This is a genomic window from Enterobacter asburiae (genome assembly GCF_008080435.1).
GTDB lineage: Bacteria > Pseudomonadota > Gammaproteobacteria > Enterobacterales > Enterobacteriaceae > Enterobacter > Enterobacter asburiae_C.
In genome coordinates this window covers 518,025-575,695 of the sequence record NZ_VRKN01000002.1, presented here as the reverse complement: position 1 = coordinate 575,695, position 57,671 = coordinate 518,025, and the positions used below count along the sequence as shown (strand labels likewise).

The 57,671-nt window shown below is 56.5% G+C and carries 55 protein-coding genes (2 of these 55 cut by a window edge); 41 read left to right on the top strand and 14 right to left on the bottom strand.

Going from position 1 to position 57,671, the window contains the following annotated elements:
• Nucleotides 1-1,087, bottom strand: the 5' portion of a protein-coding gene (srmB, locus tag FU672_RS05770) for an ATP-dependent RNA helicase SrmB (protein WP_148242482.1). The gene continues 242 nt to the left of window position 1, outside the view; only the first 1,087 of its 1,329 coding nucleotides appear in the window; it begins with the start codon at nt 1,085-1,087; the stop codon falls past the left edge of the window.
• A gap of 132 nt (nt 1,088-1,219) precedes the next feature.
• Between srmB and trmN the strand changes: the two genes are divergently transcribed.
• Complete coding sequence (trmN, locus tag FU672_RS05765) at nt 1,220-1,957, top strand: tRNA(1)(Val) (adenine(37)-N(6))-methyltransferase TrmN (RefSeq protein WP_148242481.1); 738 nt, start codon at nt 1,220-1,222, stop codon at nt 1,955-1,957.
• Here the strand turns inward: trmN and nadB are convergent.
• Complete coding sequence (nadB, locus tag FU672_RS05760; protein ID WP_148242480.1) at nt 1,942-3,561, bottom strand: L-aspartate oxidase; 1,620 nt, start codon at nt 3,559-3,561, stop codon at nt 1,942-1,944. The two genes, trmN and nadB, sit on opposite strands and share 16 nt — an antisense overlap.
• A 344-nt stretch (nt 3,562-3,905) precedes the next feature.
• Here nadB and rseD point away from each other — a divergent pair, with 344 nt between their 5' ends.
• The 12 genes from rseD (at nt 3,906) to acpS (ending at nt 13,319) form a co-directional block, all read left to right on the top strand.
• Nucleotides 3,906-3,989 carry a rpoE leader peptide RseD gene (gene rseD / locus FU672_RS25445; RefSeq protein WP_256068369.1) on the top strand — a complete coding sequence of 28 codons (84 nt, stop codon included), beginning with the start codon at nt 3,906-3,908 and terminating at the stop codon, nt 3,987-3,989.
• Nucleotides 3,986-4,561, top strand: a complete 576-nt coding sequence (rpoE, locus tag FU672_RS05750; protein ID WP_006176728.1) for an RNA polymerase sigma factor RpoE — start codon at nt 3,986-3,988, stop codon at nt 4,559-4,561. The genes rseD and rpoE overlap by 4 nt, the downstream gene beginning before the upstream one ends.
• A 31-nt stretch (nt 4,562-4,592) precedes the next feature.
• The gene (gene rseA, locus FU672_RS05745) at nt 4,593-5,243 is read left to right on the top strand and encodes an anti-sigma-E factor RseA (protein WP_008502186.1); all 651 of its coding nucleotides are present in this window, start codon (nt 4,593-4,595) and stop codon (nt 5,241-5,243) included.
• Nucleotides 5,243-6,196, top strand: coding sequence for a sigma-E factor regulatory protein RseB (rseB, locus tag FU672_RS05740; protein ID WP_121425087.1), 954 nt, complete (start codon nt 5,243-5,245; stop codon nt 6,194-6,196). Before rseA ends, rseB begins: the two co-directional genes overlap by 1 nt.
• Nucleotides 6,193-6,669 (top strand): SoxR-reducing system protein RseC, encoded by a 477-nt coding sequence (gene rseC / locus FU672_RS05735; RefSeq protein ID WP_148242479.1) that lies wholly within the window; start codon nt 6,193-6,195, stop codon nt 6,667-6,669. The genes rseB and rseC overlap by 4 nt, the downstream gene beginning before the upstream one ends.
• 185 nt (nt 6,670-6,854) lie before the next feature.
• Nucleotides 6,855-8,654: a translation elongation factor 4 gene (gene lepA, locus FU672_RS05730; RefSeq protein ID WP_148242478.1), complete on the top strand. Its 1,800-nt coding sequence runs from the start codon at nt 6,855-6,857 to the stop codon at nt 8,652-8,654.
• 15 nt (nt 8,655-8,669) lie between these two features.
• Entirely contained in the window at nt 8,670-9,644 is a 975-nt protein-coding gene (gene lepB, locus FU672_RS05725; RefSeq protein ID WP_023308848.1) for a signal peptidase I, read from the top strand.
• Between the two features lie 222 nt (nt 9,645-9,866).
• A complete protein-coding gene (gene rnc / locus FU672_RS05720; RefSeq protein WP_003860711.1) occupies nt 9,867-10,547 on the top strand; it encodes a ribonuclease III in 681 nt (226 codons plus the stop codon).
• Entirely contained in the window at nt 10,544-11,449 is a 906-nt protein-coding gene (era, locus tag FU672_RS05715) for a GTPase Era (RefSeq protein WP_042715851.1), read from the top strand. Before rnc ends, era begins: the two co-directional genes overlap by 4 nt.
• Nucleotides 11,450-11,466: 17 nt before the next feature.
• Nucleotides 11,467-12,174, top strand: coding sequence for a DNA repair protein RecO (recO, locus tag FU672_RS05710; protein ID WP_023333058.1), 708 nt, complete (start codon nt 11,467-11,469; stop codon nt 12,172-12,174).
• Between the two features lie 33 nt (nt 12,175-12,207).
• Nucleotides 12,208-12,939, top strand: coding sequence for a pyridoxine 5'-phosphate synthase (pdxJ, locus tag FU672_RS05705; protein WP_032659491.1), 732 nt, complete (start codon nt 12,208-12,210; stop codon nt 12,937-12,939).
• Nucleotides 12,939-13,319: a holo-ACP synthase gene (gene acpS / locus FU672_RS05700; protein WP_023294331.1), complete on the top strand. Its 381-nt coding sequence runs from the start codon at nt 12,939-12,941 to the stop codon at nt 13,317-13,319. The genes pdxJ and acpS overlap by 1 nt, the downstream gene beginning before the upstream one ends.
• Here acpS and FU672_RS05695 read toward each other — a convergent pair.
• Nucleotides 13,316-13,576 (bottom strand): YfhL family 4Fe-4S dicluster ferredoxin, encoded by a 261-nt coding sequence (locus FU672_RS05695; protein WP_008502177.1) that lies wholly within the window; start codon nt 13,574-13,576, stop codon nt 13,316-13,318. The genes acpS and FU672_RS05695 overlap by 4 nt on opposite strands.
• 46 nt (nt 13,577-13,622) lie before the next feature.
• On the bottom strand, nt 13,623-14,471 hold the full coding sequence (locus FU672_RS05690) for a MurR/RpiR family transcriptional regulator (RefSeq protein ID WP_023333056.1): 849 nt from the start codon (nt 14,469-14,471) through the stop codon (nt 13,623-13,625).
• Between the two features lie 117 nt (nt 14,472-14,588).
• On the opposite strand from FU672_RS05690, the gene murQ reads away from it, so the two are divergent.
• Genes murQ through tadA form a run of 4 tightly spaced genes read left to right on the top strand, consistent with a single transcriptional unit; the run spans nt 14,589 to nt 18,057 of the window.
• On the top strand, nt 14,589-15,482 hold the full coding sequence (murQ, locus tag FU672_RS05685; RefSeq protein WP_148242477.1) for an N-acetylmuramic acid 6-phosphate etherase: 894 nt from the start codon (nt 14,589-14,591) through the stop codon (nt 15,480-15,482).
• An 11-nt stretch (nt 15,483-15,493) separates the two neighbouring features.
• A complete protein-coding gene (locus FU672_RS05680) occupies nt 15,494-16,855 on the top strand; it encodes a PTS transporter subunit EIIC (RefSeq protein ID WP_148242476.1) in 1,362 nt (453 codons plus the stop codon).
• A gap of 3 nt (nt 16,856-16,858) precedes the next feature.
• A complete protein-coding gene (gene yfhb / locus FU672_RS05675) occupies nt 16,859-17,494 on the top strand; it encodes a phosphatidylglycerophosphatase C (protein WP_148242475.1) in 636 nt (211 codons plus the stop codon).
• Nucleotides 17,495-17,550: 56 nt separating this feature from the next.
• Complete coding sequence (gene tadA / locus FU672_RS05670) at nt 17,551-18,057, top strand: tRNA adenosine(34) deaminase TadA (RefSeq protein ID WP_148242474.1); 507 nt, start codon at nt 17,551-17,553, stop codon at nt 18,055-18,057.
• On the opposite strand, the gene mltF is transcribed toward tadA, so the two are convergent.
• Nucleotides 17,945-19,495 (bottom strand): membrane-bound lytic murein transglycosylase MltF, encoded by a 1,551-nt coding sequence (mltF, locus tag FU672_RS05665; protein ID WP_148242473.1) that lies wholly within the window; start codon nt 19,493-19,495, stop codon nt 17,945-17,947. The genes tadA and mltF overlap by 113 nt on opposite strands.
• Before the next feature lie 266 nt (nt 19,496-19,761).
• Here mltF and purL point away from each other — a divergent pair, with 266 nt between their 5' ends.
• From purL to glnB, 5 genes are all read left to right on the top strand, one after another.
• Nucleotides 19,762-23,649 carry a phosphoribosylformylglycinamidine synthase gene (gene purL / locus FU672_RS05655; RefSeq protein ID WP_148242471.1) on the top strand — a complete coding sequence of 1,296 codons (3,888 nt, stop codon included), beginning with the start codon at nt 19,762-19,764 and terminating at the stop codon, nt 23,647-23,649.
• Between the two features lie 531 nt (nt 23,650-24,180).
• Nucleotides 24,181-25,608, top strand: coding sequence for a two component system sensor histidine kinase QseE/GlrK (gene qseE, locus FU672_RS05650; protein ID WP_148242470.1), 1,428 nt, complete (start codon nt 24,181-24,183; stop codon nt 25,606-25,608).
• A gap of 1 nt (nt 25,609) precedes the next feature.
• Nucleotides 25,610-26,347 (top strand): two-component system QseEF-associated lipoprotein QseG, encoded by a 738-nt coding sequence (gene qseG, locus FU672_RS05645; RefSeq protein ID WP_148242469.1) that lies wholly within the window; start codon nt 25,610-25,612, stop codon nt 26,345-26,347.
• The gene (gene glrR / locus FU672_RS05640; protein ID WP_148242468.1) at nt 26,334-27,671 is read left to right on the top strand and encodes a two-component system response regulator GlrR; all 1,338 of its coding nucleotides are present in this window, start codon (nt 26,334-26,336) and stop codon (nt 27,669-27,671) included. Before qseG ends, glrR begins: the two co-directional genes overlap by 14 nt.
• A 65-nt stretch (nt 27,672-27,736) precedes the next feature.
• Nucleotides 27,737-28,075, top strand: coding sequence for a nitrogen regulatory protein P-II (glnB, locus tag FU672_RS05635; RefSeq protein WP_003860685.1), 339 nt, complete (start codon nt 27,737-27,739; stop codon nt 28,073-28,075).
• A gap of 80 nt (nt 28,076-28,155) precedes the next feature.
• On the opposite strand, the gene hmpA is transcribed toward glnB, so the two are convergent.
• Entirely contained in the window at nt 28,156-29,346 is a 1,191-nt protein-coding gene (gene hmpA, locus FU672_RS05630; RefSeq protein ID WP_148242467.1) for an NO-inducible flavohemoprotein, read from the bottom strand.
• A gap of 304 nt (nt 29,347-29,650) precedes the next feature.
• On the opposite strand from hmpA, the gene glyA reads away from it, so the two are divergent.
• Entirely contained in the window at nt 29,651-30,904 is a 1,254-nt protein-coding gene (gene glyA / locus FU672_RS05625) for a serine hydroxymethyltransferase (protein WP_008502165.1), read from the top strand.
• Between the two features lie 55 nt (nt 30,905-30,959).
• Here glyA and FU672_RS05620 read toward each other — a convergent pair whose 3' ends face one another.
• Nucleotides 30,960-31,382, bottom strand: a complete 423-nt coding sequence (locus tag FU672_RS05620; protein ID WP_148242466.1) for a DoxX family protein — start codon at nt 31,380-31,382, stop codon at nt 30,960-30,962.
• 88 nt (nt 31,383-31,470) lie between these two features.
• Entirely contained in the window at nt 31,471-32,664 is a 1,194-nt protein-coding gene (locus FU672_RS05615; RefSeq protein ID WP_148242465.1) for an ROK family transcriptional regulator, read from the bottom strand.
• 113 nt (nt 32,665-32,777) lie between these two features.
• On the opposite strand from FU672_RS05615, the gene FU672_RS05610 reads away from it, so the two are divergent.
• From FU672_RS05610 to FU672_RS05595, 4 genes are all read left to right on the top strand, one after another.
• The gene (locus FU672_RS05610) at nt 32,778-36,053 is read left to right on the top strand and encodes a DUF5107 domain-containing protein (RefSeq protein WP_148242464.1); all 3,276 of its coding nucleotides are present in this window, start codon (nt 32,778-32,780) and stop codon (nt 36,051-36,053) included.
• Between the two features lie 68 nt (nt 36,054-36,121).
• Nucleotides 36,122-37,558, top strand: a complete 1,437-nt coding sequence (locus FU672_RS05605; protein WP_148242463.1) for a sugar porter family MFS transporter — start codon at nt 36,122-36,124, stop codon at nt 37,556-37,558.
• Nucleotides 37,558-38,406, top strand: a complete 849-nt coding sequence (locus FU672_RS05600) for an aldose 1-epimerase (protein WP_148242462.1) — start codon at nt 37,558-37,560, stop codon at nt 38,404-38,406. Before FU672_RS05605 ends, FU672_RS05600 begins: the two co-directional genes overlap by 1 nt.
• Nucleotides 38,407-38,479: 73 nt before the next feature.
• Nucleotides 38,480-39,619, top strand: coding sequence for a 3-phenylpropionate MFS transporter (locus FU672_RS05595; RefSeq protein ID WP_148242461.1), 1,140 nt, complete (start codon nt 38,480-38,482; stop codon nt 39,617-39,619).
• Here the strand turns inward: FU672_RS05595 and csiE are convergent, their stop codons facing one another.
• Complete coding sequence (csiE, locus tag FU672_RS05590) at nt 39,620-40,897, bottom strand: stationary phase inducible protein CsiE (RefSeq protein ID WP_148242460.1); 1,278 nt, start codon at nt 40,895-40,897, stop codon at nt 39,620-39,622.
• A 125-nt stretch (nt 40,898-41,022) separates the two neighbouring features.
• Here csiE and FU672_RS05585 point away from each other — a divergent pair, with 125 nt between their 5' ends.
• Together FU672_RS05585 and FU672_RS05580 are read left to right on the top strand one after the other, a co-directional pair.
• On the top strand, nt 41,023-41,661 hold the full coding sequence (locus FU672_RS05585; protein WP_148242459.1) for a DUF1007 family protein: 639 nt from the start codon (nt 41,023-41,025) through the stop codon (nt 41,659-41,661).
• Nucleotides 41,652-42,644 carry a nickel/cobalt transporter gene (locus FU672_RS05580; RefSeq protein WP_148242458.1) on the top strand — a complete coding sequence of 331 codons (993 nt, stop codon included), beginning with the start codon at nt 41,652-41,654 and terminating at the stop codon, nt 42,642-42,644. The genes FU672_RS05585 and FU672_RS05580 overlap by 10 nt, the downstream gene beginning before the upstream one ends.
• A 5-nt stretch (nt 42,645-42,649) precedes the next feature.
• Here FU672_RS05580 and suhB read toward each other — a convergent pair whose 3' ends face one another.
• A complete protein-coding gene (gene suhB / locus FU672_RS05575; RefSeq protein ID WP_003860668.1) occupies nt 42,650-43,453 on the bottom strand; it encodes an inositol-1-monophosphatase in 804 nt (267 codons plus the stop codon).
• A gap of 131 nt (nt 43,454-43,584) precedes the next feature.
• On the opposite strand from suhB, the gene trmJ reads away from it, so the two are divergent.
• The 11 genes from trmJ (at nt 43,585) to sseB (ending at nt 52,325) form a co-directional block, all read left to right on the top strand.
• The gene (gene trmJ / locus FU672_RS05570) at nt 43,585-44,310 is read left to right on the top strand and encodes a tRNA (cytosine(32)/uridine(32)-2'-O)-methyltransferase TrmJ (RefSeq protein ID WP_148242457.1); all 726 of its coding nucleotides are present in this window, start codon (nt 43,585-43,587) and stop codon (nt 44,308-44,310) included.
• 231 nt (nt 44,311-44,541) lie between these two features.
• The gene (gene iscR / locus FU672_RS05565; RefSeq protein ID WP_024908641.1) at nt 44,542-45,033 is read left to right on the top strand and encodes a Fe-S cluster assembly transcriptional regulator IscR; all 492 of its coding nucleotides are present in this window, start codon (nt 44,542-44,544) and stop codon (nt 45,031-45,033) included.
• A 117-nt stretch (nt 45,034-45,150) separates the two neighbouring features.
• A complete protein-coding gene (iscS, locus tag FU672_RS05560) occupies nt 45,151-46,365 on the top strand; it encodes a cysteine desulfurase (protein WP_008502157.1) in 1,215 nt (404 codons plus the stop codon).
• A 24-nt stretch (nt 46,366-46,389) separates the two neighbouring features.
• Nucleotides 46,390-46,776 carry a Fe-S cluster assembly scaffold IscU gene (iscU, locus tag FU672_RS05555; RefSeq protein ID WP_015703172.1) on the top strand — a complete coding sequence of 129 codons (387 nt, stop codon included), beginning with the start codon at nt 46,390-46,392 and terminating at the stop codon, nt 46,774-46,776.
• 13 nt (nt 46,777-46,789) lie between these two features.
• Nucleotides 46,790-47,113 (top strand): iron-sulfur cluster assembly protein IscA, encoded by a 324-nt coding sequence (iscA, locus tag FU672_RS05550; protein ID WP_003860659.1) that lies wholly within the window; start codon nt 46,790-46,792, stop codon nt 47,111-47,113.
• 79 nt (nt 47,114-47,192) lie between these two features.
• Nucleotides 47,193-47,708, top strand: coding sequence for a co-chaperone HscB (gene hscB, locus FU672_RS05545; RefSeq protein ID WP_148242456.1), 516 nt, complete (start codon nt 47,193-47,195; stop codon nt 47,706-47,708).
• A 14-nt stretch (nt 47,709-47,722) separates the two neighbouring features.
• Nucleotides 47,723-49,573 (top strand): Fe-S protein assembly chaperone HscA, encoded by a 1,851-nt coding sequence (gene hscA, locus FU672_RS05540; RefSeq protein ID WP_148242455.1) that lies wholly within the window; start codon nt 47,723-47,725, stop codon nt 49,571-49,573.
• Nucleotide 49,574: 1 nt separating this feature from the next.
• Entirely contained in the window at nt 49,575-49,910 is a 336-nt protein-coding gene (gene fdx / locus FU672_RS05535) for an ISC system 2Fe-2S type ferredoxin (protein ID WP_148242454.1), read from the top strand.
• Between the two features lies 1 nt (nt 49,911).
• Entirely contained in the window at nt 49,912-50,112 is a 201-nt protein-coding gene (iscX, locus tag FU672_RS05530; protein WP_003860650.1) for a Fe-S cluster assembly protein IscX, read from the top strand.
• Between the two features lie 53 nt (nt 50,113-50,165).
• Nucleotides 50,166-51,452, top strand: coding sequence for an aminopeptidase PepB (pepB, locus tag FU672_RS05525; protein WP_148242453.1), 1,287 nt, complete (start codon nt 50,166-50,168; stop codon nt 51,450-51,452).
• Nucleotides 51,453-51,548: 96 nt separating this feature from the next.
• The gene (gene sseB, locus FU672_RS05520; RefSeq protein ID WP_148242452.1) at nt 51,549-52,325 is read left to right on the top strand and encodes an enhanced serine sensitivity protein SseB; all 777 of its coding nucleotides are present in this window, start codon (nt 51,549-51,551) and stop codon (nt 52,323-52,325) included.
• A 17-nt stretch (nt 52,326-52,342) separates the two neighbouring features.
• On the opposite strand, the gene FU672_RS05515 is transcribed toward sseB, so the two are convergent.
• From FU672_RS05515 to FU672_RS05500, 4 genes are all read right to left on the bottom strand, one after another.
• On the bottom strand, nt 52,343-53,113 hold the full coding sequence (locus FU672_RS05515) for a MurR/RpiR family transcriptional regulator (RefSeq protein WP_148242451.1): 771 nt from the start codon (nt 53,111-53,113) through the stop codon (nt 52,343-52,345).
• Complete coding sequence (sseA, locus tag FU672_RS05510; RefSeq protein WP_148242450.1) at nt 53,113-53,958, bottom strand: 3-mercaptopyruvate sulfurtransferase; 846 nt, start codon at nt 53,956-53,958, stop codon at nt 53,113-53,115. Before sseA ends, FU672_RS05515 begins: the two co-directional genes overlap by 1 nt.
• Before the next feature lie 90 nt (nt 53,959-54,048).
• Nucleotides 54,049-55,416: a 6-phospho-alpha-glucosidase gene (locus FU672_RS05505; protein WP_148242449.1), complete on the bottom strand. Its 1,368-nt coding sequence runs from the start codon at nt 55,414-55,416 to the stop codon at nt 54,049-54,051.
• A 12-nt stretch (nt 55,417-55,428) separates the two neighbouring features.
• The gene (locus FU672_RS05500) at nt 55,429-56,973 is read right to left on the bottom strand and encodes a PTS transporter subunit EIIC (protein WP_148242448.1); all 1,545 of its coding nucleotides are present in this window, start codon (nt 56,971-56,973) and stop codon (nt 55,429-55,431) included.
• 286 nt (nt 56,974-57,259) lie between these two features.
• On the opposite strand from FU672_RS05500, the gene FU672_RS05495 reads away from it, so the two are divergent.
• A protein-coding gene (locus tag FU672_RS05495; protein ID WP_148242447.1) for an alpha-2-macroglobulin family protein crosses the window boundary here: on the top strand, nt 57,260-57,671 show its 5' portion. It continues 4,541 nt past the right edge of the window; the window shows 412 of its 4,953 coding nt (coding positions 1-412); its start codon is at nt 57,260-57,262; the stop codon falls past the right edge of the window.

Here is a 57,671-nt window from a genome sequence, read left to right as displayed (position 1 = left end):
TTTTCTGCAGCAGCAGGTAGTCATGCGCTTCGACCAGTGAAATCGCAATCCCTTTGCGGCCTGCGCGGCCGGTACGGCCAATACGGTGCAGGTAGGTATCTCCGCTGCGCGGCATATCGAAGTTAATGACGTGGCTGACGTCCGGGATGTCGATCCCACGAGCGGCAACGTCAGTCGCAACCAGCACGTTAACGCGGCCTTCGGTCAGGCGCTTGATGCCTTCGGTACGCTTGATCTGCGCCATCTCGCCTTCAAGATAGCAGTTGTTGATCCCGGCGTTACGCAGCATTTCAGCCAGTTCGTGCACGCGCTCGCGCTTACGCACAAACACGATTGTGCGCAAAGCATCTTCCTGCTTCAGCAGGTGTTTCAGCAATTCGACCTTGTGCTCGAGGTTGTCCGCGCGGTAGTACCACTGGTGGATCTTCTTACGCTCACGGGTGGACGGCGTCGCCGAGACTTCCACCGGATCTTCCAGCAGACGCTCTGCGAAGTCTTTGATCGCTTCCCCTTCGAGGGTGGCAGAGAACAGCATCGTCTGGTTACGCCAGCGCGTTTCCCCGGCAATGTGCTCGATATCCTGTGCGAAGCCCATGTCCAGCATGCGGTCGGCTTCGTCGAGGATCAGCGTTTCAACCGCGCGGCAGTCGAAGTTCTCTTCTTTAATGTACTGCAGCAGGCGGCCCGTCGTCGCAACGACGATGTCCTGGTTTTCGCTGAACACTTCGGCGTGGTTCATATACGCAACGCCGCCGGTGATGGTGGCGATATCCAGATGAGTATTTGCCGCGAGTTCACGCGCGTGATCGGCAACCTGCATTGCCAGTTCGCGCGTAGGCGTCAGGATTAAAATACGCGGCGGGCCAGATTTTTTACGTGGAAAATCGAGCAGATGCTGCAACACAGGCAGCAAATAGGCTGCTGTCTTCCCCGTGCCGGTTGGCGCAGAACCGAGCACATCGCGGCCCTCAAGCGCAGGCGGAATGGCCGCTGCCTGAATGGCGGTCGGGCGTGTAAAGCCTTTGCTCTCAAGTGCATTGAGCAGGCTTTCATCGAGTTCAAGTTCGGAAAAAGTCGTTACAGTCATGTTCTACCTCTGTGTGGGGCGCTGATTATAGACGTTACGGCTGTAATCTTCATCTGTTTGTATGGATATCGCTTTTCGGCCACTTCGCTTTCCCCTATGCTACTCCAGTTTCACTTAGAAGGTTGCCCTGACATGTCTCAACTCAAAGCGCAGCTGCGCCGCGATGGTTTTACGTTTAAACAATTTTTTGTTGCCCACGATCGCTGTGCCATGAAAGTCGGTACAGACGGTATTTTACTGGGAGCGTGGGCGCCTGTCGCAGGTGTTAAGCGTATTCTTGATATCGGTACCGGCAGCGGGCTGGTGGCGTTGATGCTGGCGCAGCGTACGGAAGAACATGTCACCATTGATGCCGTCGAACTGGATGCGCAGGCCGCAGAGCAGGCGAGTGACAATATGGCCGAATCTCCGTGGGCAGACCGAATGAAAGTGGAATGCGCAGATGTGCTGGCCTGGGCGCCTGAACAAACCGCGCGTTACGATCTGATCGTCAGCAATCCTCCCTACTACGAGCCCGGCGTTGAGTGCGGGACACCCGAGCGTGAACAGGCGCGTTATACCGGCTCCCTCGATCATAAAGCGCTGCTCACCAGTGCGGCAGAACTTATCTCCGAAGAGGGTTTTTTCTGTGTGGTCCTGCCTGAGAATACGGGCAACACGTTCATCGGTATCGCGCAGGAGATCGGCTGGACGTTACGTCTGCGTACCGATATTTCGGATACGGAAGGACGACTGCCGCACCGTGTGCTGCTGGCACTCTCGCCAAAAGAGGGTGAATGCTTTAATGACCGAATGGTGATCCGTGGGCCAGACCAGCGTTATTCCGAAGATTACACTGCCCTGACCCAGGCGTTTTATCTGTTTATGTAAACCTGCGGGGCGAGTATCGACGGGCCGGACTCAGCAAGCTGATCCGGGTAGTCCAGAGTATAGTGCAACCCGCGGCTCTCTTTACGCATCATCGCGCAGCGAACAATCAGCTCGGCCACCTGCACCAGATTGCGCAGCTCCAGCAGATTATTGGACACGCGGAAATTGGCATAATACTCATCAATTTCCTGCTGCAGCATGGTGATGCGGCGCAAGGCGCGTTCCAGGCGTTTCGTGGTGCGCACAATCCCTACGTAATCCCACATAAACAGCCGTAGCTCGTGCCAGTTGTGCTGGATCACGACCAGCTCGTCCGGGTTATCCACGCGGCTTTCGTCCCAGGCAGGCAGGCGCTCGGTTTCGCGGGCGTAAGGCATGCGCTTCGTGATGTCTTCCGCTGCAGACCAGCCGTACACCAGGCATTCAAGCAGCGAGTTAGAGGCCATACGGTTCGCACCGTGAAGTCCGGTATAGCTGACCTCACCGATAGCATACAGACCGTCCACATCGGTACGTCCATGATCGTCAACCATTACGCCACCGCAGGTATAGTGTGCCGCAGGCACAATGGGCACCGGATCGCGCGTTAAATCAATGCCAAGATTGAGCAGCTTCTCGTAAATCATCGGGAAATGCTGGCGAATGAACTCTGCTGGCTTATGGCTGATATCGAGATACATACAGTCCACGCCAAGACGTTTCATTTCATGATCGATGGCACGGGCAACGATATCGCGCGGCGCCAGTTCGCCCCGGGCGTCAAAGTCCGGCATAAAGCGGGAGCCATCAGGGCGTTTCAGATAAGCGCCTTCACCGCGCAGGGCTTCCGTCAGCAGGAAGTTGCGCGCCTGAGGGTGGAACAGGGCCGTTGGGTGAAACTGATTAAACTCGAGGTTCGCCACCCGGCAGCCGGCGCGCCAGGCCATCGCGATACCGTCTCCGGAGGCAATGTCAGGGTTAGTGGTGTACTGATACACCTTGGAGGCGCCGCCCGTAGCCAGCACCACAGCCTTCGCCTGGCAGGTTTCCACCTTCTCTTTATTACGGTTCCAGACCCAGGCACCGACCACGCGACGCGTGCCGGGCAGGCCAATCTTGTCGGAGATAATCAGGTCAACGGCATTACTTCGCTCAAGAACCCGAATATTAGGATGGCTCAGCGCTTTACTGACCAGCGTGGTTTCTACTTCTTTGCCGGTGGCATCTGCCGCGTGCAGGATACGGCGGTGGCTATGGCCGCCTTCGCGAGTCAGGTGGTAGCTCTCTTCACCGTTGGGTTGAACCTGAGTATCGAATAAGACGCCCTGGTCGATGAGCCACTGAACGCAATGACGGGCATTGCTGGCGACAAACTCTGCGGCGTGCGCATCCACGATCCCGGCCCCGGCAATCAGCGTATCGTCGACGTGGGATGCAATGCTGTCTGTCTCATCAAACACGGCGGCAATGCCACCCTGGGCATAAAACGTGGAACCTTCACTTATCGGTCCTTTACTCAGAACGATAACGTTTTGATGCTCGGCCAGGCGCAGCGCCAGAGAGAGACCGGCAGCGCCGCTGCCGATGATCAGTACATCACAATGGAGTTCAGGTGTTGTGTTCATGATTGTTGTTTAATTTACTAAACAGTGTCAGGTCAGAATAGCACTCGAATGCGATATATCGCACGTATTTTTTTAGTGGATGTTGCAATGGCTAAACGCGTAAGCGGAGGTAAACGGAGGGTAAATGAGTGAAATTATTTTGCGAAGCAGATCGTTAGCGTCAGATTTTGTGGTGAAATAAAGCCTGTGTTGCGTTACTCTTCTGGCGGGAAAAAGATGTTTCTTGTCAGAAAGTGGTGCGTATCGTGAACAGACTTATAATGAGAGAAAATGAACAGTCTGCGGCGCGATGAACAAAAACAAAGGCGTTACGGAACTTATTGAAGATCAGACACTCTAATTCGGTGCTTGCTCAAAGTACGGTATTTTTAGAGTGGCGTTTCGATAACGCGTGGAATTTAGGTTTGGGGAGACATTACCTCGGATGAGCGAGCAGTTAACGGACCAGGTCCTGGTTGAACGGGTCCAGAAGGGAGATCAGAAAGCCTTTAACCTACTGGTGGTGCGCTACCAGCATAAGGTGGCGAGCCTGGTTTCCCGCTATGTACCGTCAGGCGATGTGCCTGATGTGGTGCAAGAGTCTTTTATTAAGGCCTATCGCGCGCTGGATTCTTTCCGGGGAGATAGTGCTTTTTATACCTGGCTGTACCGTATTGCCGTCAATACGGCAAAGAATTATCTGGTCGCTCAGGGCCGTCGTCCGCCTTCAAGTGATGTGGACGCAATCGACGCCGAAAACTTCGAAAGTGGCGGCGCATTGAAAGAAATTTCGAACCCTGAGAACTTAATGTTGTCAGAAGAACTGAGACAAATCGTTTTTCGCACGATCGAGTCGCTCCCGGAAGATTTACGCATGGCAATTACGTTACGGGAGTTGGATGGTCTGAGCTATGAAGAGATAGCCGCTATCATGGATTGTCCGGTCGGCACGGTACGTTCACGAATTTTCCGTGCGCGAGAAGCTATTGATAATAAAGTTCAACCGCTTATCAGGCGTTGACGATAGCGGGATACTGGAAAAGGTATTAGGCATGCAGAAAGAAAAACTTTCCGCTTTAATGGATGGTGAAACGGTGGATAGTGAGCTGCTCAACGAGCTGTCTCATTCACCCGAAATGCAAGAGACCTGGGAGAGTTACCATCTCATCCGTGACACCCTTCGCGGTGACACCGGCGAGGTTCTCCATTTCGATATCTCAGCCCGCGTCATGGCGGCGATTGAGAATGAGCCTGTTCATCAGACCACTCCGCTGATTCCTGAAGCTCAACCCGCGCCTCACCAGTGGCAGAAAATGCCGTTCTGGCAAAAGGTGCGTCCGTGGGCCAGCCAGCTTACTCAAATGGGTGTGGCTGCATGCGTATCGCTTGCAGTTATTGTTGGCGTCCAGCACTATAATACTCAGTCTGAAACTAATCAGCAGCCAGAAGCGCCAGTGTTTAACACACTGCCGATGATGGGCAAAGCCAGCCCGGTAAGCCTGGGCGTACCGGCTGATGCCTCCGCCAGCGGCGGTCAGCAACAGCAGGTTCAGGAGCAGCGCCGTCGCATTAATGCGATGTTGCAGGATTACGAGTTGCAGCGTCGTCTGCACTCTGAACAGCTTCAGTTTGAGCAGGCCCAGACACAGCAAGCTGCTGTGCAGGTGCCCGGAAACCAAACTTTAGGAACGCAATCGCAGTAATGAAGCAACTTTGGTTCGCCATGTCTCTGATGGCGGGTAGCCTGTTCTTCTCTGCCAACGCCTCGGCTGATGTTTCATCCGGGGCGTTGTTGCAGCAAATGAATCTGGCCAGCCAGTCACTCAATTACGAGTTGGCATTTATCAGCATCAATAAGCAGGGCGTCGAGTCGTTACGCTATCGTCATGCCCGTCTTGATAACCAGCCGCTCGCCCAGCTTTTACAGATGGATGGCCCGCGTCGGGAAGTTGTCCAGCGTGGTAACGAAATTAGCTATTTTGAGCCAGGCCTGGAGCCTTTCACGCTGAATGGCGACTATATCGTTGATTCTCTGCCGTCACTCATTTACACCGACTTCAAACGGCTTGCCCCTTACTACGATTTTATTTCGGTAGGGCGTACCCGTATCGCGGACAGACTGTGCGAGGTGATTCGCGTGGTCGCCCGGGACGGAACGCGCTACAGCTATATCGTCTGGATTGACGCCGAAACCAAACTCCCCATGCGTGTTGACCTCCTCGACCGTGACGGTGAAACGCTGGAACAGTTCCGGGTTATCTCCTTCAGCGTGAACAATCAGGTTGGTAACAGCATGCAGAATCTGGCTAAGGCCAGCCTGCCGCCGCTGCTTTCTGTTCCTGCCGGGGATTCCGTTAAGTTCAACTGGGTACCTGCCTGGATCCCGCAAGGGTTTAGCGAAGTGTCCAGCAGCCGTCGTCAGCTGCCAACGATTGAAACGCCGGTGGAATCGCGCCTCTATTCCGATGGCTTGTTCAGCTTCTCGGTGAATATCAATCGCGCGACGGCAAACAGCGCCGAACAAATGCTGCGTACCGGACGCCGTACGGTGAGTACAACGGTACGCGATAACGCAGAGATTACCATTGTGGGTGAACTCCCTCCGCAAACGGCGAAGCGCATCTCCGACAGCATTAAATTCAGGGCCGCACAATGATCAAAGAGTGGGCGACGGTTGTCTCGTGGCAGAACGGCATTGCGCTGGTGAGCTGTGATGTAAAAGCTTCATGCAATAGCTGTGCATCCCGCGCGGGCTGCGGCAGCCGCGTGCTGAATAAGCTCGGGCCGCAAACATCGCACACGATTTCTGTGCCAAGTGAACAGCCGCTAATGGCGGGGCAGAAGGTAGAGCTGGGCATCGCGGAAGGCAGTCTGCTCAGTTCCGCCATGCTGGTGTATCTCTCTCCGCTGGTCGGGCTGTTTATTATGGGCGGCCTGTTTCAGATGCTGTTTGGTACCGATGTGGCCGCCATGTGCGGTGCCGCATTGGGTGGCGTCGGCGGATTCTGGCTTGCCAAAGCTCTCTCTCCGACGCTTGCCGCACGCGAGGAGTGGCAGCCTGTCATTCTCAGCGTTGGGCTGGCGCCAGACCAGCTTCGTGTTGAAACTCTCTCTTCTGAGGCCTGGTGATCCATCGGGCTTTATCATTTTTTACACCCTAAAACAGAAAACGTCCTTTCTTCACGCTATACCTGTCTCTAAGTGCATTTCCAGGTAGCGAGGATGTAGTGTAGAATGCTGCGTTTTCGCACTGAAAAACGTCAGGCTAAGAACAGCGGCCTCCAGGAATTCGTAAGGCATAATTATTTAACTATATGAAGAACATACGTAACTTTTCGATCATTGCTCACATTGACCACGGTAAGTCGACGCTGTCTGACCGTATTATCCAGATTTGCGGTGGCCTGTCTGATCGTGAAATGGAAGCCCAGGTTCTGGACTCCATGGACCTGGAACGCGAACGCGGTATCACCATTAAAGCGCAGAGCGTTACGCTTGATTACAAAGCGGCTGATGGTGAAACCTATCAACTGAACTTTATCGACACCCCAGGCCACGTTGACTTCTCCTATGAGGTTTCACGCTCGCTCGCGGCCTGTGAAGGCGCGCTGCTGGTGGTGGATGCCGGGCAGGGCGTTGAAGCCCAGACCCTGGCAAACTGCTACACTGCGATGGAAATGGATCTCGAAGTTGTGCCGGTTCTGAACAAGATCGACCTGCCAGCCGCCGATCCTGAGCGCGTAGCGGAAGAGATTGAAGATATTGTCGGCATTGATGCGACCGATGCCGTGCGCTGCTCCGCGAAAACCGGTGTGGGCGTGACCGACGTGCTGGAACGTCTGGTACGTGATATTCCGGCCCCGGTAGGCGATCCGGATGGCCCACTGCAGGCGCTGATTATCGACTCCTGGTTCGATAACTACCTGGGCGTTGTCTCACTGGTGCGTATTAAAAACGGCACCATGCGTAAGGGCGACAAAATCAAAGTAATGAGTACCGGACAGGTCTACAACGCCGACCGTCTGGGCATCTTCACGCCAAAACAGGTTGACCGTACCGAGCTGACATGCGGCGAGGTTGGCTGGCTGGTCTGCGCCATTAAAGACATCCTCGGCGCGCCGGTGGGCGATACCCTGACCGGAGCGCGTAACCCGGCAGATAAAGCGCTGCCAGGCTTTAAAAAGGTGAAACCGCAGGTTTACGCGGGTCTGTTCCCGGTCAGCTCTGACGACTACGAAAACTTCCGTGATGCGCTCGGTAAACTGAGTCTGAACGATGCTTCCCTGTTCTACGAACCAGAAAGCTCAACGGCGCTGGGCTTCGGCTTCCGCTGTGGCTTCCTCGGTCTGCTGCACATGGAGATCATTCAGGAGCGTCTGGAACGCGAATACGATCTGGATCTGATCACCACGGCACCGACCGTAGTCTATGAAGTTGAAACCACCTCGAAAGAAGTGATCTACGTCGATAGCCCGTCCAAGCTGCCACCCCTGAATAACATCCAGGAGTTGCGCGAGCCTATCGCAGAGTGTCACATGCTGCTGCCGCAGGAATTCCTGGGTAACGTCATTACGCTCTGTATTGAGAAGCGTGGCGTGCAGACCAACATGGTTTACCACGGTAACCAGGTGGCGCTGACCTATGAGATCCCGATGGCGGAAGTGGTACTCGACTTCTTCGACCGTCTGAAGTCTACCTCCCGTGGCTATGCGTCACTGGATTACAACTTCAAACGCTTCCAGGCCTCCAACATGGTGCGTGTGGACGTGCTGATCAACGGCGAGCGTGTGGATGCGCTGGCGCTGATCACCCACAACGACAATGCGCCATACCGTGGTCGTGAGCTGGTTGAGAAGATGAAAGAGCTGATCCCGCGTCAGCAGTTCGATATCGCGATTCAGGCGGCCATTGGCAACCACATTATCGCGCGTTCAACCGTGAAACAGCTGCGTAAAAACGTTCTGGCCAAGTGCTATGGCGGTGACGTCAGCCGTAAGAAAAAGCTGCTGCAGAAGCAGAAAGAAGGTAAGAAGCGTATGAAGCAGGTCGGTAACGTCGAGCTGCCGCAGGAAGCATTCCTTGCCATCCTTCATGTTGGTAAAGACGGCAAATAACCCTAAGGAGTTGGCATGGCGAACATGTTTGCCCTGATCCTGGTCATTGCTACCCTGGTGACAGGCTTGTTGTGGTGTCTGGATAAGTTTATCTTCGCCCCAAAACGTCGTGAACGTCAGGCTGCCGCACAGGCAGCCACTGGCGATGGGATTGATGCGAAAACCCTGAAGAAAGTCGGCCCGAAACCGGGCTGGCTGGAAACGGGCGCCTCGGTATTTCCGGTGCTGGCGATTGTGCTGGTGGTACGTTCGTTTATTTACGAGCCGTTCCAAATCCCATCAGGTTCAATGATGCCAACGCTGCTGATTGGTGATTTTATTCTGGTAGAGAAGTTTGCCTACGGCATTAAAGATCCTATCTACCAGAAAACGCTGATCGAAACCGGTCATCCGAAACGTGGCGACATCGTGGTGTTCAAATATCCGGAAGATCCTCGCCTGGACTACATCAAGCGCGCAGTAGGTCTGCCGGGTGATAAAGTGACTTACGATCCGGTTGCGAAAGAAGTCACCGTTCAGCCGGGCTGCAGTTCCGGTACCGCGTGTGAAAACGCGCTGCCAATCACCTACTCAAACGTTGAGCCAAGTGATTTTGTGCAGACCTTTGCCCGTCGTAACGGTGGCGAAGCGACCAGCGGATTCTTCCAGGTACCGAAAGGTGAAACCAAAGAGGACGGTATCCGTCTGGTTGAGCGCAAAGAGACGCTGGGCGATGTGACGCACCGGATCCTCACCGTGCCAATCGCGCAGGATCAGCTGGGTATGTACTATCGCCAGCCGGGCCAGCAGCTGGCGAGCTGGATTGTACCGCCAGGACATTACTTCATGATGGGTGACAACCGCGATAACTCAGCGGACAGCCGTTACTGGGGCTTTGTGCCGGAAGCGAATCTGGTCGGTAAAGCCACCGCCATCTGGATGAGTTTTGAGAAGCAGGAAGGCGAATGGCCGACCGGTGTACGCCTGAATCGTATCGGCGGAATCCATTAATTCTCAATAAATGAACGCGTAGCCGCTTTAATTAGCGGCTACGTGAATTATTTCCACGATAAATCTCTTCGGACTAACGACATCCCCCGTCGTTGTGTATAGAATATTCCCCCGAAGTTTAAGGTTGGCCCTGCAAGGGTGCCACGGCACACGAAACCGCGTTGGTTTTCTCAGGTCGGTTTCGTGTGCTGCATTTTTGACGCATTCATTTACTGGTATCGCATGAACCCCATCGTAATTAATCGGCTTCAACGGAAGCTGGGCTACACTTTTCATCATCAGGAGTTGTTGCAACAGGCATTAACCCACCGCAGTGCCAGCAGCAAACATAATGAGCGTCTCGAGTTTTTAGGCGACTCTATTTTAAGTTTCGTGATTGCGAATGCGCTTTATCATCGTTTCCCGCGTGTGGATGAAGGGGATATGAGCCGCATGCGTGCCACGCTGGTTCGGGGTAATACCCTTGCGGAAATCGCGCGCGAATTTGAGCTGGGCGAATGTCTGCGTCTTGGGCCGGGTGAACTGAAAAGCGGCGGTTTCCGTCGTGAATCTATTCTTGCCGATACGGTCGAAGCATTAATTGGTGGTGTGTTCCTGGACAGCGATATCCAGACCGTAGAAAAGTTGATCCTTAACTGGTATCAGACCCGTCTGGACGAAATCAGCCCAGGCGATAAACAAAAAGATCCGAAAACGCGTCTGCAGGAATATTTGCAGGGTCGTCATCTGCCGCTGCCGTCTTATCTGGTGGTGCAGGTTCGTGGCGAAGCGCACGATCAGGAATTTACCATCCATTGCCAGGTCAGTGGCCTGAGTGAACCGGTGGTGGGCACAGGTTCGAGCCGTCGTAAGGCTGAACAGGCTGCCGCCGAACAGGCGTTAAAAATGCTGGAGCTGGAATGAGCATCGACAAAACCTATTGCGGATTTATTGCCATCGTCGGACGTCCGAACGTTGGCAAATCCACCCTGCTGAATAATCTGCTCGGGCAGAAGATTTCTATCACCTCGCGTAAGGCGCAGACCACGCGTCACCGCATCGTCGGCATCCATACTGAAGGCGCGTATCAGGCGATCTACGTCGATACCCCAGGCCTGCACATGGAAGAGAAGCGCGCCATCAACCGTCTGATGAACAAGGCTGCGAGCAGCTCGATTGGCGACGTAGAGCTGGTGATTTTCGTTGTGGAAGGCACCCGCTGGACGCCGGACGACGAGATGGTGCTGAACAAGCTGCGTGACGGCAAAACGCCGGTCATCCTCGCGGTCAACAAAGTTGATAACGTGCAGGAAAAGGCCGACCTGCTGCCGCATCTGCAGTGGCTCGGTAGCCAGATGAACTTCCTCGACATCGTTCCGCTGTCTGCTGAGACTGGCCTGAATGTGGATACCATCGCGGGCATCGTGCGTAAGCATCTGCCGGAAGCGATTCATCACTTCCCGGAAGACTACATCACCGATCGCTCTCAGCGCTTTATGGCGTCTGAAATCATCCGTGAAAAGCTGATGCGTTTCCTGGGCGCAGAACTGCCGTACTCTGTGACGGTAGAGATCGAGCGTTTCCAGACCAACGAGCGTGGCGGTTATGACATCAACGGCCTGATCCTCGTTGAGCGAGAGGGGCAGAAGAAGATGGTGATCGGCAACAAAGGGGCCAAGATCAAAACCATCGGTATCGAAGCCCGTAAGGACATGATGGAGATGTTCGAAGCGCCGGTTCACCTCGAACTGTGGGTGAAAGTGAAATCTGGCTGGGCCGATGATGAGCGTGCTCTGCGCAGCCTCGGTTACGGCGAAGACCAGTAACTTAAGACGACGAGCATATGGATGGATGGCAGCGCGCCTTTGTCCTGCATAGTCGTCCCTGGAGCGAAACCAGCCTTATGCTGGACGTCTTCACGGAAGAGTCGGGCCGCGTGCGCCTTGTTGCGAAAGGCGCACGTTCCAAACGTTCTAATCTGAAAGGTGCCCTACAGCCTTTCACGCCGCTGCTGGTGCGCTTCGGTGGGCGAGGGGAAGTGAAAACCCTGCGCAGTGCCGAAGCCGTCTCCCTGGCGCTTCCTCTTTCTGGCATCACGCTCTACAGCGGTCTGTATGTCAACGAACTTATCTCACGCGTTCTTGAGCATGAGACTCGCTTCTCGGAACTTTTCTTCGATTATCTGCACTGTATCCAGGCGCTGGCTGGCGCAACCGGCACGCCCGAACCCGCCTTACGTCGTTTTGAACTGGCGCTGCTGGGCCACCTCGGATACGGCGTAGATTTTCTGCACTGCGCGGGTAGCGGGGACGAGGTAGAAGACACCATGACCTACCGCTACCGCGAAGAAAAAGGCTTCATTGCCAGTATTGTGATAGACAACAGCACCTTTACCGGGCGTCAGCTCCGGGCGCTGTATGAGCGCGAGTTTCCCGATCAGGATACCCTGCGCGCAGCAAAACGCTTTACCCGGATTGCCCTCAAGCCGTATCTTGGCGGCAAGCCCTTAAAGAGCCGCGAATTATTCAGGCAGTTTGTGCCGAAACGTTAGACCACAGAATCGAAAAGAAAACCGAGGATTGTCATGGCTGAATTACTGTTAGGCGTCAACATTGATCATATCGCCACGCTGCGTAATGCGCGCGGCACGGCGTATCCCGATCCGGTTCAGGCGGCGTTTATCGCTGAACAGGCTGGCGCTGACGGCATTACCGTTCACCTGCGTGAAGACCGTCGCCACATTACTGACCGCGACGTGCGCATCCTGCGTCAGACGCTGGACACCCGTATGAATCTGGAGATGGCGGTCACCGAAGAGATGCTGGCCATTGCCTGCGAGACCCAACCGCATTTCTGCTGCCTGGTGCCGGAAAAACGCCAGGAAGTGACCACCGAAGGCGGTCTGGATGTAGCGGGCCAGCTCGACAAAATGCGCGATGCCTGCAAACGTCTGGCGGATGCCGGGATCCTGGTTTCTCTGTTTATCGACGCCGATTTCGCCCAGATTAAAGCGGCGGCCGACGTGGGCGCACCGTATATCGAAATCCACACCGGCTGCTATGCCGATGCCAAAAATGATGCCGAACAGGCCAAAGAGCTGGAGCGTATCGCCAAAGCGGCCACGTATGCCTCAAGCCTGGGCCTGAAGGTTAACGCCGGTCACGGCCTGACCTACCACAACGTGAAGGCCATTGCTGCCCTGCCGGAAATGCACGAGCTGAACATCGGCCACGCCATCATTGGCCGTGCGGTGATGAGCGGTCTGAAAGAGGCGGTCTCAGAGATGAAACGCCTGATGCAGGAAGCGCGTCAGTAATGGCCATTCTGGGCTTAGGCACCGATATCGTTGAAATAGCCCGTATTGAAGCGGTGATCGCCCGTAGCGGCGATCGCCTCGCAAGACGCGTGCTGAGCGATAACGAATGGGCTATCTGGGAAGCGCATCAGCAGCCGGTGCGTTTTCTGGCGAAGCGCTTTGCGGTAAAAGAGGCGGCGGCCAAAGCCTTCGGAACCGGCATTCGTAACGGCCTGGCGTTTAACCAGTTCGAAGTGTTTAACGATGAGCTGGGCAAACCGAGCCTGCGTCTGTGGGGAGAAGCGCAAAAGCTGGCAGAGAAGCTGGGCGTGAATCACATGCACGTGACGATCGCGGATGAACGCCACTATGCCAGCGCGACGGTGATTATCGAAAGTTAAAGCTTGTCCGCGTGGTGCATCAGGACAAACTTATCCCATAACTGCTCTTCGCTCTCGACGTGTGCCGGATCCTTCAGGATGGTATTCGGGATCGGGCACACTTTCTGACAGGTCGGCGTTTCATAGTGGCCGATGCATTCCGTACAGCGGTCGCTGTTAATCTCATAAATGCTGTCGCCCATTGAAATCGCCTGGTTCGGGCATTCGGGCTCGCACATATCGCAATTAATGCATTTTTTGGTAATTAACAGCGCCATCAGGAAATTCTCAGAAACAACACAAACTGGGCGGGCATTATACGCGTCAAACCAGTTTCTTTACCAGTTCTTCGCTGTGACGAATGCGTTCGGGCGCGCGCTCAAGATCCTGCTGCACCAGCGCCATAAACAGCAGGTCCGTCAGCATCATTTGCGCACTGGTGGACGAGATAGCCGCGCTGCGCGTGGCTTGCTCTTCGGCAATGGTATATAAACAGCGCGTTGCCCGCTGCTGCAGGGCATTCGGGGTAAAACCGGTGATCGCCAGAATTTTACCGCCGACGCGCAGCGCTTCATCGGTGGCCATGTTGATTTCACGGCGCTCGCCGGAGTAGGAGATGGCCAGCAGCAGATCGTCAGGATCCATCGCCTGGACGGTCGCCAGCAGGGCGTGCATATCCTGCTCGACAATGGCGTTAAGCCCAATTTTTGTCAGCTTCCAGCCAAAGTTACGCGCCACCAGTCCGGACGCGCCGATACCGGTCAGGATTATCCGCCGCGCGCCGCGCAGCATTGCCACGCTCTCCAGCAGCTTCTCTTCCGTGTTCACATCGAGCGTCGCATGCATGGCCGCCACGTTCTCTTTGATCAGCTTTTCGCCGACCAGCCGCATCGGGTCATCGCCACGGATCTGATTATGCACCGGCATTGACTGCGGGTTGGGGTTGCTCACCAGCGCTTCACTGATCGCCAGTTTGAGGGCGGGGAACCCCTTGAAGCCAATCTTCTGCGCAAATTTCACCACGCTCGACTGGCTCACGCCGGCTTCACTCGCCAGCTGCTGCGAGCTGAGATGGCGTGCGCGATCGGGTTGAGAAAGCAGAAAATCCGCCAGCTTCTTGTCGCTTTGGGCAAAGCCTGCGTAGCGCTGGCGAATGCGAATTAAACAGTTCATACGGTCTCCTGGCGAAAATGTGATTATCTGCGCAAATACGAATTTTGCTCGCCTGAATGAATTTTATATTCCATTATAGTGTGATTGTTATGAATTAAAAATTCTTGAGGTACAAAAATGAATCTTGGCTCACTTGTTTCTGAAACGCGTAACCCGCAAACCATGGATCTGGATGCGCTCTCCACCCTGGAGCTGGTTAACCGCTTTAATCAACAGGATACGCTGGTCGCGCAGGCAGTGAAAGAGACATTACCCGAGGTGGCAAAAGCGGTCGATGCGGCGGCGGAAGCCCTCAAGGCCGGTGGTCGCATTATCTACATGGGGGCGGGCACCAGCGGGCGTCTTGGGGTTCTGGATGCCTCAGAATGTCCGCCAACCTTTGGGGTTCCGCATGGTCTGGTCGTTGGGTTGATTGCCGGTGGACCCGGTGCGCTGCTGAAAGCCGTTGAAGGGGCGGAAGATAACAAACAGCTGGGTGAGGATGACCTGAAGGATCTGAATCTGACCGCGAAGGATCTGGTGGTCGGGCTGGCGGCATCCGGGCGCACGCCGTACGTCATTGGCGGCCTGGAATACGCCAACCAGACCGGCTGCACGACGGTGGCCATCTCCTGTAATCCGGGCTCCCCGATTGCGCAGGTGGCCGCGATCGCCATCTCTCCGGTGGTCGGGCCGGAAGCGCTCACCGGCTCCACGCGCCTGAAATCCGGGACCGCGCAAAAGCTGGTGCTTAATATGATCTCCACCGGCGCGATGGTGAAGTTCGGCAAGGTTTATCAGAACCTGATGGTGGATATGCAGGCTACCAACGTCAAGCTGGTGGACAGAGCCTGCCGCATGGTGATGGAGGCGACAGGCGCAGGCCGTGAAGAGGCAGAAGCGGTACTCAAACAGACCGAACACGATGTTAAACCGGCCATTTTGATGATCTTAAGCGGGCTGAATGCGGCTGCCGCAAGAGCCAAACTCAACGCGCATAATGGCTTCTTACGGGCGGCATTAGAAAACTAACAGAGGCGTGTATGGACAAAACAGCAGCGCTCGCCAGCGATATCCTGCAGGGGATTGGTGGGGAAAAAAATATTCAGCGTCTCGAAAACTGCATGACGCGCGTGCGCGTCGAGGTGCATAACGACGACCAGCTTGATGTGCCGCGCCTGAAGCAATTGTCCGGCGTCAGCGGCTACGTGAAACAAGGGCAGCAGCATCAGCTGATCGTCGGGCCCGGGAAAGCGGCGCAGGTTGTCGATGCCATGCGCGCGCTGATGGGCGGCGGTGCGAGCGTGTCGATGGACGATGCGGAACGCACCAAAGCGCAGGCGAAGGCCAAATATAAAGCCCCCATGAGCGATGCGCTGCGACAGCTGGCAAACGTCTTCATTCCTCTGATCCCGGCGTTTATTGCCTCAGGTTTGATTACCGGGATCATCAATATCCTCAAGCGACCGGACATTGTGGGGGATTTCGCCACGCAGTATCCGAACCTGCTGGGTACTCTTGGGATCTTCGGCAGCGCAGTTTTCGCCATCATGAACATTCTGGTCGGGGTGAATACCGCGAAGGTGTTTGGCGGATCGCTGGCCATGGGCGGGGTGATGGCGGGGATCTTGTCCAGCCCGCAGCTGGCGCAGATAACGCTGTTTGGCGAGGCACTCCAGCCCGGGCGAGGTGGGGTGATCGCCGTGCTGCTGGTGGTCATCCTGATGTGCTGGATCGAGAAAAGGCTGCGCGCGATCCTGCCTGGATCGATCGAGCTGATTCTCAACCCGCTGTTGACCACGTTAATTACCGGTAGCGTCGCGATTGTTGCCCTTCAGCCGTTAGGCGGGTGGATCTCTGAAGCCATCGCTCACGGTGCGTCTCTGGCTATTGACCGCGGCGGCCTGTTAGTGGGGGCAATACTGTCAGGTACCTTCCTGCCGCTGGTGCTGACCGGCCTGCACCAGGGGCTGGTGCCGATCCACGTCGAGCTGGTGCAGTCGCACGGCTATAACGCGCTTCTGCCTATCCTGTCGATGGCGGGCGTGGGGCAGGTCGGCGCGGCGATTGCCGTACTCATGAAAACCCGTAACGCGCGTCTGAAAAAAGTGATTAAAGGCGCACTCCCGGTCGGACTGCTCGGCATTGGCGAGCCGCTGATTTTCGGCGTTACGCTGCCGCTGGGTAAACCGTTCCTCGCCGCCTGTCTGGGCGGCGCGGTAGGCGGGGCGCTTATCAGCTACTGGAAAGTTGCCACCGTTATCACCTTTGGGCTTTCCGGTTTACCGCTGGCATTAACCATCGTGACCGGAAAAGTGATGCTCTATCTGTTAGGCTATTTAGTAGCGGTGATCGCCGGGTTCCTGTTTACCTGGCTGTTAGGTTTTAACGATCCAGAGGAGTAAGGTTTGGCAAATCACGCGCGTCGCGTTGTCTTTTTCGACCTGGATGGAACGCTGCATCAGCAGGATATGTTTGGTACGTTTATGCGTTACCTGCTGCGGCGTCAGCCGTTGAATGCGCTGCTCGTGTTACCGCTCTTACCGGCGATCGGTATCGCGCTGCTGGTGAAAGGCCGTGCGGCGCGATGGCCGATGAGTCTGCTGCTGTGGGGATGTACCTTTGGGCACAGCGAAGCACGGCTCAAACAGCTCGAAAAGGATTTTGCGCACTGGTTTCGTGGCCACGTTGCCGCGTTTCCTGTTGTACAGGCGCGCCTGACCAGCTACCTCGACGCGAACGATGCCGACATCTGGCTGATTACCGGTTCCCCGCAGACGCTGGTGGAGCAGGTCTACTTTGATACCCCCTGGCTTCCGCGCGTGAATCTTATTGCGACGCAAATCGCGCGCGGTTACGGCGGCTGGGTACTGACCCTGCGCTGTCTGGGGCATGAAAAGGTCGTCCAGTTGGAAAAGCGTATCGGTACGCCGCTGCGCCTGTACAGCGGCTACAGCGACAGCAAACAGGACAACCCGCTGCTCTATTTTTGCCAGCATCGCTGGCGCGTCACGCCATCAGGTGAACTTCAGCAACTCGAATAGTCTTCTCTAAAACGGGCGTGTATAATGCCGCCCGCTTTCGACTGGAGTATCAGCCCTTGTCCAACCCTGAATACAATCATGAATACTGGATGCGCCACGCGCTGACGCTGGCTCAACGCGCCAGGGAAGAGGGCGAAGTGCCCGTCGGGGCCGTGCTGGTTCATAACAACCAGGTGATTGGCGAAGGGTGGAACCGTCCTATTGGCCGCCACGATCCTACTGCGCATGCCGAGATTATGGCGCTTCGTCAGGGTGGTCTGGTGCTGCAAAACTATCGCCTGCTTGATACCACGCTGTATGTGACGCTGGAGCCGTGCGTGATGTGCTCTGGCGCGATGGTGCACAGCCGGATCGGGACTCTGGTCTTTGGTGCGCGGGATGAAAAAACCGGTGCGGCCGGTTCGCTGATGGACGTGCTGGGTCACCCGGGGATGAACCACCAGGTGAAGACTATCGGTGGGGTGCTTGCACCAGAGTGTTCGGGGCTATTAAGCGATTTCTTTCGAATGCGCCGTCAGCAGAAAAAGCAGCAAAAGGCAGAATTAAAGCTGTCGGACGATTAAGCTCGTCCGGCGCCACAACCGGGTAACTTTGAGCCAGCTGTTTTGCCTCTGTCGCCTCTTTCTCTTTTTCCAGCAGATACCCGACCAGGCTAATCTGATATTTCCGGATGTTTTCCACGTAAGCGTAGGCTTCATGTCCACGCGCGTAGCCGTATGTCAGCTTGTTATACCATGGCTTCTGGCTCAGCAGCGGCAGCCGCTGCTTCACGTCTGACCAGCTGTCCGGGTTCCCTTTCGTTTTGGCCGTCAACGCTCGCGCATCAAGCATATGCGCGTAGCCCATATTGTAGGCCGCCAGCGCGAACCAGATCCGCTCTTCTTCCGGCACCGTTTCCGGTACTTTGCCCATCATATCCTGCAGATAGCGCGCGCCGCCGCTGATGCTCTGTTCGGCATCGGTACGGTCATTCACGCCCAGACTCAGCGCGGTATTTTTGGTTAACATCATCAAACCACGTACACCCGTGGGCGACGTGGCCTGGGAATCCCAGTGGGATTCCTGATACGAAATAGCCGCCAGCAGTTTCCAGTCAATCTCCTGGGCGTATTTTTCGAACAACGGCTGCAGGTCCGGCAGTACGCTGTCTACTGCGCGCAGGAAGCTGCGGGTGTCAACGTAGTCAAAGTCATCACCATGCCCGAGGTACTTCTCCTCCAGACGCGCCAGAGTACCGTCTTCATTGATGGTGTTGAAGAAATCAAGCATCGCGGCAGAAAGGGTCTGATCGTCATCAAGCTGGCTAAACCAGGTCACGGGCTGCTCGTCGGTGACGTCCAGCGCCACGGCGATTTCAGGATGCACCCGCTGGAACAGGCTGATCGCGACCGAATCGGCGATGGTGTAGGGCACTTTCTGGTCTTTTACCTGCTCCAGCAGCTCCGTCGTGCCGAGTTTCGGATCAACCGTCCAGCTCAGGTCGGGATATTTCTTCTCCTTGAGCTCACGCAGATCGTCAATCACCACGTGGCCGGGGGCAATTGTCAGCTGGCCATCGTTAATCGAGGCCAGCGAGCGCGGGCGCAGGCTCCCGACGCGGTAAACCAGCTGCTGCGAAACGGAGTAGTAGGTCGGGCCTGGCTGGTAGTTCTTGCTGCGCTCGCTGTTATACACCAGCCCGGCGGCAAGCATATCGGCATCGTCGTTATCGAGGTCGTCAAACAGCTGGTTGATATTCTGGCGGACGGTGATTTTAAGCTTCACGCCAAGGTAATCGGCGAACTGTTGTGCCAGTTCATAATCCAGACCAATGATTTTGCCGTTAATGTCGCTGTAAATGAGCGGGGAGTTGAGGGTACTGACGCGCAATTCCCCCCGCTCCTGAATGGCGGCGATACGGTTTTCGGCTTTGCCGAACCAGGGGATGGAAGGCCAGAGGGCCACTGCCAGCAGCAACGTTACAATGCCGATGAGCAGATAATTAATCTTTAATTTTTTCAATTAGTTAATTCTCTGCGACGCCGGTTGCCTTAGTCTGCTGTAGCCATGTTAATAATAAGGTTTGCCATTGAATGAGCGGCATTTTGCGTAAACTTGCGCCACTTGGCAACCAATTAGAGAGACAGGTCACATCTATTGTTAAATCTCTGCGCAAATTTTATTTCGACGCAAACGGTTTCGTCGGCGCTCAGGATTCTCTATAATGACGCCCGTTTTCCCCCTTGCGCACACTGTAAGCGCCCCGGCGCTTCGAAGACGAGAGACTTATGATGGAAATTCTGCGTGGTTCGCCTGCACTGTCTGCCTTCCGTATCACTAAACTGCTGGCACGTTTTCAGGCGGCCGACCTTCCGGTAAGCAATATTTACGCTGAGTATGTCCATTTTGCTGACCTGAATGCCCCCCTGAATGCAGAGGAGCGCGTACAGCTGGAACGCCTGCTCAAGTATGGCCCAAGCCTGAGCAGCCATACGCCAACCGGCAAACTGATCCTTGCGACGCCGCGTCCGGGCACCATCTCCCCCTGGTCTTCCAAAGCCACCGACATCGCCCACAACTGTGGCCTGAGCCAGATTAACCGTCTGGAACGCGGCGTGGCGTACTACGTGGAAGCCTCTACCCTGAGCGAAGCACAGTGGCAGGCGGTTGCGGCTGAACTGCACGATCGCATGATGGAGAGCGTATTTGCCTCTCTCGATGACGCGCAGAAGCTTTTCTCTCACCATCAGCCTGCGCCGGTACAGAGCGTAGACCTGCTGGGGCAGGGCCGTCAGGCGCTGATTGACGCCAACCTGCGTCTCGGCCTGGCGCTGGCAGAAGACGAAATCGACTACCTGCAGGATGCGTTTGTTAAGCTCAACCGTAACCCGAACGACATCGAACTCTATATGTTCGCGCAGGCTAACTCTGAGCACTGCCGCCATAAGATTTTCAACGCCGACTGGATTATTGACGGCGAACAGCAGCCGAAGTCGCTGTTCAAAATGATCAAAAACACCATGGAGCAAACCCCTGACCACGTGCTGTCTGCCTATAAAGACAACGCTGCGGTAATGGAAGGTTCCGAGGTGGGCCGCTTCTTCGCCGATCGCGAAGCAGGGCGCTATGACTTCCATCAGGAGCCCGCGCATATTCTGATGAAAGTGGAAACCCACAACCACCCGACGGCGATCTCCCCGTGGCCGGGTGCGGCGACTGGCTCCGGCGGTGAAATCCGTGACGAAGGTGCGACCGGTCGTGGTGCTAAACCGAAAGCGGGTCTGGTCGGTTTCTCCGTCTCCAACCTGCGTATCCCGGGCTTTGAACAGCCGTGGGAAGAAGATTTCGGCAAGCCAGAGCGCATTGTAACCGCCCTGGATATCATGACCGAAGGCCCGCTGGGCGGCGCGGCGTTTAACAACGAGTTTGGCCGTCCGGCGCTGAACGGTTACTTCCGTACCTATGAAGAGAAAGTGGACAGCCACAACGGCGAAGAGCTGCGCGGTTACCACAAACCGATCATGCTGGCGGGCGGGATCGGCAACATCCGTGCCGATCACGTGCAAAAAGGCGAGATCGTCGTCGGCGCGAAGCTGATTGTTCTGGGCGGCCCGGCGATGAACATCGGTCTGGGCGGCGGGGCGGCGTCTTCAATGGCCTCCGGCCAGTCTGATGCAGATCTAGACTTCGCCTCCGTGCAGCGTGACAACCCTGAGATGGAGCGTCGCTGCCAGGAAGTGATCGACCGCTGCTGGCAGTTGGGCGATGCCAACCCGATCCTCTTCATCCACGACGTGGGCGCGGGCGGTCTGTCCAACGCCATGCCGGAGCTGGTGAGCGACGGTGGCCGCGGTGGCCGTTTCAACCTGCGCGATATCCTGAGCGATGAGCCAGGCATGAGCCCGCTGGAAATCTGGTGTAACGAATCCCAGGAGCGCTACGTGCTGGCGGTTGCTGCGGATCAGCTGCCGCTGTTTGACGAGCTGTGCCGCCGCGAGCGTGCGCCGTATGCCGTCATCGGTGAAGCGACCGAAGAGCAGCACCTCTCCTTAAGCGATACCCACTTCGACAACCAGCCGATCGATCTGCCGCTCGACGTTCTGCTCGGTAAAACGCCGAAGATGACCCGCGACGTAACAACCCGTAAAGCGGCGGGCAAAGCGCTGGATCGCCAGGGCATCACCGTGGCAGAAGCGGTCAACCGCGTGCTGCACCTGCCAGCTGTGGCAGAGAAAACCTTCCTGGTGACCATCGGCGACCGTACCGTGACCGGTATGGTATCGCGCGATCAGATGGTTGGTCCGTGGCAGATCCCGGTGGCTAACTGCGCCGTGACCACCGCGAGCCTCGATAGCTACTACGGCGAAGCGATGGCCCTGGGCGAACGCACCCCGGTGGCGCTGCTGGACTTCGCTGCCTCAGCCCGTCTGGCAGTCGGTGAAGCGCTGACCAACATCGCCGCGACGCAGATTGGCGACATCAAACGTATCAAGCTTTCCGCAAACTGGATGGCCGCTGCCGGTCACCCTGGCGAAGATGCTGGCCTGTATGAAGCCGTGAAAGCGGTGGGCGAGGAGCTCTGTCCTGCCCTCGGCCTGACCATTCCGGTGGGTAAAGACTCCATGTCGATGAAAACCCGCTGGCAGGAAGGCAGCGAGCAGCGCGAGATGACCTCTCCGCTGTCGCTAGTGATCACCGCGTTTGCCCGCGTGGAAGACGTGCGTCATACCGTTACGCCGCAGCTTGTGACCGAAGACAACGCCCTGTTGTTGATTGACCTGGGTAAAGGCCACAACGCGCTGGGTGCCACCGCGCTGGCGCAGGTTTACCGTCAGCTCGGCGACAAGCCAGCCGACGTGCGCGACGTAGCGCAGCTGAAAGGCTTCTACGACGCTATTCAGGCGCTGGTTGCGCAGCGTAAGCTGCTGGCCTACCACGACCGTTCCGACGGCGGCCTGCTGGTGACGCTGGCAGAGATGGCCTTCACCGGCCACTGTGGCGTGGAAGCGAACATTGCAACGCTTGGCGAAGACCGTCTGGCGTCGCTGTTCAATGAAGAGCTGGGCGCAGTGATTCAGGTGCGTGCAGCGGATCGCGATGCGGTTGAAGCGATTCTGGCGAAGCACGGTCTGGCAGACTGCGTGCACTATCTGGGTAAAGCCGTTCAGGGCGACCGCTTTGTCATCAAAGCAGACGGTCACGCCGTGTTCAGTGAAAGCCGCACCACGCTGCGCATGTGGTGGGCGGAAACCACCTGGCAGATGCAGCGCCTGCGTGATAACCCGGAATGTGCCGATCAGGAACACAATGCGAAGGCGAATGACCAGGATCCTGGCCTGAACGTGAAGCTCTCCTTCGATATCAACGAAGACATTGCGGCACCGTACATCGCGACCGGTGCGCGTCCGAAAGTAGCGGTGCTGCGCGAGCAGGGCGTTAACTCCCACGTTGAGATGGCAGCTGCTTTCCACCGCGCGGGCTTTGATGCTATCGACGTTCATATGAGCGACCTGCTGGCGGGCCGTACCGGTCTGGAAGATTTCCAGGCGCTGGTGGCGTGTGGCGGCTTCTCCTACGGCGACGTGCTGGGTGCGGGCGAAGGCTGGGCGAAGTCCATCCTGTTCAACAGCCGCGTGCGTGACGAGTTCGAAACCTTCTTCCACCGTCCGCAGACGCTGGCGCTGGGTGTGTGTAACGGCTGCCAGATGATGTCTAACCTGCGCGAGCTGATCCCGGGCAGCGAAGCCTGGCCGCGCTTTGTGCGTAACCAGTCTGACCGCTTCGAAGCGCGCTTCAGCCTGGTCGAAGTGACCCAAAGCCCGTCTCTGCTGCTGCAGGGAATGGTCGGTTCGCAGATGCCAATCGCCGTTTCCCACGGTGAAGGCCAGGTAGAAGTGCGTGATGCGGCGCATCTGGCTCAGCTTGAGAGCAAAGGCCTGGTGGCGCTGCGCTTTGTCGATAACTTCGGCAAGGTGACAGAAACCTACCCGGCTAACCCGAACGGCTCCGCTAACGGTATTACGGCGGTGACCAGCGAAAGCGGTCGCGCGACCATTATGATGCCGCACCCGGAACGCGTGTTCCGTACCGTGAGCAACTCCTGGCACCCGGAAAACTGGGGCGAGGATAGCCCGTGGATGCGTATCTTCCGCAACGCGCGTAAGCAACTGGGTTAAGTTTCAGCACACTACCTGTAGGCCCGGTAAGCGCGAGCGCCACCGGGCTTTTTTGTATCTGTCGCAAAATCGCGACAACCCCTGGTCTGAGTGTCTCCAAAAGGAGACATTTAACTCATTGATTTATCTATGGCAGTAAAGGTTCCCGTTAAGGTGTTGCTTAATAGCGACACTTAGCCTGGAAATCATTCAATCAATAATTAACAGGCTAAACGAGTAAAAGTCATATATTTCAATATGTTAATATTTTGTTTTGCATTCTGGCACGGGTGTTGCATAATATTAACCAGTGGCTCATTCACCTTCTTATGTCAGCCCCTTCGGGACGCGCTACATAAACTTCGAATGACGCACAAAAAGGTGCCTGCCGTCCAACTACTGATCATAGCGATGCTTTATCAGGCTAGGGCGAAACGTCGAGTTAGGCACCGCCTCATTCCATGACAAAGCCGGGTTTTTACCCGGCTTTGTTGTATCTGAAGGGCAGACTCAGTTACGCTCTGCGTAAACCCCCATTAAGAGAGTAATGCGTTGAAACGCTGGCCCGTTTTCCCCCGCTCCCTGCGGCAGCTCGTCATGATGGCCTTCCTGCTGATCCTGCTGCCGTTGCTGATCCTTGCCTGGCAGGCGTGGCAAAGTCTGAACGCGCTGAGTGCCCAGGCGGCTTTGACCAACCGCACGACGCTCATCGACGCCAGACGCAGTGAAGCGATGACCAACGCCGCGCTGGAGATGGAGCGTAGCTATCGTCAGTATTGTGTGCTTGACGATCGGACGCTGGAAAAGGTTTATCAGAGTCAGCGTAAACGCTACAGCGAAATGCTGGACGCTCACGCGGGGGTTTTGCCTGACGACAAGCTGTATCAGGCGTTACGTCAGGATTTGAACGATCTTGCCCAGCTGCAGTGCCACAATAGTGGCCCGGATGCCGCCGCCGCCGCACGCCTTGAGGCTTTTGCCAGCGCCAACACCGAGATGGTGCAGTCAACGCGTACGGTGATTTTCTCTCGCGGTCAGCAGCTCCAGCAGGAGATTGCCGAGCGCGGCCAGTTCTTCGGCTGGCAGGCGCTGGTGCTGTTCCTGGTGAGTCTTGGGCTGGTACTGCTCTTTACCCGCATGATCATCGGCCCGGTGAAGGGCATTCAGCGTATGATCAACCGCCTGGGGGAGGGGAAATCGCTCGGGGATACGGTCGCTTTTAAAGGTCCGCGCGAGCTGCGATCCGTAGGCCAGCGCATTATCTGGCTGTCCGAGCGCCTGGCGTGGCTCGAATCTCAGCGTCATCAGTTTCTGCGCCATATCTCTCATGAGCTTAAAACGCCGCTGGCCAGCATGCGTGAAGGAACGGAGCTGCTGGCGGACGAAGTGGCAGGACCCCTTACGTCAGAACAGAAAGAAATTGTCGAGATCCTGGATAACAGCAGCCGCAATCTGCAAAAGCTGATTGAGCAACTGCTGGATTACAACCGCAAGCTGGCTGATGGGGCGGTCGTACTGGAAAACGTTGAAATTGAGCCGCTGGTGGATATGGTGATCTCCGCCCATAGCCTGCCAGCAAGAGCTAAAATGATGCATACCGGCGTCGAACTGAATGCGCCTGCGTGCCTGGCTGAACCCATGCTGCTGATGAGCGTTCTGGATAATCTTTACTCCAATGCGGTGCACTATGGTACTGAATCCGGTAACATTTATATCCGAAGTAATACGAATGGTTCACGGGTGTTTATTGACGTCGCAAACACCGGCACCCCGATCCCCGATGACGAAAAAACCATGATCTTCGAACCCTTTTTCCAGGGGAGTCATCAGCGGAAAGGCGCGGTTAAAGGAAGCGGTCTGGGCTTGAGCATCGCCCGGGACTGCATACGACGCATGCAGGGTGAGCTAAACATTGCCGCGGACGAACGTTCAGATGTTTGCTTCCGTATCGAACTGCCCCTGAGCCGGAAAAATCAATAAAATGAATCTATGTCTGGTGAGTATGTCACACGTCTTTTTCCGCGCCGTACGCGCGGTGTTTTCCTGCAACACGCTTCGCCTGAGCCTGCCCTGTTTATTTCTGGCAGGGTGTGTTTCCCATGCGCCACAAAGTGCAATTAGCGATAAACAAGAAGATAAATGGCCCGATAAGCAGCTGGCAGATTTCCTCTCAACCCGCTGTGACGACATCTGGAACCTGTCAGGACATGACGTTGAAAGCAACCCGCTGTTCTGGTTGCGTGGAATAGATTGCGCCCAGCGTCTGGCGCCGGTAGACGCCCGCTCGAAGGCGGCGATGCTGGATGACGACACCTGGCAGGACGCGTTCAAGCGTGGGATTTTACTCGCAGATGCGAAAATCACCCCCGTTGAACGCCGCGTCAATGTGACCCGACTGGACACGTTTGTGGTCAATCTTCCCGTGCAGGTACGCCCGGTATACCAGCTCTGGCGCGATGGGCAGACATTACAGCTTCAACTGTCTGAAGAGCGCTCCCGCTACAGCAAGCTGCAACAGTCAACCGACAGCGAGCTTGATACGCTGCGTCAACAGCAGCAACATTTACGTACCGAGCTGGATACCACGACGCGTAAGCTGGAGAACCTGACCGATATCGAAAGACAGCTCTCGTCGCGTAAATATCAGCCGGGGAGCTCATCCGCTGTACCGGACAGCGATACGCCGAAACAAGAGGATGTGAAGCATGACGAGCCGTAAACCTGCCCATCTCTTACTGGTGGATGACGATCCCGGGCTGTTAAAGCTGCTGGGGATGCGTCTGGTGAGTGAAGGCTACAGCGTCGTGACCGCTGAAAGCGGGCTGGAGGGGTTGAAGATCCTCAGCCGCGAGAAAATCGATCTGGTGATAAGCGACCTGCGGATGGACGAAATGGATGGCCTGCAGCTGTTCGCGGAGATCCAGAAGCAGCAGCCGGGTATGCCCGTGATTATCCTGACGGCGCACGGGTCGATCCCGGATGCGGTTGCCGCGACGCAGCAGGGGGTATTCAGCTTCCTGACCAAGCCGGTGGACAAAGACGCGCTCTATAAAGCCATCGATAGTGCGCTGGAACATGCTGCCCCTTCCGGAGATGATGCCTGGCGTGAATCTATCGTGACGCGCAGCCCCATTATGCTGCGCCTGCTTGAGCAGGCGCGGATGGTCGCGCAATCGGACGTCAGTGTGCTGATTAACGGCCAGAGCGGGACCGGGAAAGAGATCCTGGCGCAGGCGATCCACAACGCCAGCCCGCGCAGTAAAAATGCCTTTATCGCCATTAACTGCGGCGCGCTGCCGGAGCAACTGCTTGAATCCGAACTCTTTGGTCATGCGCGCGGTGCCTTCACCGGCGCGGTAAGCAGCCGTGAAGGGCTGTTCCAGGCGGCGGAAGGCGGCACGCTGTTCCTCGATGAGATTGGTGACATGCCCGCGCCGCTGCAGGTTAAACTGCTGCGCGTCTTGCAGGAGCGAAAAGTCAGGCCGCTCGGCAGCAACCGCGATATCGACATTAACGTGCGGATCATCTCCGCGACCCACCGGGATTTACCCAAAGTGATGGCGCGTAATGAGTTTCGTGAAGATCTCTACTACCGCCTGAACGTGGTGAACCTGAAGATCCCTGCGCTGGCCGAGCGTGCGGAAGATATTCCGCTGCTGGCAAACCATCTTTTGCGCCAGGCGGCAGACCGCCATAAACCGTTCGTGCGCGCGTTTTCCACCGATGCGATGAAACGTCTGATGACCGCCAGCTGGCCGGGAAACGTGCGGCAACTGGTGAACGTGATTGAGCAGTGCGTGGCGCTGACGTCTTCACCCGTCATCAGCGACGCGCTGGTCGAGCAGGCGCTGGAAGGGGAAAACACGGCGTTGCCGACGTTTGCGGAAGCGCGGAATCAGTTCGAGCTTAACTATCTGCGCAAACTGCTGCAGATCACCAAAGGCAACGTGACCCACGCGGCGCGCATGGCCGGACGCAACCGCACCGAGTTCTACAAGCTGCTGTCGCGCCACGAGCTGGAAGCAAACGATTTTAAAGAGTAATGCCGTATGGTACTGTGAGCAATCGATTACGAGGCTGCTTACAGGCAAGAGTTTAAGGACCCACCATGAAAAAGATTGATGCGATTATTAAACCTTTCAAACTGGATGATGTGCGTGAAGCGCTGGCGGAAGTCGGCATCACCGGGATGACCGTGACGGAAGTGAAAGGTTTTGGTCGTCAGAAGGGCCACACCGAGCTTTACCGTGGCGCAGAGTACATGGTGGACTTTCTGCCGAAAGTAAAAATTGAAATCGTGGTCAGCGACGATATCGTCGATACCTGCGTGGATACCATCATCCGCACTGCGCAGACGGGTAAAATCGGCGACGGTAAAATCTTCGTCTTTGACGTGGCGCGCGTGATCCGTATCCGTACCGGCGAAGAAGACGACGCCGCGATTTAACATTGCCAACGGTTTTGTAGGCCGGGTAAGGCGCAGCGCCACCCGGCGAAAAAAAGCCCCTCGAACGAGGGGCTTTTTCACTACAGCACCTTATGCGGCCCGAAACATTCGTAATGAATGCTGTCTTTATTCACGCCTAACTCAACCAGCTGCTTCGCGGCATACTGCATAAACGCCACCGGTCCACAGATGTAGAACTGCATGTCCGGCGCGCTAAACGCCCCTTCCATCTGGCTTAAATTCATCAGACCTTCGCTGTCAAAGCGTGCGGCTGCGCGGTCTGCATCCGACGGCAGGCGATACCAGGTGTGCGCGGTGAAACGTGGCAGGGTCGCCCCGAGCGTTTTCACTTCATCCGCAAAGGCGTGCACGTTGCCGTTTTCCACAGCGTGGAACCAGTTGACCTGCGCACCGTGGTTTGCTTTCGCCAGCGTATCGAGCATCGCCAGCATTGGCGTTTGGCCGACGCCTGCAGAGATCAGCGTAACCGGGGTATTCGCTTCAACGGCCATGAAGAAATCGCCCGCCGGCGCGGACAGATGCACCACGTCACCCACGCTGGCTTCGTTATGCAGCCAGTTGGATACCTGACCGCCGTCCTCACGCTTCACCGCGATGCGGTAGCCTTTACCGTCTGGTTTGCGGGTCAGGGAGTACTGGCGGATCTCCTGATGCGGGAAACCTTCAGGTTTCAGCCACACGCCCAGATACTGTCCCGGCTGGTAATCGGCAACCGGCTGTCCGTCCACCGGCTCAAATTCAAAGCTGGTAATCAATGCGCTGCGCGGGGTTTTTTCGACGATGCGGAACGCGCGCGTGCCTTCCCAGCCGCCATTTTTACTGGCGTTTTCGCTGTAGATCTGGGCTTCACGGTTGATAAACACGTTTGCCAGCACGCCGTAGGCTTTACCCCACGCGTCCAGCACCTCCTGGCCCGGGCTGAACATCTCGTCCAGCGTCGCCAGCAGGTGGCCGCCGACAATGTTGTATTGCTCGGGTTGGATCTGGAAGCTGGTGTGCTTCTGGGCGATTTTTTCCACCGCAGGCAGCAATGCCGCCAGGTTTTCGATGTTGCTGGCGTAGGCCGCGATGGCGTTGAAAAGCGCTTCGCGCTGATCGCCGTTACGCTGGTTGCTCATGTTGAAAATTTCTTTGAGCTCCGGGTTGTGCGTGAACATGCGATCGTAGAAATGGGCGGTGAGTTTAGGGCCGGTTTCCACCAGCAGGGGAATGGTGGCTTTAACGGTAGCGATGGTTTGAGCGTCGAGCATGAGCGCATCCTTCTGATGTGACTTTAATGATGTATTTTAAATGCATCTTATAAAAAATACCCCTGCGTTGTAAATGGTTCTTTGCAAGATGAAAAATATGCATCACAAACCTGAAAAGAAATCCGCTTTAAATGGCGAGAGCTTTATTCCTCAAACCCTTGCGTGGCGCGCAGGAAAACGTTTGCGTAAAATCGTTTGTCAAGACCTGTTATCACAGAACTAATCAGTTATACTGTTGCCCGTCGTCCAACAGGACTGCCTTTTCAGGCCAAAATTTACTTGTTAGCTGAGTCAGGAGATGCGGATGTTAAAGCGTGAAATGAACATTGCCGATTATGATGCCGAACTGTGGCAGGCTATGGAGCAGGAAAAAGTACGTCAGGAAGAGCACATCGAACTGATCGCCTCCGAAAACTACACCAGCCCACGCGTCATGCAGGCGCAGGGTTCTCAGCTGACCAACAAATACGCTGAAGGTTATCCGGGCAAACGCTACTACGGCGGTTGCGAGTACGTTGATATCGTTGAGCAGCTGGCTATCGACCGTGCGAAAGAACTTTTTGGCGCTGACTACGCGAACGTGCAGCCGCACTCTGGCTCTCAGGCTAACTTCGCGGTCTACACCGCGCTGCTGCAGCCGGGCGATACCGTTCTGGGTATGAACCTGGCGCAGGGCGGTCACCTGACTCACGGCTCCCCGGTTAACTTCTCCGGCAAACTGTACAACATCATCCCTTACGGTATTGATGAGTCCGGTAAAATTGACTACGAAGACATGGCGAAGCAGGCTAAAGAGCACAAACCGAAGATGATCATCGGTGGCTTCTCTGCATACTCCGGTATCGTTGACTGGGCAAAAATGCGTGAAATCGCAGACAGCATCGGCGCTTACCTGTTCGTTGACATGGCGCACGTTGCGGGCCTGATTGCCGCTGGCGTTTACCCGAACCCGGTTCCACACGCTCACGTTGTGACCACCACCACCCACAAAACCCTGGCGGGTCCACGCGGTGGCCTGATCCTGGCGAAAGGCGGTGACGAAGAGCTGTACAAAAAACTGAACTCTGCGGTATTCCCAAGCGCGCAGGGCGGCCCGCTGATGCATGTTATCGCCGCAAAAGCGGTGGCGCTGAAAGAAGCGATGGAGCCAGAGTTCAAGGTTTATCAGCAGCAGGTTGCTAAGAACGCCAAAGCGATGGTGGAAGTGTTCCTGAACCGTGGCTACAAAGTGGTCTCCGGCGGGACTGAAAACCACCTGTTCCTGCTGGATCTGGTTGATAAAAATCTGACCGGTAAAGAAGCTGACGCTGCCCTGGGCCGCGCCAACATCACCGTGAACAAAAACAGCGTGCCAAACGATCCGAAGAGCCCGTTCGTGACGTCCGGTATCCGTATCGGTTCTCCGGCTGTGACGCGTCGCGGCTTCAAAGAAGCTGAAGTGAAAGAGCTGGCTGGCTGGATGTGTGACGTTCTGGACAACATCAATGACGAAGCGGTTATCGAGCGCGTCAAAGGTAAAGTTCTGGATATCTGCGCGCGCTTCCCGGTATACGCATAATTCCTCTGCTTTGCAGAAATAAAAAAGGCCGCGCTTGCGGCCTTTTTTTTATCGGCTAACGCCGGTCCAGGGAGATGGCCCCCGGTCCCACAATCGCCAGCAAAATAAAGGCGCCAGCGATACTCACATTTTTATAGAAGTTAATCATGTTGGGTACGACAGCATCACCCGTCATATCCCAGTAATGGTGTCCAATTACTGCGGTTCCCAGCGTATAAAACACAAAGAGCACCGCGATGGGGCGGGTGAAAAAACCGAGCACGATCAGAATAGCGGCGGGCACCTCCATCACCACGGCAATAATGGCGGCCAGCATGGGCATGGGAGCACCGAGCGACGTCATGTACTGTACGGTGCCGCTAAACCCCGTCAGTTTCGGGTAGCCAAAAATAATAAACAGGACAACGATGGCGATACGGGCAATCAGCAATAACAGGTTACGAGACTGGCCAAAATCAAAATAGCGTAGGGTGTTCATAGCAGGCTCTTTTTTCGGTGGGACCTGCTTTAAAGCTACTACACAAACCGACAGCTCGCCATTCAGCTTTTTTTCATAAAAATGCCAGTCATGATTCGCTCAACTGCGATTCCACATATAAATAACCAATCCCCAGAATTTGCTGCGCGCGGGTAAGTTGCCCAAAACTAATATGCGTTGCTTTTATCCCCGGTCCATCGTTTTTGTCGAAAGGGTTAAACCCGGTCTGCTGCGTGATGGCATTGAGCCACCTTTCACCAAACGCACAGCTGCGTCCGTAGAGCCATATCTGATTAATATTCAGGATATTCAGAAAATTATACAGACTCAGACCGATCGCATTCGCCGCATTTTCTACCCATGCCTGAACCCGAATATCCCCCTGATGCCAGGCGTGGATCAGCGCACGGGTTGTGAGTTGGTCCGGTGAGAAATCTGCGCCCGGCTGTGTTTTCAACCAGATGCTGGCCTGCTTCTTCAGGGCGCTCAGCGAGGCAATGGTTTCAAGGCAACCGTATCGGCCACAGTCACAGGCGTTGCCGTCCGGGTTTACAATGGTGTGGCCAATCTGACCGCTGCCATACAGATTACCGCGATAAATCTGATCGTTTATCACAAAAGATGAGCCAATACCGTAGTCGACGTTGATGACGCAAAAATCCTGCTCCGCCCCACGGTTTTGCCACTTTTCCGCCAGCGCCAGCATCACGCAGTCGTTATCTATTCTGATGTGGGTTTTTAACCGATCTTCTAGCAGGTATTTCATTTCCACCGGGGTTTTCCATTGTGCCTGCGGCATGGTTTGCGAGACTCCGGTGACCGGGTCGACCTGCCCGTGTACGCCCAGCGCCAGGTTAATGCGCTGCTCCGGATAGCGTTGATGGTACTCACGCCAGCAGGTTGCTATCTCACTGAGAAGCGCCTGCGGGTCAGGTGCATGGATGGTGATATGCTGAAGATCGCCCACTGCCAGGAGGCGCGCATCCGCAAGCTGACATTCAATGCTGGTAGGAGAAACGGCCATGCACAGAGTCCATGCACCCTGCGCAGGGATCTGATAGCTCCCGCTGTTCAGGCCGCGCGCGCTCAATTTTTCAGCTGAATGGCTGATTCGTCCCTCATCAAGCAGCTCTTCAAGAATGTTGCTCACCGCCGGGATCGACAGTCCCGTCAGTTGCGCCAGGCGCGATTTACTCAGTTGTTTTTCACGCCACAGATGCGACAGAAATATCACCTTATTAGCCTGACGAACCCGGGCATTATTTAAACCTGGTCGCAACATATACTTAACTCCCTTAACTGTATTGCGTGAACGATGCGCATTTTAACAGCAAATTCACGCTATAAACTCGAGCCATTCCTGTTTTTACTCTATTTCATTTAGTGGAGAGCGGCATGCACGGCTTAGTTAAGGTATGGCAAGAAACGGTAACCCTTCCTACGTGGACGACAGGGGCAGAAGATCCTAATCCCATGTTTCTGGAGAAGCGCGTCTATCAGGGCTCCTCAGGCGCGGTGTACCCTTACGGGGTCATTGATACGCTGACCGGCGAGCGCGAAATGCGCGACTATCAGGCGGTATGGCTGGAGAATGATTTTATTCGCGTGATGCTACTGCCTGAACTGGGCGGCCGTATTCATCGCGCTTACGATAAAGTGAAGCAGCGCGATTTCGTCTATTACAACGACGTGGTGAAACCCGCGCTGGTGGGGCTGCTTGGGCCGTGGATCTCCGGCGGAATTGAGTTTAACTGGCCGCAGCACCATCGCCCAACCACGTTTAAGCCCGTTGATTTTACCCTTCAGGCGGGTGAAAACGGTGCGCAAACCGTCTGGATGGGCGAAGTGGAGCCCATGCGTGGACTGCAGGTGATGACCGGCTTTACGCTTTACCCCGATCGCGCGCTGATCGAAATCACCGGCAAAGTCTTTAACGGCAATGCGACCCCACGCCATTTTCTGTGGTGGGCAAATCCTGCCGTCAAAGGCGGTGATGCGCATCAGAGCGTCTTCCCGCCGGATGTCACGGCCGTGTTCGATCATGGCAAACGTGATGTCTCCGCTTTCCCGATTGCCACAGGCACTTACTATAAGGTGGACTACTCGGCCGGGGTCGATATTTCGCGTTACAGGAATGTGCCTGTTCCTACCTCTTACATGGCAGAGAAATCAGATTACGATTTTGTCGGGGCATACCATCATGATGAACAAGGCGGTCTGCTGCATGTTGCCGATCACCACATTTCACCAGGCAAAAAGCAGTGGAGCTGGGGATATGGTGATTTTGGCCAGGCGTGGGACCGCAACCTGACCGACGAAAATGGCCCCTACATCGAACTGATGACAGGTGTGTTCACCGACAATCAGCCAGATTTCACCTGGCTCGCACCGTTTGAAGAGAAGATCTTTGTTCAGAATTTCCTTCCCTACAGCGATCTGGGGATGGTGCAAAACGCCAACACTCAACTGACGATAAAGCTGGTGAGAGCGTCGCAACAGCTACAGCTGGGGATCTATGCCATCGCGCCGCTGGACAACATTCTGGTTGATGTGAGTGCCGATCGGCAGCCCATCTTTGAAGCTCCTCTGACGCTGGCGCCGGGGGAGAGCTGGCAACAAAGTTTGCCGGATAACTATCCACAGCGTTTAACCATGACGGTTAAGACCGCTGAGGGCCGGACGCTGCTGCACTATCAGGAGCATGAGATGCAGGAAACGGCGTTGCCCGATCCGGCTCGCGCCCCGGCGATGCCTGAAAACATCACTAACGCGGATGAACTCTATTTTATTGGGCAGCATCTGGAACAGTACAACCATGCGAGCCGCTTTGCCGCTGACTATTACCGCCGTGCGGTTGAGCTCGATCCCAACGATTATCGCAACAATGTTGCCCTGGGCACGCTGGCGTTTAACGCTGCCGACTGGACGCAGGCAGAGCAGTGCGCCCGCGCCGCGCTGGTGCGTGCTCATCAACTGAATAAAAATCCGCGTGACGGTGAGGCCAGTATGCTGTTGGCTACGTCGCTTGAGCGGCAGGGAGATGAGACGGGGGCATGGGATCACTACTTTAAAGCGTCCTGGAGCGGTAACTGTCGGGATGCGGCATTCTGGGCGCTGGCGCGTCTGGCAATGAAGCGCGGCGATGCCAAAGAGGCTCTTGAAAAAGTCACTGTTAGCCTGCAGGTGAATGGGGCAAACCATCTGGCAATGGGGCTTAAGGCGCTGGCACTCTGCGACTGCGGTCAGCAGGAAGAGGCGCTCGACTTCATCAGTCAGAGTCTGACGCACTACCCACTGAGCTATGCGCTTCACTGCGCGCGCTGGCTGATCGCACAGGACACCGCTTCAGAGGAGAAGCTGTTGCAGGTCACCGGGCGTCGCGGGGTCAACGCCAGCATGCTGGCCGGGTGGCTGGTCTCCCTGGGGCGCAAAGAGGATGCACTCAACGTCCTGATGTTGCTGGACTGCCACGAAACCCTTCCGTTGTTATGGCAAGTATCACTCACCTGTCAGGCCGACGTGCGGCAGGCCTTACTGGCCGCAGCGCAGCGCTGTCATGCACTGCATGTCCGTTTCCCCAATACGCCTGATGAAGTTCAGATGCTGCAAACCCTTAAAGACGATGCCTTTGCCGGGTATCTGCTTGGCTGTTTCTGGTACAGCAAACGCCGGTATGACGAGGCGGTTTCATGCTGGCGCGAGACCCTAACACAACTGCCGGACTATGCACCTGCGCACCGACTGCTCGGGATCTACGCCTGGAATAAACAGCACGACAAAGACACTGCGTTGGCCTGCCTGCAGCGGGCAGTTGATGCTGAGCCGGATAATGCTCGTTTTCTCTTTGAACTGGATTATCTGAAAAAACTGGCGGCCACGGCGGTGAATGAGCGCCTGAGTATGCTCGACTCTCGCCAGCAGGTCGTTCTGCGTCGTGACGATCTCACCGCGGAGCTGTTGAGCCTGTGGAATAGTCAGGGACATTATTCCGCCGCCGCGAAGATCCTGCAGACCCGTCAGTTTCATCCATGGGAGGGCGGCGAGGGCAAGGTTACCGGGCAATACCTGCTCAACCAAATGCACCGGGCGTTAGAGGCCATCGTCGGGAATGACATCACCACGGCTGTGTGTCTGCTGGAGGATGCGCTTCATTATCCGCATAACCTGGGAGAGGGGCGCCTGCCGGGTCAGACGGATAATGACATTCGCTATTTGCAGGGCGTCTGCGCGGCACAAAAGGGCGACCTGCAGCAGGCGCAAATGTACTTCCAGCATGCCTCGCGTGGCGGCGTAACGCTGGACGCGGGTCGCTACTATAACGACCAGCCCGCTGACTATCTCTTCTGGCAGGGTATGGCGCTTCGGGCCGGTGGTCACACGACAGAGGCAGAACAGCACTTCCGCCACTTCCTGGAATGGGTTGAGCATCACCGCAACGATATTCCCGAAGCCGATTTCTTTGCCGTATCGCTTCCGGATCTGGTGGTTCTCGATACGCCTGCGACGCCGCAACACCAGCAGCACTGCCTGTTTATTGAGGCGCTGGGGCATCTGGGGCTGGGAGACATCCCGGCGAGCCAGAGGGCGATGCAGCAACTTCTGGCGATAAATCCAGCTCATGATAAAGCGCATCTTATTTTACACGCGCAGCGATGCGGCATCTTTGCCTGAACCTGAACCGGGCGGGATCCCCGCCCAAACCCTACTGTTCCCTGCGTTTCCCTTATAGAGGAATCAACATGAATAACGCGCAGACACATCTTAAAATGGGCTACGTCTGGACTATCTGTCTGGTGGCGGCCTGCGGTGGATTATTGTTTGGTTACGACTGGGTGGTGATTGGCGGTGCGAAGCCGTTTTATGAAGCGTACTTCTCGATCACCGATCCTGCTCAGTCCGGGTGGGCGATGAGTTCTGCCCTGGCTGGATGCATTTTCGGTGCGATGATGTCGGGCTGGTGCGCAGAACGCTTCGGGCGAAAAATCCCACTTATTCTTTCGGCCATTCTTTTCAGCGCCTCTGCGTTGGGTACGGCGCTGGCAAGCAATTTCGATCTGTTTGTTGTCTACCGCATTGTCGGTGGGGTGGGGATCGGTCTGGCCTCGGCGTTGAGTCCACTCTATATCGCCGAAGTCAGTCCGGCGGAAAAGCGCGGCCGCTTTGTGGCTGTGAACCAGCTGACTATCGTGATTGGCGTTCTGGCGGCACAGCTGGTTAATCTGATGATTGCCGATCCTGTTGCCGGCGGCGCCACGCAGCAAGCTATCCTCAACACCTGGAACGGTCAAATGGGCTGGCGCTGGATGTTTGGCGCAGAGCTGCTGCCCGCCTTGCTCTTTCTGGTGCTGATGTTTCTGGTGCCGGAGTCGCCGCGCTGGCTGATGAAAGCAGGCAAGCCAGAGCGTGCCCGCCACACCCTTGAACGTATTGGATCCGCCTCTTATGCCAGTCGGACCTTGCAGGAGATAGCCCAGACGCTGGTGAAGAACAACAATACGGTCTCTTACTCTGCATTACTCTCTCCGCAGATTAAGCCCATTGTCATCATCGGAATGGTGCTGGCGGTATTCCAGCAATGGTGTGGGATCAACGTCATCTTCAACTACGCGCAGGAGATATTTGCTTCCGCTGGGTTTGATATCAACGGGACGCTGAAATCGATCGTTGCGACCGGCATTATCAACCTGGTATTTACCATTGCGGCATTACCGCTGGTGGACAAACTTGGGCGCCGCAAGCTGATGCTGCTGGGCGCGAGTGGCCTTACGGTCATCTACGTGCTGATTGCCGGTTCCTATGCACTGGGGATCATGGGCTGGCCGGTACTGGTGCTGGTGCTCGCGGCGATTGCAATTTATGCCCTGACGCTGGCCCCGGTAACCTGGGTGCTTCTCTCTGAGATCTTCCCCAACCGCGTGCGCGGCATGGCAATTTCGCTCGGGACGCTGGCGCTATGGATCGCCTGTTTCCTGCTGACCTATACCTTCCCGCTGCTGAATGCCGGACTAGGTGCGTCAGGCAGCTTCCTGCTGTACGGGATCATCTGTGCGATGGGCTTTATCTACATTCTGCGAAATGTCCCGGAAACAAAAGGTGTAACACTGGAAGCACTCGAAACCCAGCTAGCGCAACGGCACGCAGTGGTGCACGGTGCTAAGCAAAAGCAGGCCCATTGATGGCGCGGGCGTTTACTCTGGAAAACGTGCATCTTCGGATGCGCGTTGATCCGCAAGGTGGTGCGATAGAGCTGCTGGACTCGACCCGCTTCAGCCGTCCCGTTCTGCTGGCGCCTGAGGGGCAACCCTCTCTGTTCCCAATGCTGCCTCTGGCTAATCGGGTCGCCGGGAATCGGTTTATGCTGCAGGGGCGAGAGGTGGAGTTACCGCAAAGCCCGCGTGATGCCACGTTTTATCTGCACGGAGACGGGTGGCTCAACGCGTGGCAGGTTGCTTCCCGTTCTGCCACCGCATGCGTGCTGCGGTTACGCAGCGTTGACCCCTGTGGGTTCGATTATCAGGCGCAATTGCATTACCAGCTTGTCGAGAACGCGTTCCATGCCAGCCTGACGCTCACCCACTGCGGGGCTGAGCCGATGCTATACGGGCTGGGGTTCCACCCCTGGTTCTTTTTTCAAAATGGAAATAGCGTGCAGTTCAGCGCCAGCGGCTACTGGCCTGAAGGGGAGCACCATTTGCCGCTGCAGTGGCAAGGGGAATTGCCGGCTCACGTCAATTTTCAGGCGGCCCGGTACGGATGCGATGACTGGCTGAATGTCTGCTATTCCGGCTGGAGCGGGCAGGCACACTTACGAAATAATGAGATGGAAATCACACTTCTATCGCAAACTCCCTGGTTGATGCTGTTCAGAATGTCGGGTCAGCCATTTCTCTGTCTGGAGCCGCAAAGCCACCCGGTGGACGCCCACCACATGCCGGGACAACCTGGTTTGGTGATGCTTTCTCTGGGGGAGAAAACCCATTTTTCGATGACAATTCTGGTCAATTCATTGGGAGAGAAATGTTAATTTGTTGTTAATTTGAGACTTGCGTCACCCAACGTTTAGCGCCAGACTATCGCCTCCATTTCGGGAGGGATTCATGGTCTTGCATTCCACACGCTGGCTGGCGCTCAGCTACTTCACCTACTTCTTTAGTTACGGTATTTTTCTGCCTTTCTGGAGCGTCTGGCTCAAAGGAATCGGTCTTACCCCTGAGACCATCGGTGTTCTGCTTGGCGCAGGCCTGGTGGCGCGATTTTTGGGCAGCCTGCTGATTGCGCCGCGCGTCAGCGATCCCTCCTTACTGATTAAAGCCGTGCGTATTCTGGCGCTCCTGACGCTGGTCTTTGTCGCCTGCTTCTGGGTCAGCCATCAGTTCGCCTGGCTGATGGTGATCATGGTTGGCTTTAACCTGTTTTTCTCGCCGCTGGTGCCCTTAACGGATGCTCTGGCAAACACCTGGCAAAAACAGATCACCATGGACTATGGCCGCGTGCGTCTGTGGGGCTCGATTGCCTTCGTGATTGGCTCGGCGCTGGTGGGCAAACTGGTCAGCCTGTATGACTATCACGCCATCCTTGCGCTGTTGAGTGTGGGTATTGCCTCCATGCTGCTGGGGATGTTGCTGCGCCCGTCGGTGATGCCGCAAGGAGAAAACCGCCATCAGGAGAGCGCCGGCTGGCCCGCCTGGCGGAGCCTGGTGGCACAAAGCTGGCGTTTTCTGGCGTGCGTCTGTCTGCTTCAGGGAGCGCATGCAGCCTACTATGGCTTTAGTGCCATCTACTGGCAGGGGGCGGGCTACTCTGCCTCTGCGGTGGGTTACCTGTGGTCACTTGGCGTGGTTGCGGAAGTGATCATCTTTGCGCTCAGCAAAAAGCTGTTCCGTCGTTTTGGTGCGCGCGATCTGCTGCTGCTTTCCGCCGTGTGCGGCGTGGCACGCTGGGGTATTATGGGCTGGACCACCGAACTGCCGTGGCTGATTGTGGCGCAGATCCTGCACTGCGGGACCTTCACCGTCTGCCATCTGGCGGCGATGCGCTACATCTCTGCGCGTGAGGGTGGGGACGTGATTCGTCTGCAGGCTGTTTATTCTGCGGTGGCGATGGGCGGCAGTATTGCGGTGATGACGGTCTTTGCCGGCTTCCTTTACCAGCACCTGGGACATAGCGTGTTCTGGGTGATGGCGCTGGTTGCGCTACCGGCGATGTTTGTTCGTCCCAAAGTGGCTGCACGCGCGTAACTACGATTCCAGCATCGCGCGAATATGTTCTTGCTGCTGCGCGTTCAACGCCTCGACGGCGTGGATCAGCGGCGGCGAGAACAGCGGCAGCGCGGTAGGATAGGGCGTGATCACCAGCGAAGCCTCACGCGGCGCGCCTTCTTTTTGAAACGCCTGTAGCGTGAGATAGCGAATATTGAGCGGGAGTAGCGTCAGTTCGCGCAGCTGCTGTTCAATCAATGCTTCGCATTCCTTATCTTCCCCTGTCAGCAGGACCACCTGTTTTTCGTGCAGATCGGTCTCCTGCATCAGCCAGGCACCAAAAATCACTGCCACCAGACTCATCTCTTCATCAGAAAAACGCAGCCCAAATTCCGCTTCCAGCTCAAACAGCGCTTCCTTCGTGGTGCGTAACAGCCGGGGATAGAGACGATGGATCTCCTCCGGCAGGCTATTGTCGATGCCGATCTCAAACAGCGAGCGGTCCAGCGCCTGAGCGAGATGGATATAGAGCTGATCGGTCAGCCCCTGTTCATCGCTGAAGTTCATCCCGGTTTGCGCCCGAAAGCGGGCAATCATCCGTACAATGGTGCGACGCAGACGCTGATCCTGCTGATGTCTGTCGAGCACCGGATCGGGTGTGCGTAGCATCATAAACAACAGCGCGAGGAACAATTGTTCATCACTGTGCGTACCCTGCGGAACACGCCGTTTCCAGTGACGCACGATTTCCTGCGCGGCGAAGTATTCCCCTCTCGATTGCGTCCAGCTGCGCTGAATGTGGGAAAACTGCGGCGTATTACCCAGATGATGCTGGATCAGACAGTATTGCAAATAGAGCTGTAAAAACTGGACGTCGCGGCATTCAAACTGGCGCTGGAGCTTGCGTGAGCAGAAGTTGATCAGCGCCCGCAGGTTCGCATCGTCGTAAAGCGGCCGCGCAATGCCGTATTGTTTAAGCGCGGTTTTTAATGCGGGGGTAAACTGGTGCGAGACAAACTGCGGGCAAAGCCGCAGCGCCCGACGCAGCCAGTGCAGCAGGCATAAACGCTGATTCAGGGCTGAGCCTTCAATCCGGTAGCTGCCGTCGTGGTGCGTGACGATATCCAGCCGGTGATAGCGCTGGATTTCATCGCGCGTCTCGGCTATATCTTGCCGTGCCATCGCGTCGTCCACCCCGTTGGCAGCAATTATGCTCTGTGCGGTGACGGCAGCATCGGGCAGGTAAAGCATCAAAAGCACCTGGCAGCGGCGCTGCGAACTGGAAAGCACAGATGGAATTTCAAGCGTCGTCATCATCTGTCGGGTATCCAGTGTGAATGTTTGATAAGAATAGCTAAAGGATGAGCGCTGAAAAGCGCGCCGGCAGGCCTTTCACTCAGGATTGCTGGGGAACATCACAGAATTTTTGACGTGAGGAATTGATGCAAACAGTTAAACAAAGTGCGATGGCGTTATTTTTGGCGGTTATCAGCTTCACCACCAGCGCACACCCTCACAGTTTTATTGACCTCCAGACCGAGCTGGTCACCGACGGCACGCAGCTGAGCGGCCTGAAGATGCGCTGGACGATGGATGAAATCACCTCGGCCGATCTGCTCTATGATGCGGGAAACGCGAAGCCCGGCGACGAAATCTGGAAAAAGCTGGCGGCGGAAGTGATGGCCAACGTGCTCGGCCAGCACTACTTCACTGAATTCTGGCATAACGGGCAAAAGGTCAAATTTCTGAACCGACCAGCGGAATACGGTATGACGCGTAACGGGCATCAGGCGGTGCTGACGTTTGTGCTTCCGCTGGCGCATCCGCAGCCGCTGGCAGGGCAAACGTACCGCTTTTCCACCTTTGACCCTACCTACTATGTCGACATGCGCTATGACAAAGACAGCGACGTACGGCTGCCGGACGCGCTGCAAAAAAGCTGCAAAATTGGCGTGCATACCCCGAAACCCAGCGAAGAGACGCTGAACTTTGCGGTCTCGCTTGATAAAGAAGATGCACCGCCTGAGGATATGGAGTTGGGTAAACAGTTCGCGCAGGAGGTGACGTTACAATGTCAGTGATCTCCTCTCCGGTTCGGAAACCGCGCCGCTGGCTGCACCTCTGGCCGCTGGCGCTCTTTCTCCTGCTAGCCGTTTGCGGTTCGCTCTGGCTGTGGCAGGCCTGGCCGCAGGTCATGATGAAAAGCATTGTCTGGCAGCGTGAGGTCAACCAGCAGATGAGCGGTCTGCTGAAGGCGGTGGCGGAAAACCCGACCAAAGCGGGTGGTTCCCTGCTGGCGTTCAGTTTTATCTATGGCGTTCTGCACGCGCTGGGGCCGGGGCACGGCAAAATCGTCATCACGACCTGGCTTGCCACACATCCGTCGAAGCTGAAATCGAGTATCGGCCTGACGCTGGCTTCTTCACTGCTTCAGGGCAGCGTGGCGATTGCGCTCGTCGTGGTCGTCCTTTCTCTCTTACAGCTTCCCGCGCGCCAGCTGCACTTGAGCAGTTTCTGGCTGGAGAAGGGGAGCTACGCGCTGGTGGGCGTGCTGGGGCTGATCCTCTGCTGGCGGGCGCTGAAAAAGCTGCGCGTGCTGCTGCAAAAACCGAAATTCAAAACCTTTACGCCGCACCACGTTCATGATGAAAACTGCGGCTGCGGACATCAGCATTTGCCCACGCAGGAACAATTACAGAACGGCGACGACTGGCGTGCGCGGCTGATGATTGTTCTCTCGATGGGCATGCGCCCGTGTTCGGGGGCAATCATGGTGCTGCTGTTCAGTAAGGTGATAGGCGTGTTTGGCTGGGGAATGCTGTCTGCACTGGCGATGGCGGCAGGAACGTCTCTCACCATTTCGTCTTTAGCGCTGCTGGTTCACAGCTTCCGTCAGCTGGCGGTAAAACTCAGCGGCAATAAAACGCCGGTACTGTGGCGACAGATAGGGTGGACAACGCTTGCGCTGGCGGGTGGGGTCATTCTGCTGTTGGCGGCGGTAACGATGTGGATGAGCGCGGTGCCCTCTAACACCCTCTCCCCTTTGGGGAGAGGGCTGGGGTGAGGGGATTAACGCTTCAGCGCATCGCTCAGTTCATCACGCATGTTTGCCAGCATGGCTTTAACAACGCGTGGGTTACCTGCAACGATGTTGCCGGTAGACATATAGTTATGGCCGCCGGTGAAATCACACACGATGGCGCCAGCTTCACGTGCGATCAGCTCGCCCGCAGCAAAGTCCCATGGCTTCAGTGACAGCTCGAAGTAACCGTCAACGCGGCCGGTCGCCACGTAGGCCAGATCCAGTGCAGCAGAACCGGTGCGACGGAAGTCCGCGCATTCGGTGAACAGTTTGCCCAGGATATTCATGTAGGTGGTCGCGTGCTGTTTTGCCTTGAACGGGAAACCGGTCGCCAGAATGGTGCCGTCCAGATCGCGTGCGTTGCTGCAGCGCAGACGGTAGCCGTTCAGCTGTGCGCCCTGACCGCGGGTAGCGGTGAACAGTTCGTTACGCATTGGATCGTAAACAACGGCGACTTCAGTACGGCCTTTAATGCGTACTGCGATAGACACAGAGAAGTGTGGCAGGCGTTTGACGAAGTTGGTGGTGCCATCCAGTGGATCGATAACCCATTGAACATCCTGATCGGTACCTTCATGTTCACCGCTTTCTTCGGTGATGATGGTGTGCTGTGGGTAAGATTTGCGGATCGTTTCGATAATAATCGCTTCTGCGGCTTTATCGACGTTAGTCACGAAATCATTGCTGCCTTTCTGGCTGGTTTCTACGGAGTCTGGCGTTTCGTAGTGTTTGGCAATTACATTACCCGCCTTGCGCGCTGCGCGCACGGCGATGGTCAGCATCGGATGCATCGGTCTCTCTCACTGGATGTTAAAGAACAGGAAAATCGGCGCAGAGTATAGCAGTGGGATCGGATTATGTCTCCCGTTTATGATAATATGCCCGAATATTCTTCAGACGCTGAATTCAGACATTAAAAATTATGCTGCAAAACATTCGAATCGTGCTGGTCGAAACCTCGCACACCGGCAACATGGGCTCCGTTGCCCGCGCTATGAAAACCATGGGCTTAACGAATCTCTGGCTGGTTAACCCGCTGGTGAAACCTGACTCGCAGGCCATCGCCCTGGCGGCCGGTGCCAGCGACGTGATCGGCAATGCCCAGATCGTCGATACCCTTGACGAAGCGCTGGCCGGTTGCAGCCTCGTTGTCGGCACGAGCGCGCGTTCACGCACGCTGCCGTGGCCGATGCTGGATCCGCGCGAATGCGGCCTGAAAAGTGTTTCTGAGGCTGAACAGGCACCGGTTGCGCTGGTGTTTGGCCGCGAGCGCGTTGGCCTGACCAACGACGAGCTGCAGAAGTGTCACTATCACGTCGCCATCGCGGCGAACCCGGAATACAGCTCGCTGAACCTGGCGATGGCGGTGCAGGTTATCGCCTATGAAGTGCGTATGGCGTGGCTGGCGACGCAGGAGAAACAGGTCGAATCGAAAGAAGAAACTGCCTACCCGCTGGTGGACGACCTTGAGCGCTTCTATGGTCACCTTGAGCAGACGCTACTCTCAACCGGCTTTATCCGTGAAGGCCACCCAGGTCAGGTGATGAACAAGCTGCGCCGTATGTTTACCCGCGCGCGCCCGGAAAGCCAGGAGCTGAACATCCTGCGCGGGATCCTGGCGTCGATTGAGCAGAAGAATAAAGAGTAGTGTCGTCTGTTCGCCGGGTGGCGCTTCGCTTACCCGGCCTACAAAACCGTAGGTCGGGTAAGCGAAGCGCCACCCGACAAAAAACGGCACGGAAGGTTAAATACCTGACTAAAACAGTCAAGTAAATAGTTGACCATTTTAGTCAGGAATGTCAGACTTGGCCCTGCTATGCAATACCCCATTTTACTATAAAAAACCCCGGGCAGGGGCGAGTTTGAGGTTAAGTAAGACATGAGACTGACATCTAAAGGGCGTTATGCCGTGACCGCGATGCTGGACGTTGCGCTCAACTCCGAAGCGGGCCCGGTTCCGTTGGCTGATATTTCTGAACGACAAGGGATCTCCCTCTCTTATCTGGAACAGCTGTTCTCCAGACTGCGTAAAAATGGACTGGTTTCCAGCGTTCGTGGCCCAGGCGGCGGTTATCTGCTCGGTAAAGACGCGGGCAGTATTGCAGTTGGTGAAGTGATTAGCGCAGTTGACGAATCCGTTGACGCGACCCGTTGCCAGGGTAAAGGCGGCTGCCAGGGCGGCGACAAATGCCTGACCCACGCGCTGTGGCGCGATCTGAGCGACCGTCTCACCGGCTTCCTGAACAACATCACCCTGGGTGAACTGGTTAATAACCAGGAAGTTCTGGATGTCTCTGGTCGTCAACACAGTCAGGATTCCCAACGCAGCACCCGCGCGCAGGACGCTATCGACGTCAAATTGCGCGCGTAATAAAACGATAAAGATTTCAGAATCAGGCCGGGGCGGTCACGCCCCGTGTACTCGGTCGTACATCCAGCCGGTTGCCTGATTCCTTGCATTGAAGCGATGTACGGAGTTTAAAGAGCAATGAAATTACCGATTTATCTCGATTACTCCGCAACCACGCCGGTGGACCCGCGTGTTGCCGAGAAAATGATGCAGTGTCTGACCCTGGACGGAAACTTTGGTAACCCAGCTTCCCGTTCACACCGTTTTGGCTGGCATGCTGAAGAGGCGGTTGATATCGCCCGTAATCAGATTGCTGACCTGGTGGGTGCCGACCCGCGTGAGATTGTTTTCACCTCCGGTGCGACCGAATCCGACAACCTGGCGATCAAAGGTGCAGCCAACTTTTATCAGAAAAAAGGCAAGCACATTATCACCAGCAAAACCGAACACAAAGCCGTGCTGGACACCTGCCGCCAGCTGGAGCGTGAAGGGTACGAAGTCACCTATCTCGCCCCACAGAGCAACGGTATTATTGACCTCAAAGAGCTCGAAGCGGCCATGCGTGATGACACCATTCTGGTTTCCATCATGCACGTCAACAACGAAATCGGCGTGGTACAAGACATCGCGACCATCGGCGAAATGTGCCGCGCGCGCGGTATCATCTACCACGTGGACGCGACCCAGAGCGTGGGCAAACTGCCTATCGACCTGAGCCAGTTGAAAGTGGATCTGATGTCCTTCTCCGGCCACAAAATCTATGGCCCGAAAGGGATCGGCGCGCTGTACGTTCGTCGTAAACCACGTATCCGCATCGAAGCACAGATGCATGGCGGCGGTCACGAGCGCGGTATGCGTTCCGGCACGCTGCCTGTTCACCAGATCGTGGGCATGGGCGAAGCGTACCGCATTGCAAAAGAAGAGATGGAAACCGAGATGGCACGCCTGCGCACGCTGCGTAACCGTCTGTGGGACGGCGTGAAAGATATGGAAGAAGTGTATCTGAACGGCGATCTCGAGCAGGGTGCTCCGAACATCCTCAACGTCAGCTTCAACTATGTTGAAGGCGAATCGCTGATCATGGCGCTGAAAGACCTGGCCGTTTCTTCCGGTTCTGCCTGTACGTCTGCAAGCCTGGAGCCATCCTACGTGCTGCGCGCGCTGGGTATGACCGACGAGCTGGCACACAGCTCTATCCGTTTCTCTTTAGGTCGTTTCACTACCGAAGAAGAGATTGACTACACCATCAAGCTGGTTCGCAACTCCATCGGCCGTCTGCGCGATCTTTCTCCTCTGTGGGAAATGTTCAAGCAGGGCGTGGATCTGAACAGCATTGAATGGTCACATCACTAATCGGTACATAAGGAGAATTCAATCATGGCATACAGCGAAAAAGTCATCGATCATTACGAGAACCCACGCAACGTTGGCTCTTTTGACAACAGCGACGACTCTGTCGGTAGCGGTATGGTTGGCGCACCGGCGTGTGGCGACGTGATGAAGTTGCAGATTAAAGTCAACAATGAAGGTATCATTGAAGACGCGCGCTTCAAGACCTACGGCTGCGGTTCTGCTATCGCGTCCAGCTCCCTGGTCACCGAATGGGTGAAGGGCAAGTCTCTGGACGAAGCACAGGCAATCAAGAACACGGATATTGCTGAAGAACTCGAACTGCCGCCGGTGAAAATTCACTGTTCTATTCTGGCAGAAGACGCGATCAAAGCCGCCATTGCGGATTACAAAAGCAAACGTGAAGCAAAATAATTGAGGTTTGAGTATGTCGATTACCCTTAGCGACAGCGCTGCCGCGCGAGTAAGCTCTTTTCTGGCGAACCGTGGTAAAGGCTTTGGCCTGCGACTGGGCGTACGTACCTCCGGCTGTTCTGGTATGGCTTACGTACTGGAGTTTGTTGATGAACCGGCGTCTGACGACACCGTGTTTGAAGACAAGGGCGTGAAGGTGGTGGTCGATGGCAAAAGCCTGCAATTCCTCAACGGCACTCAGCTGGACTTCGTCAAAGAAGGCCTGAACGAAGGGTTCAAATTCACGAACCCGAACGTCAAAGACGAGTGTGGTTGCGGCGAAAGCTTCCACGTTTAACCGCGCGTCATCCGAAACCCCACCGTGGCTTACCTGCTACGCGTGGGGTTTGTTCTAACAGGCTACCCCTGAGATTGTTATGGATTACTTCACTCTCTTCGGACTACCCGCTCAATACCCGATTGATCTCCAGGCGCTGACGATCCGTTTTCAGGATCTGCAGCGTCAGTACCATCCGGACAAATTTGCCAGTGGTACTCAGTCAGAGCAGTTGGCTGCGGTTTCCCACTCTGCCACCATCAACCAGGCCTGGCAGACGCTGCGCCATCCGCTGGCGCGTGCAGAATATCTGCTCTCGCTGCACGGTTTTGATCTGGCGAGCGAACAGCACACCGTACGCGACACGGCGTTTCTGATGGAACAGCTGGAGCTGCGTGAAGAGCTGGATGAGATTGAACAGGCCAAAGACGAAGCGCGTCTGGAAAGTTTTATCAAACGCGTAAAAGGCATGTTCGATACCCGCCATCAGCAGATGGTGGAGCAACTGAACAACGAGACCTGGGACGTGGCGGCAGACACTGTGCGCAAACTCCGTTTTCTCGATAAACTGCGAAGCAGTGCTGAACAACTCGAAGAAAAGCTGCTCGATTTTTAATTTCGGAAGCAATTATGGCCTTATTACAAATTAGTGAGCCTGGCTTAAGTGCCGCACCGCACCAGCGTCGTCTGGCGGTGGGTATTGACCTGGGTACCACCAATTCCCTCGTGGCGACCGTGCGCAGCGGCCAGGCGGAAACGCTGGCCGACGAGCAGGGCCGTCATCTGCTGCCTTCCGTGGTCCACTACCAGCAGCAGGGTCACGCGGTCGGCTATGACGCCCGCGCCAACGCCTCGCGCGACCCGGCGAACACCATCAGCTCCGTAAAGCGCATGATGGGCCGCTCGCTGACCGATATTCAGACCCGCTATCCGCATCTGCCGTATCAGCTGCAGGCCAGTGAAAACGGTCTGCCGATGATCGCGACGGCGGCGGGTCTGCTGAACCCGATTCGTGTTTCCTCCGACATCCTCAAAGCGCTGGCGGCGCGCGCTACGGCGACGCTCGGCGGCGATCTGGACGGCGTGGTGATCACCGTTCCGGCCTATTTTGACGATGCCCAGCGTCAGGGCACCAAAGACGCCGCGCGTCTGGCGGGCCTGCACGTGCTGCGCCTGCTGAACGAACCGACGGCGGCGGCGATTGCCTACGGCCTCGACTCCGGTCAGGAAGGGGTCATTGCGGTTTACGATCTTGGCGGTGGCACCTTTGATATCTCGATCCTGCGCTTAAGCCGCGGGGTGTTTGAAGTGCTGGCGACCGGTGGGGATTCTGCGCTGGGCGGCGATGACTTCGACCATCTGCTGGCTGACTACATTCGCGAGCAGGCGGGCATCAGCGATCGCAGCGATGCCCGCGTGCAGCGTGAACTGCTGGATGCGGCCATAGACGCCAAAATCGCCCTGAGCGATGCGCAGACGGTTACCGTAAATGTTGCGGGCTGGCAGGGTGATATCACCCGCGACCAGTTCAACGATCTGATTGCCCCGCTGGTGAAACGCACCCTGCTGGCCTGCCGTCGCGCACTGAAAGATGCGGGCGTTGAGGCCAACGAGGTGCTGGAAGTGGTCATGGTAGGCGGTTCTACCCGCGTGCCGCTGGTACGCGAGCGCGTGGGCGAATTCTTTGGCCGCACGCCGCTGACCTCCATCGACCCGGACAAAGTGGTTGCCGTAGGTGCCGCAATCCAGGCCGATATTCTGGTCGGCAACAAGCCGGACAGCGAAATGTTGCTGCTGGACGTTATCCCGCTCTCCCTGGGTTTAGAAACCATGGGCGGACTGGTGGAGAAAGTGATCCCGCGTAATACCACCATTCCGGTGGCGCGCGCGCAGGAGTTCACCACCTTTAAAGATGGCCAGACCGCAATGTCCATCCACGTGATGCAGGGCGAACGTGAGCTGGTGCAGGACTGCCGTTCTCTGGCGCGCTTTGCGCTGCGCGGCATCCCGGCGCTGCCTGCGGGCGGGGCGCATATTCGCGTCACCTTCCAGGTGGATGCGGACGGCCTGCTGAGCGTGACGGCGATGGAAAAATCCACCGGCGTTGAATCGTCCATTCAGGTGAAGCCGTCCTACGGTCTGACCGATGGCGAAATCGCCTCCATGATTCAGGACTCAATGAGCTACGCCGAGCAGGATGTGAAGGCGCGTATGCTGGCGGAGCAGAAAGTTGAAGCCGCCCGCGTGCTGGAGAGCCTGAGCGGCGCGCTTGCTGCCGATGCCGCGCTGTTAAGCGCCGCTGAGCGCCAGGTGATTGACGAAGCTGCCGCGCACTTAAGCGCTGTCGCAGAAGGCAATGACGCTGACGCAATAGAAGAAGCCATTAAAAACGTTGATAAACAAACCCAGGACTTTGCTGCTCGCCGCATGGACAAATCTGTCCGCGTCGCGCTGAAAGGCCAGTCCGTGGACGAGGTTTAATATGCCAAAGATTGTAATTTTGCCTCATGCGGACCTCTGTCCGGATGGCGCTGTTCTGGAAGCGAAGACCGGTGAAACCATTCTCGATGTTGCCCTGCGTGCAGGTATCGAAGTGGAACACGCCTGTGAAAAATCCTGTGCCTGCACTACCTGCCACTGCATCGTGCGTGAAGGTTTCGACTCTCTCGCCGAGAGCACCGAAGACGAAGACGACATGCTGGATAAAGCATGGGGTCTGGAGCCAGACAGCCGTTTAAGCTGCCAGGCGCTGGTGACCGATGAAGATCTGGTCGTGGAATTCCCACGCTACACCATCAACCACGCACGCGAGCATTGATATGGGACTGAAGTGGACAGACAGCCGTGAAATCGGCGAAGCGCTCTACGACGCGAACCCGGATCTCGATCCGAAGACCGTACGATTCACCGACATGCATCAGTGGATCTGCGATTTAGAGGATTTCGACGACGATCCAAACGCATCCAATGAAAAAATTCTGGAGGCGATTCTGTTAGTCTGGTTAGATGAAGCAGAGTAAATCACTTAACGGGCTGCCTTCTGGCGGCCCGTTTGCTAATAAGGATAAATAAAATGACCGAAGCGATGAAGATTACGCTCTCTACGCAGCCTGCCGACGCACGCTGGGGCGAAAAAGCCACGTACAGCATCAACAACGACGGTATTACCCTGCACCTGACGGGTAAAGATGACACCGGCCTGATCCAGCGCGCCGCGCGTAAAATTGACGGCCTGGGCATTAAACATGTCTCCCTGGCAGGCGAAGGCTGGGACACCGACCGCAGCTGGGCGTTCTGGGCAGGCTACAAAGGGCCGAAAGGCACGCGCAAAATTGAGTGGGCGAACCTCGACGAAGCCGGTCAGAAAGAGCTGGAAAGCCGCCTGAACATCATCGACTGGGTGCGCGACACCATCAACGCCCCGGCGGAAGAGTTAGGCCCTGAGCAGCTGGCGCAGCGCGCCGTTGACCTGCTGTGCGGCGTGGCGGGCGACAATATGTCCTACCGCATCACCAAAGGTGAAGACCTGCGCGAGCAGAACTACATGGGCATCCATACCGTGGGCCGCGGTTCTGAGCGTCCTCCTGTATTGCTGGCGCTGGATTACAACCCAACCGGCGATAAAGCCGCGCCCGTATTTGCCTGCCTGGTCGGTAAAGGCATCACCTTCGACACCGGCGGCTACAGCCTGAAGCAGAGCGCGTTCATGGACTCCATGAAGTCCGACATGGGCGGCGCGGCGACCATTACCGGCGCGCTGGCGTTTGCCATCACCCGTGGCCTGAACAAGCGTGTGAAGCTGTATCTGTGCTGCGCCGACAATATGGTGAGCGGTAACGCCTTCAAGCTGGGCGACATCATTCGCTACCGCAACGGCAAAAACGTTGAAGTGATGAACACCGACGCCGAAGGCCGTCTGGTGCTGGCCGATGGCCTGATCGACGCATCTGCGCAGAAGCCAGAGCTGATTATCGACATGGCGACCCTGACCGGCGCGGCGAAAACGGCGCTGGGTAACGACTACCACGCGCTGTTCAGCTTCGACGACAAGCTGGCCGCTCGCCTGCTGGCAAGCGCCGCTGCGGAAAACGAGCCGTTCTGGCGTCTGCCGCTGGCCGAGTTCCACCGCAGCCAGCTGCCGTCCAACTTTGCCGAGCTGAACAACACCGCGAGCGCGGCGTACCCGGCGGGGGCAAGCACCGCGGCAGGCTTCCTGTCTCACTTTGTTGAGAACTACCACGAAGGCTGGCTGCACATCGACTGTTCCGCAACGTACCGTAAAGCGGCGGTTGAGCAGTGGTCCGCGGGCGCGACCGGTCTGGGCGTGCGTACCGTGGCGAACCTGCTGACGGCGGAGTAATCTTTTTTGCCGGGTGGCGCTGCGCTTACCCGGCCTACAAAACCCGTAGGCCCGTGCAAGCGAAGCGCCGCCGGGCAATTGTGAAGTAGCCAAACTATGTCCGAAACCAAAAACGAATTAGAAACTCTGCTGGAGCAGGCGGCGACCGAGCCCGCCCACCGTCCGGCATTTTTCCGCACGCTGCTGGAATCCACCGTCTGGGTGCCGGGCACCGCGGTGGAAGGTGAGCAGGTTGTCGAAGACAGCGCGCTGGATCTGCTGCACTGGGAGAAAGACGACGGCACGTCGGTGATCCCGTTCTTTACCTCGCTGGAAGCCCTGCAGGAAGCGGTAGAAGACGAACAGGCGTTCGTGGTAATGCCGGTACGCACGCTGTTCGAAATGACGCTGGGGCAAACGCTGTTCCTCAACGCCAAACTGTCGACCGGGAAAGAGTTCACCCCGCGCGAGATCAGCCACCTGATTGGTGAAGAGGGCAACCCGCTCAGCACCCAGGAAGTGCTGGAAGGGGGCGAAACGCTGCTGTTGTCTGAAGTGGCCGAGCCGCCCGCACAGATGATTGACTCCCTGACCACGCTGTTCAAAACGCTCAAACCCGTCAGGCGTGCGTTTCTCTGCTCCATTAAAGAGCGCGCAGACGAACAACCAGTACTGCTGATTGGTATTGAGGCGGACGGCGATATCGACGAGATCATTCAGGCGGCGGGAAGCGTGGCGACCGACACGCTGCCGGGGGATGAGCCGATTGATATCTGCCAGGTGAAGAACGGTGAGAAGGGCATCAGCCACTTTATTACCGAGCACATCACGCCGTTCTACGAGCGTCGCTGGGGCGGCTTCCTGCGCGATCTCAAAACTAACCGCATCATCTGATTACGGCGGGGTGAATATCACCCCGTTGCTTCCAGCAGCAGTAAATCCATCAGCAGCACCAGATTCGACTCAAACGACGTCACCCCCGCGGCTTCGGCGGCGAAGTGTACCGCTTCGTCATACAGCGCAAAGTGCACGTCCGCCATCCCCGCCAGCGTGTTGGCCGAGGCGCGGGTAAAGGCAACGACCGTCATCCCGACGTTTTTGGCAATCCGCGCTTTATCCAGCACCTGCTCGGTTTCGCCGCTGCGCGAGACGGCAATAAACACCTGATAGCGGGCGGCGTTGCTAAGAAAAATATTCCGGCTGTCTCCCGGCCCGGAGATAAACGCCGTTTTGCCCAGTACCTGCAGCTTCTTGGTCAGGTACTCCGCAAACAGATAGGAAAACCCGGCGCCGTAGAGAAAAAAGCTCTCTTTCTGGCGCAGCAGATCGGCAAACTGCTGGCGCTTCTCCTGCGTGACCCACTGAAAGGTGTGCTGATAGTTGGCGATAAACTGATTAAACAGCGCCGGGAGTTCAGGAAGCGACTGCCCCTGGGCGGCAATATGCGGCGTGTCGGAGAGTAGTTGTTTACAGTGCCAGATAAACTCGCTAAAGCCGCTGAACCCCAGCTTCTGACACAGCCGCATGATGGTGGCGGTAGAAACAAACGTCGCCTGCGCCAGCTCGCGCACCGTGATGTTGCCCACCAGCAGCGGATGCTCCGTGAGGTGGGCGAGGACGCGATACTCCGCGCGGGTCAGTGACGCCCCGCGCGTTAACAGCGTGGCCAGGCGGTTATCCATTATTTCGCGGGTTCGACAGGCAGATCGTCTCGCGCACCCCATTCGCTCCAGGCACCGTCATACAACGTGACGTCGTTCGCGCCGAGCGTGGCGAGCGCCAGGATCACTACGCAGGCCGTTACGCCGGAACCGCAGCTGGCGATAATCGGACGATGCAAATCCACACCCGCACGCTCGAAAATGGCGCGCAGTTCGTCGGTGGTTTTCAGCTCGCCTTCAAACACCAGATCGCCCCACGGCACGTTCAGCGCGCCCGGAATATGTCCGCGCTTCAGCCCCGGACGCGGTTCATCTGCTTCGGCATTGAAGCGCGGAGCAGGACGGGCATCGACGATTTGCGCTGTTTTTTCATGGCTCACGACCAGTACGTCGGTCAGGCGTTTCACCACGTGTGCGTCAAACGTGGCGTCGAATTCGCCTTCCGGCAGTGTTACGTCGCCCTGCTGAGGCGGCAGTTCGTCACGCTTCCAGCCCGCAAGCCCGCCGGCCAGAATCGAGACTTTTTCCACGCCGAAGTTCTTCAGCATCCACCACGCGCGAGGTGCGGAGAAAAGGTTACCTTCATCATAGACAACGAGGTGTTTGTCTTTGCTGACGCCCAGCTCGCGCATCGCCACGGAAAATGCTTCCGGGCGCGGCAGCATGTGCGGCAGGGGAGAGTTGTGATCGGAGAGGGCTTCGATATCAAAAAATACCGCGCCAGGCAGATGTCCGGCACGGTATTCACCGGGCACGTCACGATGCTCTTGCCCCGGCGGGGCCATACGCGCGTCAATAATCTGGACTTCCGGATCGTCGCCGTGCTCAATCAGCCAGTCGGCGGCGACAAAATATGAGGTGGACATGGGTTGCCTCCATTCTTTTCCGTAAAAAAGGATTGTCGGTGTTTTTTCTGACACCGACAAGCAAACCACGTTCAACTCGCGAGCAAGCCCCTATTTTTTCACCGTTTCGCCGTCCTGCCAGGCTTTTTGCAGCGCAGGCCAGTAGTTGCGGTTGGCCTCGATCATCTCATCCAGAATCGCTCTCGCATGTTCCATGGTCGGCACGGTGCGGTTGAGGGTGAACGCCTGCAGGGCTTTCTCATAGCTGCCCTCGATGGTCGCCTCCACCAGCAGCTGTTCCGAGGCGAGCTGCTGTTGCAAAAGGGTCTGATGGAACAGCGGCACCTGGCCGACGCGAATCGGTTCCGGGCCTTCGGAGGTGATATAAGCGGGCACTTCCACCACGGCATCGTAAGGCAGGTTGGTAATCGCCCCGCGGTTTTCCACCATCACCAGATGGCGACTCCGCAGGTTAAAGGCCAGCGAGCAGGCGACATCGACGATAAACTCGCCGTGGACGCCTACGTGGAAGGCATCCGGCAGGATCCCGGCGCGCTTATATTCTTCGGCTGCGGCGAACAGCTTTTTCTCGCGCCCGTCCATCACTTCATTGGCGCGGGTATAGTCCGGGTTCTGATGCTCCACAATCTGGTTCGGCATCAGGTAATACTGCAGATACGGGTTCGGCAGATACTCCTGGAAGTTGTCCATGACCGGCTTAATGTTGCGCCAGGTTTTTACCCACGACGGATCGGAATGCTGCGGGTCGGTTTTAGCCGCATCTTCCGTCAGGAGGCCAAACTTCGCGATATGCTTACGCAGCTCTGGAAGCTTATCTTCGCCGTCCACCAACACGCGGGTAAACCAGCCGAAGTGGTTCAGGCCGAAGTAGTCCACCTCCAGTTTGCGGCGATCGACACCCAGAATAGCGCCCATATTGCGCATTGCGGCGACAGGCATATCGCAGATGTTCAGCACCCGCGCATTTGGCCGCAGGCGGCGCACGCCCTCCGCGACGATCGCCGCCGGGTTGGAGTAGTTCACGATCCAGGCTTTTTCATGCGCGTAGCGATCGACCAGATCGATAAGCTCCACCATCGGCAGGATCGTGCGCAGTCCGTACGCCAGACCGCCGGGTCCGCACGTTTCCTGCCCGACCACGCCGTGCCGCAGCGGGATCTTCTCGTCCTGCTCGCGCATTTTGTACTGGCCGACGCGCATCTGGGCGAACACAAAATGCGCGCCGCTGAAGGCCACTTCCGGGTCACTGGTGACGGTAAATTTGATGCTCGGACTGTGGTCGCGAATGACCTTCTCGACGACGGGCGCAATGGTGTTCTGACGTGCCTCATCGATGTCATAAAGGCGAATTTCGGCCAGCGGGAAATCCTGCAGGCGCACCATCAGGCTTTTCACAATACCCGGCGTGTAGGTGCTACCGCCACCGGCAATCGACAGAATAAATGGGGGTGTAAACATCTTTAGCTCCTTTCAGAGAAACGTCTCAACGGCTTCTCGCATTTTTTTGACGTGCAGCCCGTAGACCACCTGAACGTTGTTACCTTGTTTGATAATCCCTTTTGCGCCGGTCGCCTTCAGCCGCGGCTCGTCGATGATGGCGACATCCTTCACCGTAACGCGTAAGCGGGTGTAGCAGTTGTCCACCACTTCAATGTTTTCCCGGCCGCCCAGCCCCACCATGATGGATTCACCCAGCCCGTCGTTATTGCCCTTCGCCTGATACTCCTGCTTGCTGTAAAGGCGCGTCTCCTTATCGTCATCCTCACGGCCTGGCGTCTTCATGTTGAAGCGCAGGATCAGGAAGCGGAACACCACGAAGTAGAGGGCAAACATGATCAGCCCGACCACGATGTACATCGGCCAGTTGGACTTCTCCGTGCCGAGCGGCAGGTTGTAGAGGATGAAGTCGATAATCCCGTTGGCGCCGATGGCGTGAACGCCAAACAGCGAGAAGAGCATCATGCCGATGCCCGTCAGCACCGCATGTACGACGAACAGCAGCGGGGCGACAAACAGGAAGGAAAACTCAATCGGCTCGGTTACGCCGACCAGCAGCGAGGTCAGCGCCGCCGGGATCAGAATGGCTTTCGCAATGGCTTTACGCTCCGGCTTTGCGGTCATATACATCGCCAGCGCGGCGGCAGGCAGGCCGAACATCTTGCTGATGCCGCGTGCGTCCCACACCACGGTGCTGCTGAGCTGCTTCACGTCCGGGCAGGCCATCTCGGCGAAGTAGATATTGCGCGCGCCCTGATAGGTTGCGCCACATACCTCCTGCGTGCCGCCCAGTTCGGTATACAGAAACGGCGTATAGACCAGATGGTGCAGGCCGGTGGGGACCAGAATGCGTTCCAGGAAACCATAGATGGCCACGCCAAACGGCCCGGAGCCTTTGATGGCCAGCGCCAGGGCGCTAATGCCGTGCTGGGCAAATGGCCACAGTTCACTCATCACCACGCCGAGCAGCATGGAGACGGGGAGCATGACGATGGCGACAAAACAGTGGCCGGAGTAAATCGCCATCGCGCCGTTAAACTGTACGCTGGAGTATTTGTTGTACAGGTATCCAGAAAGCGCCCCGGTCAGGATCCCGGCAAAGACCCCCATCTCCAGCACCTGCACGCCCAGTACCATGCTTTGCCCGGCCGCTTTCATCTGGGCAACTGGCGCCAGTGCGCCCTGCAACTGTAGCGTGACGTTCATGGCGTTGATGAACACGACAAAGGTCACCAGACCAATCAGCGCGGCATAGCCTTTATCACGCGTCGCCAGACCAATCGGGATACCGACGGCAAACACCAGCGCCAGGTTCACCAGTACCGACACGGCAGATTTCGCGATAAGCTGACCAATATGCTGAATCAGAGGATGGCCCAGAAACGGCAGGTATTCAGCGAGGTTGCCGTTACCCAGCACGTTACCAAAGGCGATAAACAGACCGACAATGGGTAAGATAAGTACCGGTCCGTACAATGATTTTCCGAAATTTTGTAGGGCGTTCACGGCTCGTTTCATGGCTTTCTCTCTTTCTGAACCGCGCACTCGGGGTGCGTCATGGTCATAAAACTAGCAGTCTTCAGGTACGCTTATCCAGCTATCTTATTGTTTTAAAAACAAATGACGTGAAAGGTAACATGTGACGTTATGTGCTGTGATCGCGCTTCCATCACGGCGTAGTGGCGTGATGCCATTCTGCGAGGCGCTTTCCAGATTCTAAAATTGGACTTTTTGAATTAATGAAACTTGCGGATAATACTTATCCGGACGACGACCAACAGGCTCCATGGGCCAGGGATAAAGGATGAAACCGTTTCGCTTAGCCGCGCTCTCTCTTGCGCTGCTTACCACGTTTACACTTGTCGGCTGTGATAACAGCGACGATAAATCTCAGGCTGCGGCTCCCGCGGCATCCACCGCATCAACACCGAAAGCCGCGGAAAAGCCCAATGCTGAAACGCTGGCTAAACTGGCCGCCCAGAGTCAGGGAAAAGCACTGACGTTGCTGGATACCTCAGAAGTTCAGCTCGACGGTGCCGCCACGCTGGTGCTGACCTTTTCTGTTCCGTTGAATCCCGATCAGGATTTCGCGAAAACAGTGCATGTTGTGGATAAGAAAAGCGGCAAGGTTGACGGGGCGTGGGAACTTGCGCCTAACCTGAAAGAGCTTCGCCTGCGCCATCTGGAGCCTAATCGCAACCTGGTCGTCACCGTTG

Bases quoted from the DNA above. Each gene is read 5' to 3' on its own strand.
- trmN (WP_148242481.1), top strand. From the start codon at position 1,220: ATGTCTCAACTCAAAGCGCAGCTGCGCCGCGATGGTTTTACGTTTAAA.
- FU672_RS05615 (WP_148242465.1), bottom strand. From the start codon at position 32,664: ATGTTGCGACCAGGTTTAAATAATGCCCGGGTTCGTCAGGCTAATAAG.
- FU672_RS05580 (WP_148242458.1), top strand. From the start codon at position 41,652: ATGTCAGTGATCTCCTCTCCGGTTCGGAAACCGCGCCGCTGGCTGCAC.
- trmJ (WP_148242457.1), top strand. From the start codon at position 43,585: ATGCTGCAAAACATTCGAATCGTGCTGGTCGAAACCTCGCACACCGGC.
- pdxJ (WP_032659491.1), top strand. From the start codon at position 12,208: ATGGCTGAATTACTGTTAGGCGTCAACATTGATCATATCGCCACGCTG.
- iscA (WP_003860659.1), top strand. From the start codon at position 46,790: ATGTCGATTACCCTTAGCGACAGCGCTGCCGCGCGAGTAAGCTCTTTT.
- FU672_RS05595 (WP_148242461.1), top strand. From the start codon at position 38,480: ATGGTCTTGCATTCCACACGCTGGCTGGCGCTCAGCTACTTCACCTAC.
- hscB (WP_148242456.1), top strand. From the start codon at position 47,193: ATGGATTACTTCACTCTCTTCGGACTACCCGCTCAATACCCGATTGAT.
- fdx (WP_148242454.1), top strand. From the start codon at position 49,575: ATGCCAAAGATTGTAATTTTGCCTCATGCGGACCTCTGTCCGGATGGC.
- FU672_RS05515 (WP_148242451.1), bottom strand. From the start codon at position 53,113: ATGGATAACCGCCTGGCCACGCTGTTAACGCGCGGGGCGTCACTGACC.
- acpS (WP_023294331.1), top strand. From the start codon at position 12,939: ATGGCCATTCTGGGCTTAGGCACCGATATCGTTGAAATAGCCCGTATT.
- rseB (WP_121425087.1), top strand. From the start codon at position 5,243: ATGAAGCAACTTTGGTTCGCCATGTCTCTGATGGCGGGTAGCCTGTTC.
- rpoE (WP_006176728.1), top strand. From the start codon at position 3,986: ATGAGCGAGCAGTTAACGGACCAGGTCCTGGTTGAACGGGTCCAGAAG.
- iscS (WP_008502157.1), top strand. From the start codon at position 45,151: ATGAAATTACCGATTTATCTCGATTACTCCGCAACCACGCCGGTGGAC.
- iscR (WP_024908641.1), top strand. From the start codon at position 44,542: ATGAGACTGACATCTAAAGGGCGTTATGCCGTGACCGCGATGCTGGAC.
- glyA (WP_008502165.1), top strand. From the start codon at position 29,651: ATGTTAAAGCGTGAAATGAACATTGCCGATTATGATGCCGAACTGTGG.
- hscA (WP_148242455.1), top strand. From the start codon at position 47,723: ATGGCCTTATTACAAATTAGTGAGCCTGGCTTAAGTGCCGCACCGCAC.
- murQ (WP_148242477.1), top strand. From the start codon at position 14,589: ATGAATCTTGGCTCACTTGTTTCTGAAACGCGTAACCCGCAAACCATG.
- suhB (WP_003860668.1), bottom strand. From the start codon at position 43,453: ATGCATCCGATGCTGACCATCGCCGTGCGCGCAGCGCGCAAGGCGGGT.
- recO (WP_023333058.1), top strand. From the start codon at position 11,467: ATGGATGGATGGCAGCGCGCCTTTGTCCTGCATAGTCGTCCCTGGAGC.
- FU672_RS05600 (WP_148242462.1), top strand. From the start codon at position 37,558: ATGGCGCGGGCGTTTACTCTGGAAAACGTGCATCTTCGGATGCGCGTT.
- rnc (WP_003860711.1), top strand. From the start codon at position 9,867: ATGAACCCCATCGTAATTAATCGGCTTCAACGGAAGCTGGGCTACACT.
- FU672_RS05505 (WP_148242449.1), bottom strand. From the start codon at position 55,416: ATGTTTACACCCCCATTTATTCTGTCGATTGCCGGTGGCGGTAGCACC.
- rseC (WP_148242479.1), top strand. From the start codon at position 6,193: ATGATCAAAGAGTGGGCGACGGTTGTCTCGTGGCAGAACGGCATTGCG.
- era (WP_042715851.1), top strand. From the start codon at position 10,544: ATGAGCATCGACAAAACCTATTGCGGATTTATTGCCATCGTCGGACGT.
- FU672_RS05620 (WP_148242466.1), bottom strand. From the start codon at position 31,382: ATGAACACCCTACGCTATTTTGATTTTGGCCAGTCTCGTAACCTGTTA.
- purL (WP_148242471.1), top strand. From the start codon at position 19,762: ATGATGGAAATTCTGCGTGGTTCGCCTGCACTGTCTGCCTTCCGTATC.
- rseA (WP_008502186.1), top strand. From the start codon at position 4,593: ATGCAGAAAGAAAAACTTTCCGCTTTAATGGATGGTGAAACGGTGGAT.
- sseB (WP_148242452.1), top strand. From the start codon at position 51,549: ATGTCCGAAACCAAAAACGAATTAGAAACTCTGCTGGAGCAGGCGGCG.
- sseA (WP_148242450.1), bottom strand. From the start codon at position 53,958: ATGTCCACCTCATATTTTGTCGCCGCCGACTGGCTGATTGAGCACGGC.
- hmpA (WP_148242467.1), bottom strand. From the start codon at position 29,346: ATGCTCGACGCTCAAACCATCGCTACCGTTAAAGCCACCATTCCCCTG.
- lepA (WP_148242478.1), top strand. From the start codon at position 6,855: ATGAAGAACATACGTAACTTTTCGATCATTGCTCACATTGACCACGGT.
- nadB (WP_148242480.1), bottom strand. From the start codon at position 3,561: ATGAACACAACACCTGAACTCCATTGTGATGTACTGATCATCGGCAGC.
- glnB (WP_003860685.1), top strand. From the start codon at position 27,737: ATGAAAAAGATTGATGCGATTATTAAACCTTTCAAACTGGATGATGTG.
- FU672_RS05690 (WP_023333056.1), bottom strand. From the start codon at position 14,471: ATGAACTGTTTAATTCGCATTCGCCAGCGCTACGCAGGCTTTGCCCAA.
- qseG (WP_148242469.1), top strand. From the start codon at position 25,610: ATGAATCTATGTCTGGTGAGTATGTCACACGTCTTTTTCCGCGCCGTA.
- csiE (WP_148242460.1), bottom strand. From the start codon at position 40,897: ATGATGACGACGCTTGAAATTCCATCTGTGCTTTCCAGTTCGCAGCGC.
- pepB (WP_148242453.1), top strand. From the start codon at position 50,166: ATGACCGAAGCGATGAAGATTACGCTCTCTACGCAGCCTGCCGACGCA.
- FU672_RS05500 (WP_148242448.1), bottom strand. From the start codon at position 56,973: ATGAAACGAGCCGTGAACGCCCTACAAAATTTCGGAAAATCATTGTAC.
- FU672_RS05610 (WP_148242464.1), top strand. From the start codon at position 32,778: ATGCACGGCTTAGTTAAGGTATGGCAAGAAACGGTAACCCTTCCTACG.
- FU672_RS05695 (WP_008502177.1), bottom strand. From the start codon at position 13,576: ATGGCGCTGTTAATTACCAAAAAATGCATTAATTGCGATATGTGCGAG.
- iscX (WP_003860650.1), top strand. From the start codon at position 49,912: ATGGGACTGAAGTGGACAGACAGCCGTGAAATCGGCGAAGCGCTCTAC.
- FU672_RS05585 (WP_148242459.1), top strand. From the start codon at position 41,023: ATGCAAACAGTTAAACAAAGTGCGATGGCGTTATTTTTGGCGGTTATC.
- FU672_RS05605 (WP_148242463.1), top strand. From the start codon at position 36,122: ATGAATAACGCGCAGACACATCTTAAAATGGGCTACGTCTGGACTATC.
- lepB (WP_023308848.1), top strand. From the start codon at position 8,670: ATGGCGAACATGTTTGCCCTGATCCTGGTCATTGCTACCCTGGTGACA.
- iscU (WP_015703172.1), top strand. From the start codon at position 46,390: ATGGCATACAGCGAAAAAGTCATCGATCATTACGAGAACCCACGCAAC.
- FU672_RS05680 (WP_148242476.1), top strand. From the start codon at position 15,494: ATGGACAAAACAGCAGCGCTCGCCAGCGATATCCTGCAGGGGATTGGT.
- glrR (WP_148242468.1), top strand. From the start codon at position 26,334: ATGACGAGCCGTAAACCTGCCCATCTCTTACTGGTGGATGACGATCCC.